The following is a 54,609-nucleotide window of genomic DNA, read 5'->3' as shown; positions in this document are numbered from 1 at the left end:
TGAAGTCGAACGGCACTTCAATGCTGCCGGGCACGGCCTGGCCGTTGCTCTGCGCCGGGGTAAAGCGCCAGCGGCGTACTGCATCGGTGGCGGCACGGTCGAGCTCGCGTGAGCCGCTGCGCTGGATCACCGTGGCGTTGTTCGGGTAGCCGGTGGCATCCACATCCACGCGTACCACCACGCTGCCGGTCTCACCGGCACGCAGGGCGGCGGCAGGATAGGCAGGCGGCGGCGACTGGCCGGCAATCGGCATCGGCTGGCTGTTGCCGGTGGCCGCCGGCGCAGGGCCCGGTGCAGCCGGGGCCGCTTCCGCCACCGGGGCAGGCGGCGGCGGGGCGGTTTCGACCAGCTTCGGGGCTTCTTCCTCCACCGGGGCCGGTTTGGCATCGGGCATGTCGCTGGAGCCCGCGGCCGCGGCCAGCGGCTCCGGCAATGGCTCCACCTGGGCCGTTTCCTGCGGGGTCTGCGCGGCCGGGTCGGCGCGGAAGAATTCCTTGTCGCGGCCGGTCAGCCAGACCAGCACGAACAGCAGGATGCCCACACCGAACGCGATACCGGCGATCTTCAGGGCGTTGCGCGGGATATGCACGGTGAACGACTTGGCGGACGACGAGCGGGGTGCAGACATGGACCGGACCAGTACGGAATAGCCCGATTCTGCCACGGCGGGAATGAACCGGGCGGCAGAAATCCGTATAACAAGCGATAATCCCATCCCTGATACCCACCACGACACCTGCCATGCTTGATCCAGCCCTGCTCCGCCACCAGCCCGCCGACCTCGCCGAACGCCTGCGCACCAGCCGCGGCTTCGAGCTCGACGTGTCTGCCCTGGAGTCCCTGGAGGCCGATCGCAAGCGCATCCAGGTGCGGACCCAGGAGCTGCAGAGCCTGCGCAACAGCCGTTCCAAGGCCATCGGCCAGGCCAAGGCCAAGGGCGAGGACGTCTCGGCCATCATGGCCGAGGTCGCCGCGTTCGCCGACGAGCTGAAGGCTTCGGAAGTGGCGCTGGACGAGCTGCGCGAGAAGATCGATGCGATCTCGATGGGCATCCCGAATATTCCGGCCGATGACGTGCCGGCCGGTGCCGACGAGAACGACAACGTCGAGCAGGCGCGCTGGGGTACCCCGCGCCAGTTCGATTTCAAGGTGCTGGATCACGTCGAACTCGGCGCCCGCAATGGCTGGCTGGACGGCGAGACCGCCGCCAAGCTGTCCGGCTCGCGCTTCACCGTGCTGCGCGGCCCGATCGCGCGCCTGCACCGTGCGCTGGCCCAGTTCATGGTCGACCTGCATACCGGCGAGCACGGCTATGAAGAGACCAACGTACCGCTGCTGGTCAACGCCGATTCGCTGCGTGGCACCAGCCAGCTGCCGAAGTTCGAGGACGACCTGTTCAAGACCGCCGTGGGTGATTCCACGCGTTACCTGATCCCGACCTCGGAAGTGCCGCTGACCAACATCGTGCGCGACGAGATCGTGGATGCCGAGCGCCTGCCGCTGCGCATGACCGCGCATTCGATGTGCTTCCGCGCCGAGGCCGGCAGCGGTGGCCGCGACGTGCGCGGCATGATCCGCCAGCACCAGTTCGAGAAGGTCGAGCTGGTCTCGATCAGCCGCCCGGAAGAAAGCGACGCCGAGCACCAGCGCATGACCCGCTGCGCCGAAGTGGTGCTGGAAAAGCTGGGCCTGCCGTACCGCAAGGTGCTGCTGTGCACCGGCGACATGGGCTTCTCGGCGATCAAGACCTACGACCTGGAAGTCTGGCTGCCGTCGCAGGAGACCTACCGCGAGATTTCCTCGTGCTCGAACTGCGGTGATTTCCAGGCCCGCCGCATGCAGGCCCGCTGGCGCAACCCGGCCACCGGCAAGCCGGAGCTGGCGCACACCCTGAACGGCTCGGGCGTGGCGGTGGGCCGCGCAATGATCGCGGTGATGGAGAACTACCAGAACGCCGACGGCAGCATCACTGTGCCGGAAGCGCTGCGCCCGTACATGGGCGGCCTGGAAACCATCGCCTGACACCCTGATCGGGTGGGTGCCATGCGTGCATGGCACCGCCGTGGCTCTGGTGGGTGCCATGCTTGCATGGCATCGCAGTGTCTCTGGTGGGTGCCATGCTTGCATGGCACCGAATCCACGCCCTGCGTGGATGAACCACCGCGATCACGCCATGACGCGCATCTTCTCCAACGGCACCCATCCGGGTTCGCCCGTTTCCGGTACGCACCACGCCCAGCCATTGAGCGTGCGTTCCCCGCGCAGCACCTGCCCGGGATCCACATCCAGTTCCCGCGCGCAGTAAGCCTCCGTGGCAAAAGCGCCACCCTGCGCATCGCGGCCGATCACCGGCGCCGGTACGAAACCGGGCTGCTGTCCCTCGGCTTCGCACAGGAACCAGTCGTCCCAGCCCTCCGGGCCTTCATAGCGTTCGCCCACCACCAGTGCCTGGCCACGGCGCAGGGTGATCGGGTGCGGAAATTCGCTGCGGTGCGCAGCCGTCACGATGTAGTTCATGCCCCCAGCCTAACGCGTCGCCCAAGAAAACGGCCCCGCAATGCGGGGCCGCCGGGGTGGGCCGGGATGGGGGAGGGGATCCCGGCCCGCGTTCAGCGCCCAGACGAGGAGAGAGGGGCACCGAACGCTGGAGCGCGTTATGCCGCGACGGCTTCGGCCACTTCGTGCGACGGCAGGGTGGCCAGCGCGCCGGCAATGGCGTCCTCACGATGCTGCGGCGAGTAGGCGATGCCTTCGGCACGCACGAACTCGACCTCGTTGATGCCCATGAAGGCGAACACCTGGCGCAGGAACGGCTCCTGGAAGTCGGCCGGCGAGTCGGTGTAGATGCCGCCGCGGCTGCTGGCGATGATCACCCGCTTGCCACCGGCCAGGCCGACCGGGCCGTTCTCGGTGTACTTGAAGGTGCGGCCGGCCACGGCGACGCGGTCGATCCAGGCCTTCAGGGTGGACGGAATGCTGAAGTTGTACATCGGCGCGCCGATCACCACGATGTCGGCGTCCAGGAACTGCTGCATCACCTGTTCAGCATCGGTCGCCTCGGCGGCATCGGTCTTGGCCAACGAACTGCTGCGCAGATGCGGTACCGGATTGGCGTCAAGATCGCGATAATCGACTTGCAGGCCATCGATCTGGCCGGTGAAGCGGGCGACCACGGCGGCCGACAGCTGGCGGGACACGGAGTTGTCGCCAAGCACGCTGGCGTCGAGATGCAGAAGCTTCATGGCAGTCACCTATGTTCTGGGAGGAAGGGGCGGGGTAGCCCCGCCGACGGAGAGAACGATAGGTTGTTGCAAAGGCGGGATAAAGGTGGTTGAATGCCACGTATTGTTCTAGATATGGAACTCGGGCATGCATGACCTGAATGATCTGTACTACTTCGCGATGGTGGTCGACCACGGCGGATTCGCCGCCGCCGAGCGCGCACTGGGCATCCCCAAGTCGCGCCTGAGCCGCCGCATCAGCCAGCTGGAAACCGACCTGGGCGTGCGCCTGCTGCAGCGCTCCACGCGCCGCTTTGCGGTCACCGACGTCGGTACCAGCGTGCACCGCCACGCGCAGACGATGCTGGCCGAGGCGCAGGCTGCGCGCGAAGTGGTGGACCGCCTCAGCGCGGAACCGCGCGGCGTGGTACGTGCCAGCGTGCCGGTGTCGCTGGCGCAGATGCAGCTGCCCAAGCTGCTGCCCAAGTTCCTGGAGCAGTACCCGAAGGTGCGCCTGCAGCTGAACATCAGCAATCGCCGCGTGGACATCATCAATGAAGGCTACGACGTCGCGCTGCGCGTGCGTTCGCGCCTGGACGACGACGGCAGCCTGGTGATGCGCAGCTTCGGCCAGGTGCAGGAACTGCTGGTGGCCAGCCCGAAGTACCTGGATCGCGCCGGCCGCCCGAAGGACCCGGAAGAGCTGACCCAGCACGTCACCCTCAGCATCAGCGAAGACGAAGCGCGCCAGCGCTGGGAGCTGCATGGCCCGGAAGGCGAAGTGCGCCGGGTCGACCTGCAGCCGCGCGTGGCCGGCTTCGACTTCCCGCTGCTGCAGAGCATGGTGAAGGACGGCTTCGGCATCACCATGCTGCCGGAAACCGTGTGCGCCGATGCGGTGCGCAATGGCGAGCTGGAAGTGGTGCTGCCGGACTGGTCGCTGCCGCAGGGCGTGTGCCACGCCGTGTTCGCCTCGCGCCGCGGCCTGCTGCCGGCGGTGCGGGTGTTCATCGACTTCCTGGCCGAGCATCTGCCGCCGCAGCTGGAGGCCTCGCGCCTGGACTGCGGTGGTGCCTGTGAAAAGGCCAAGGAGCGGATCAAGGCCAGTGCACTGGGGGCGTTGGCGGTGGACGCGGGCTGAGGCCTGCTGTGGGAGCGCTGGGTGATGCCCGGCGCCACGCCGGTCTTGGGCAAATCGCCCGGCCGTGCGAGAATACGCGCCCGGCCAGCAGGCCGGGCCGATACGGAGAGATGGCCGAGCGGTTTAAGGCACCGGTCTTGAAAACCGGCGAAGGGTTAAACCTTCCGTGGGTTCGAATCCCACTCTCTCCGCCAATCGAGCTTAAGTCATTGATTTTTAATTGAAATCAATGGTTTTTGCGGATTGGAAAGCAGGAAGCATGCAGAGGAAACACTCGCATGCGCATTCCTCATCATCTGAGCCGGTCGTCTACCGGCCGCTGGTCGTTCGTCCAGCGTGTTCCCGTTGATCTTCAAGCCGTGCTCGATTGCCGGCTCATCAAGCGCACCCTTCGAACAAAAGACCTCTCCCAGGCACATGTGCGTGCGGTCGTCTTGTCATCCGGCTATGCTCGGCTCTTCGCACAGTTGAGGGATCAACGCGTGGCCAAGCTCAGCAAGTCGGATGCTGACCTGCTCATTGCTCGATTGACGAGTGCCGAGAATCTTCATGAGCTGACGCTCAACCGCACCAGCCAACCGGATGGGACGGTGATCGAGCAGTGGCAGATTGACAGCCCGAAGGACCTGAAGCTCTATCGGCAGCTGATGGAGCTAGAAGCACGGGGTGGTGCAACCGCCCAAGCGCCGCGGCTCCCAGTGGCCACCTTCAGCACATTCGGAATGTCGCACCAGACCAGCCCGGTGCCGCAGTCATCTGCGCCTGCGGTCGAGACGATCACCCTCGGTAAGGCCAGGGATGCGTTCCTGGCGACCCTCAAGGGCTCGACGCTGCCCAAGACCTACACGATCAAAAAGACGGCCATCGAGGCGCTGGTGGCATTCCTGGGTCCGAAGGCCAAGGTCCATGCCATCACCCGGTCCGATCTGGCTCGTTGGTATCAAGACATGCGCGAGAAGGGTGCTTCGACTCCGACGCTCACGAACAAGCAGAGCTACATCGGTGGCAAAGGTGGCTTCTTCGAGTGGGCGATGGCCTCGGGGCACTACCCCCGTGGTGACAACCCGGCCAGCGGCCATGTGAGCTATTCCCAGCGCGAGAAACGGGCCCGAAAAAAGCTCGGGTTCAAAGCCTATGACAGGGCGCAGATCCAGGCCTTGTTCGCGCCCGAAGCGTTGGCCAAGCTGTCAGAATCGGCCCGCTGGGCCTCCCTTCTTGGACTTTACACGGGAGCGAGGGCCTCGGAAGTTGGCCAGCTTCTGATCAAAGACGTGTTCGAGGAAGATGGCATTCCGTGCCTCCGTATCTCGGACGAAGGCGAGCATCAGAAAGTCAAAACGGAAGTGAGCCTTCGCACGGTGCCCCTCCATCCTGAGCTGCTCAAGATGGGCTTCCTGAAATGGGTGGACGATAAGCGGAAGGCCGGTGAAAGCAGGCTCTTCCCAGCCGCCAAGGCCACCGCCGTTAACGGGCAGGGCAACTGGATCACCAAGGCTTTCAGTCGGCATCTGGCCGAGGTGGGCAAGGGCTGGGAGCCGGCGAAGCGCGGGTTTCACTCACTCCGAAAAACGTTCATCCAAGAGTTGCAGGGGGCTGGTGTGGTTTCAGAGCTCCGGGCACAGATCGTTGGTCATGAACTCGATGACGAGCATCACTCAACTTACAGTCGAGAGTTTACGGCGAAGGAGAAGCTCAGGGGTATTGGGCCCGGTTCTCGCGGCTTGGACACAGTTGAGTATGGGCTTTTTCACCAATCCGGATTCACAAGTAGCCGCTCGTCATAGCCTGGGCGTTTAGTCAAAATCTTACATGTGGAGGTCATGATGTCGAATACGTCAAAGCCCGATGCGTTTGTGTTTTCCCTTGTGGTAAAGGCTGGTTCCGCTCGCTCTTTGGCGGTGGCTATTCCCACATACGGCGAGGCGGAAGTGCTTGAGGGAGCCGAAGCAACTGCTGTGGCTATTAAGCGGCGCTATAGTCTGATCACAGACCTGGTGCTTGTCCGGGAACAGGTAGCAATAAATAAAGAAACATTCTTTGAGGTCGCAGAATCGAAGTTCTTTAGCCTTAGCGCGGATGTTGAGGTTGTTGAGATCCTTGCCTTTGTTGGTGGATCGCTGGCTCCGATTCCGGTCAACTTCCTTGTTCGTAGGAAGCAAGGAGGGCTTGCCCTCTACACGCGCCCGAATCTCACAGAGGCGGTTGGAGATGCACTCGCAGAGGAAGAGTTAGCTACCTGGGCGAGGACGCCCCGCCACATTCCGAAGCCACGGGGCGTAAAGCCGTAACATTGCCGGTGCGCTTAATATGATGCTCCGCAATGAGCACAGGCACCTTGCCTACTAACTGGTCCTGCCACAGGGTGGCATTGTCAGGTGAATAGTCAGAGGCCTTGCTTTGCCAATGGCTGACGCACATATCAGTTGCCCTATCTGCTTCTTCCTTTGCTTCTTCTGCGGGCAATCGCGCGAGGCAGCTTAAGAAGGCTTGATTCCAGAACGATTCAATGTTCATTGTTGGGCTCGTGGCTTGTGTAGGTCCTTCTTTTATGCGCATTTGTTTTAATGTCAAGTTGCAAGGTCTGCTCCGCTCGCGCGGCCCTGAAATCTCGGATAGCGATGGGGATAGGAGTCGCCATTGGGACCGGATCCGAGCCAAATGATTAAGCCGCCCGAGGGCGGCTTTGACTTAGGGGCGATCGTGTGGGGGTTGTCTAGAAAAGTCGGAGAGCTCTACCTTGCGAGAGCTACTGAATCAGTTGTGCGTAAAGCACGAAAAGGAACATCGGCAGCCCGCTCAGCACGGCAAACGCTCCAGCAGCGCCCATGAGGGTTAGCACCGTCATGGCCCACCACTGCCACCACGCAAAGCCCTTGTCTCGCGCTTGGGCCACGCGGGCCTCTGCCGGGTAGAGTCGGGCCGCCTTCCGGTTTCCGCGTTGGGCCATCAATGGTCCAACGACGAACCCGAAAGGTCCGAGGAAGAGCAGGCTTCCCGAATACCACCAGAAGAACCGGTCCCTAGTGGTCATCAACTTGCGCCGGGCGGGCACCGGCCGGTCAAGCAGGGGAGGGGGTACGCTCATTTGGCGTAGGCCCTCCAACCTTCGGATTCCTCCACATAGCGAAGATTCTTGCTGACCGGAATGGGCACCTGACGGCCGCCGATATCGATGGAGACTTTCCCCTTGGTGTCGCAGCGGTAGCCCTCCATGTCTTGGGCCTCGACGCATCCGGTCAGTTGGAAGTCGCGGATGTCGCCAACCCGTCCAGCCCCGCTTTCGTCCAGAAGGGTGGCGAGTGCCCTTTCGGCATCGTTAGTAGACGGCGGGCCACCGCAAGCAGAGAGGGTCAGTGCAATGGCCAAGCCGGCCAGGGGAAACCTTGCGTTCATGGGTCAATCCTTGAGGGTGATGATGGGCGGCGGTAGGCCGCCCCGGACGGGTAGAGAAAGTGAGGGCTTACCGGTCTTGATTGCCTTCCGGCTTGAACCCGGCGAGCCACATCCGCGAATCTTTGAAGGGCGTCAGCAGACCGCTGGCTCCCGGGTGCAGATCCGATGTTTGGATGAAGCCGCTGACCCAGGCGACGCGAAGCGCCACATCAACCGCCTTGTCCGAAACGCCAGGACGGCTCACATTGAGGACGAACGTCTGGCTGGGCGGGTTGGGCCCTGAGGATCGGCTGGCCCCCGTGTTGGCCTTGCTCGAAGGCACTCGAACGCCCATCAGACTGTCGCGGCCTTTCCAGAGGGCGGCCGTGTTGAGTTCGGCGGTGTCGCCCAGGTCGTCTGTCTCGGTCAAAGCCGCGTTGGCGCAGGTCCGGAACACCTCTGTGGTCGAGGCTGTAGGGCTCGTCCAGATCCGGGCTTCGACGGTCCAGCAAGGCAGGGCAACCCCCCATTCTTGGAACGTCAGGGCAACCCTGGGCCAGTCCAGTCGGCCTTGTTGCGCAAGCTGGTGGTTATCGGATTTGAAGAGTCCTTGGACCTTCCCGGCCCCGCTGACCGGGGTGTAGATCGGTTGGTTGCCAGAGGACTGGCTGGCAGTGGCCCCGGTGGGCTTCACTCCAATCATCTGGCCGCCCGCATCCTTCAGGCTCTTCCCCAACTGCCGGAAGAAGCCGGGCTTCTCTGACTCCGGGTTGGGCTGGGCGGCTTCCTGGGCCGATGCGCTCTGGCCACTCAGCAACAGCGCGGCCGCCAGGGCGGCGGCCATCCTTGTCTGGTTCTTCTTCATGAAAACCCCTGTGGTTGGTCGGGAGGGTGCTACATTTCATGAAGAGTCTGCCATGCAGAGGAGGAGCAAGTCATGCTGTCGGCCCAGCTTTTCAACATTCATTCACGTGCCCAAGGCTTCCCCCCGTTCATTGTTCGCCGCCCGCCTCAAGCAGGCCCGGGAACTGCGCGGCATCGCCAGTCAGCGAGCGCTGGGGGTTCTGATGGGGCTCGATAAGAAGCTGGCGAGCAGCCGGGTCAACCGGTATGAGACCGAAGTCAGCGGGATCGACCTGGACGGGTTGGGGAGGCTGGCCGGTGTGCTGGGCGTTCCCATGGCTTACCTCGTAGCAGAGGATGAGGCCACGGCAGCCGTGGTGCTTGCCCTGTCCAAGTTGACTGCGAGCCAGCGCGCTGCCTTGGCTAAGAAGTTGGCCCAAGAGCTATAGCCCCCAAGGGTTTTGAGCTTCTCCATCCCATCCGCTGCGGACCTCCCGCGGCAGGTCTATGCGATAATCACGCCATGAGCACTGCACGACCCCGCCCCAAGATGGATCCTGCTCTTGAGCAGAAGATCCAACTCATCCGTCAGGACATCCGAGAGGAATACCTGCAGGATCATCAACACCCCTGGATCATTGGTTTTTCTGGCGGCAAAGACAGCACTTTGGTGACGCATCTTGTGTTCGAGGTGCTGATGTCCCTTGCGCCTCACGAGCGCACCCGCGATGTCCACATCGTCTCGAACGACACCCTTGTGGAGAGCCCGCTGGTCATCACTCACATTGCATCCGTGCAGTCCGAAATAGACCATGCCGCCAATGCTTGGCGATTGCCTATTCAGGTGGTGACGACCCGGCCCGACGATGACGCGACTTTCTGGGTGAACCTCATCGGGCGCGGCTACCCGCCGCCTAATAGGTCTTTCCGTTGGTGCACCGACCGAATGAAGATCCAGCCCACCAGCCGATATATCCGCCAGCAGGCCGACGTGGCTGGTCAGGTCATCCTTCTTCTTGGTGTGCGCCGCTCCGAGAGCGCGACCCGAGCGGCGTCGGTGGCCCGTTACGACAATGGTGAGCGGCTCAATCGCCACAACGATCTGGTCAACTGCATGGTGTTCCGCCCGATTGTGGAGCTTTCCACGGACGAGGTGTGGGAATACTTGGCGTTTACTCCGCCGCCGTGGGGTGGCACGCATGGCCCATTGATCCAGCTCTACATGGATGCCGGCGCTGCCGAATGCCCAACTGTTTTGTCCCAAGACGACGCGCCTGGTTGTGGCACTTCGAACTCTCGATTTGGTTGTTGGACGTGCACCGTCGTGGAAAAGGACAAAAGCCTGATGGGCTTTGTCGAGGCCGGCTATGGCGAGTTCACCCCTCTGATTGGCTTCCGGGACTGGTTGGCCGAAATACGAAACGACCCAGAGCGCCGCCTAGCCCGACGCCGCAACGGCAAGCTCACGATCACCAATGATGGAGTTTTCATCCCCGGCCCCTTCACTTTGGAAACCCGTCAAGAAATCCTCGACAGGGTGCTGGCGCTACAAGATGAAATGAAGACCAAGTTGATTGAAGACTCGGAAGTGAGCCGGATTAGAGAGATTTGGGCTGAAGATGCCAGCATGTTTGCCACGCGCTCCGTAGATGAGGCGCGGGCAATGGCTGGTTCCAAGTAAGGACACAGGGGGAACACTAGATGCCACGCGATGTTGTGACGCTTTTCGCCCAGGAGGCGGGAAACAAGCTTATTAGAAGGCACTGCCGTCAGATCGGCCTGCCGGTAAACGACCTGCGCCGACTGGTTGAAGAGGTTGTGGATAAGAGCACCATGCAGCGTCGTCATGGCCTGTGGGAGGCTTTTGACGAAGTGCTGGGCGAAACCTACGAAGAGGAAGCCGACAATGCATCTTGAGTCGATTAGCCTCCGAGATTGGAAGGCATTCGAGTCGGCCACCTTCGAGTTTCCGAAACCCGGCAAGACTAAAAATGTGGTCGTCATTGGCGGGCGAAACGGGTTCGGCAAAACCTCCTTGTTCGAAGCCTTGGCACTGGGCCTGTTTGGCCGCGACGGGTTGCGCTTGGTGCTGCGAGCAGGTGTCGCCAGCGATGACCAAGGTCGCGCACAATCGTTCAAGGACTTCATGGAGCGGGCCCTCTTTGGGAACGCCCTCTCGGAAGGCCGCACCTCTTGCCGCATTGAGCTCAAGTTCGTTGACGATGCAGATGAACCCATCTGGATTGACCGGACTTGGTATTTCAACGACCAAGGAAAGCTCAAGGCTGGCGAATCAGCAGAGCAGCTGAAGATCTTCCAGGGGATCGGTCGACGCGTGGTTGGTCCCGGCCGGACCGAGGCGGACGTCGACGGCTGGTATCGGGATTGGGTCTCCAAGACGTTTATCCCCACTTCTCTGGCCGGATTCTTCCTGTTTGACGGCGAATCAGCGGCCGTGTATGCCGAACGCGACATGGGTTCGCAGGTGCGGGAAGGCATTGAGGGGCTTTTGGGCCTCAACTGGCTCAAGCAGCTTCAAAAAGATCTCCGCACCTACGCAAACACCAAGCGAAGCCAAGTTCCCAAAGGCGTCAGCAATGAAGCCATTGCTGAGCTGGATGCGGCAGTCAGCGGCATGGAGGAGGAACTTTCTCGCTATGAAGCACGACTGCAAACCATCGAGACCGAAATCCGTAACAGCGAGACCCTGCGCGACACACTGACGCGGGAGTTGGGTTACGGGGCGGGCACTAGGGCGCAGCTGGAAGAGCTCACGCGCGACCAAGCTGACCATGAAAAACGCTACAACAATGCTCAAGATCAGTTGGTCAGTGCTGCGCAGGCAGAGTTGCCTTTAGCGCTGGCCGGTGGCTTGCTGCTCTCCAAAGTTGAGGCTCGTCTTGACCAAGAGGCTCGACTCGACCAGTGGGAGGCCGCGCTTTCCCAACGAGACAGCCGGACTGCCAGCGTTCTGGAGTTCCTGAACGAGCAACTGCCGACGGTTGAGCCAGAGCTCCTTGAGCGCCAAGTGGACGGTGTGCGAGCTGCCGTGGAGAAGGCTCTGGAGCGCTTGTGGTTCCCGCCGCCGGGCGATGTGGCCGACTCCTTTAGGCATGCGCACGCGCGGGGTCCTATGCTTCAGCGCGTGCTGGATCGTTTGCGAGATGCAAAGGCGGTTTCATCCGCCAGCATCGTCGAGCTGCTTGAGACGATGGAAAGCAGCTCCGCCAAGCTGCGCGAAGTGTCGGCCGTGATTCGTTCAACGGAGGGGGCGACCCCGCAGGTCGAGGAAAAACGCGACCAGTTGAATGAGGTGAACACTAAGGTGGGCCTGATGCGTGAGGAGCGTGGATCGCTCACCAACATGGTCAAGTCCCGAGGTGCTGACCTCGAGCAGAAGCGTCGTGAGCTGGGCCGCCTAACCGGTCACCTGGACCAATCCGAGCGCCCGGCTCAGTTGGCGGGGCGTGCCGAGCAGGTGGCGGAGATGCTGGGTAACCTCGTTGATGAGGCGTGGCCGTTGCAGTCTGAAGCGGTTGCTGAAGCGATGACGCGAAGTGTGCGTGCTATGGCCCACCGCAGCGACTACCTGCGTGAAGTGACGATCAACGAAGAGGGTGACGTGGAACTGGCGTCCCCGGATGGGCGTGACCTTCGTCAATACGACCTCTCGGCCGGCGAGAAGCAGATTTTCACCCAGGCATTGTTCTCGGCCATCGCTGAAGTGTCGGAGCGGACCTTCCCGCTGGTTGTGGACACCCCCCTGGGCCGGCTGGACGAAAACCATCGTTTGAATGTGCTCAAGCACATCACCAGTCGAAAGGGTCAGGTGATCTTGATCTCCACTGATACCGAGGTGGTTGGCCAGTTCCTGGCGGCGATTCGGAGCAAGGTGGCCAAGTTCTACATCATCCGCAACAAGGTTGATGGCGGTGTGGCTCGCAGTTGGTGTGAGGAAGGCTACTTCGACGGGCAGGGAGTTTGATATGAGCAATGAAGCAAACGACTACCTGACCTTGGAAGTCATCGCCGGGACCTCATTCCGTTCCACTTCTGATACAGATGAGCTGTCTCAGCGGGTCAAAGATCGGTTGGGATTCGGGTCTTACAACATCCCTGCTCGACTCGCGATGGCTCGCTCGTTGGCCTTGCCCGGACAGCCGGCCAAGGCGGAGGGCGAGGTGGGCCGGATCATCAAGGGCGACGTGCTGTTTGGCACGGGGGCCGACCTGGCCAGCTGGGTCTCGCTGTTCATCGAGCATGCCGGCAGCCCGCTCACCATCAAAGATTTGCAGAGCGCAGTCCAGCGCCACTGGGCTCGAGGCATGAAGATCTTGTCGGAGGAGCTCGACGCATCAGGTGGTGACACCTCCGAGTTCTGGCGACGTTTGGCGGAAAGCGCATTGCCTGAAGTCACCGAGAAGCGGCGCAACCAGGTGACCTCGGTAGTGGCTGAAGCATCTCGCGGCCCGGTTCCCGTCCGTCTTGGTGAGATTGGTCGCGACGTGGCTACCAATGAGGAGGTCATTTGGACCCTCAACGCGCCCGGCGGTAGCCCCCATAGTGCCTTCATGGGCGGGGTGGGCAGCGGCAAAACCCGCACGGCGGCCTTCGTGCTTCGGTCCATCGCCGAGCAGACGAACGTTCCGTTGATGGCGTTCGACTTCAAGGGCGACATGGCTGATCGACACAATGCTTTGGACCGTGCATTTGATGCCCAGGTTCTATCGCCGCCATTGGTCCCCATCCCCCTAGATGTGTTTGCCCTGTCTGACAGGAGCAAGCACGGCATCATCTCCACGGCCCAACGGCTCCGTGACAGCTTGAGCAACCTCAAGCAGACCAAGTTTGGTGACCTTCAAAAGCGTCGTCTAAACGACGCCTTAGAAGAGGCATTGCGCACTCGCAGCCCTTGCACCTTGGAGGATGTTCGAGATTGCCTAGAGAACGCCTATGCATCCGCTGGGGCGAAGGAAGATGGCGCGATCGCAACGCTTGTGGATCTCTGCCGACTGCCGCTCTTCGAGCCCAAAATGTCTCCTGAGGAGTTTTTCTCTAAGTCTTGGATAATCTCGCTGCCGGCCAACGTCCCCGAGCTGGTGAGGGTGACCGTGGTGGCTCTGCTGACGGATGCTCTGGAGCGTTTCATCAACTCGCAGCCGGACTCAGAGACTGACAGTGAAGGGAATCGTGCACTCCGAGTCCTGTGTGTCGTGGATGAGGCTCACCGGGCTCTGGAAGCACGCCTTCCCGGCCTGTCCAACCTCATTCGTTTGGGGCGCTCGAAGGGTGCGGCGGTCATGCTTATCTCCCAGAAACCGGACGACTTCGAGGGTGAGGACGACGATTTCCTGGATGAAATGGGGCTGGTCGCTTGTTTTGTAACCAACGCGCGGGAGTCGGCGGTGAAGCGGATCCTGGGCGCTGGCGCTTCCCTGACTTCGCTGAAGAAGGGCGAAGCGTTTGTCAGGGCTCGAGGAGATACCAAGTCTCGGAAGGTGCTTGCCTGGAAGTGAAAGAGAGAAGAGGGGCCATATCGCCCCTCTTCTCTTTGAAGCTTACGGGTGTCGACGATGAATGCTGTCGTTCGAAAGATGGGCGTCATCTAAGAGGGCGGTAATGCGGTCCACATGAGCCTGCATCTCCTTTGATGAGGCCAGCTCGCCACGGTAAGTTGCCTTTCCAGATTGCGTCTCGACCGTTACAGAGCACCCGAACGACAAGCTCTCTGAGCTGCCGATGACTGCTCCTGGTGCGACTTCGTATTTCTCGCCAAGTTGACGATCAATGATGTTAAGCACCTTTCGACCGCCTTCCAGCGCCACTTCAATCTCATCGTAATAAAGCGCCACGAAAACCCCCATCCTTTGTGAGAAGAGTCCGACTTTACGGTTGGGGCTGGGCATCTTCAAGTTTGACCGTTAGTTTTCGGTTTTCACATTATTAGAAGGGATTTCAGCCGTGGGATCTACGGGTAGAACCTGCGAGGGTCAGACAACGCCGCCTTGAACTGCCCCGCTTGGTAGACCGGAAGTGCCACATCGGGGCGATACTTCTCCAGGACTGCGATCTGCTTCGTTCGTGCTTGCGCTGGCTTCTTGTGGAAATAGGCCTCGTGCAGCACAGGGACCCGCTTGCTGATGGAGTGGCCGGTGACCAGGGCAATGTCCTCATCGGCCACCCCCATGTGATGCAGCTCCGTGGCAAGGGTATGCCGGAAAGCGTGGAACCCGACGCCTTTAGGAAACCCGAGATCCTTCATGTATCGGCTGAACTGGTTGAGGACGCCTTGGCTGTAACGGGCGTTGGTGTCGCCATTGTCGCGTCGCACGCCGGCAGACAAGTGGGGGAAGAGGCGAGGATGGCCACAAGCGCGGATGTCCTCCACGAACGCCAGGAACCCGGCATCGAGCAGCGGTTGGGGAATGGGGAGCGTCCGAACGGCTGCTTTGCCTTTTAGGCTTTGGCGGCTCCGGTTCCTGTCTCTGTGGCTCAGGTCCGCGTCTACCGTTTTCTGAATCTTGATGCACCACACGCCTGCCTCCTGGACGATGTCGTTCAACTTGAGCTGCGCTACTTCATTGATACGTGCGCCGGTATATAAGCCAATCATGGGCACCCACCAACGATGGGGGGCTTTCATGGCCCAAGGGATGAATGTGTTGGGGGCGAAAATGCGACGCAAATCTTCTTCGTCAAACAAGCGCTCTGCCTTGTCGGGGTCAATGACCAGGTCCTTCTTCGCCTCTGGGAAAAAGTGCATGGGAGAGCCCACGATGGCTTTCGCCTTGTCCAGCCGGCCAAAGAAGGTGACCAAGAAGCGTCGATGCTTTTCTACGGTGGCCGGTGCAGGCGGCTGGACGCAGAGCGCCTTCCCCTGAGCCACCGCCTGCTCATACGTGAAGTTCCGATATTGCGGGTCTGACTGAAGAAGTGGCGGAGCCCAGCGCATCAGCTCCCAGAGTCGGTAGATATGCACGTGGTCGACCCGGGACACCGGAATATCCCCGCAGGCCATCAGGAGCATCTTCAGTGACCGCGCTGTGGCTTCGATGGTGTTGCGTGTCAGGCCCATGCGCTCGCGGTCAGCCAGGTAGTCCCGGATCTCGATAGACAACAATCGAGCGGGGGCGGCCACGGGGAGAGGCTCAGGGTGGCGCGTGCCATTCTTTCCAAGGAGTGCTCGACGGGTTCGCTCGCAGGCGTCGTTGATGATCTCTTGAGCATGGATGGCGGCTTCTCGGCCAGTCACGATCATTTCGCCGATGCGGACGCGGCCAATGCGCACGTCTGTCAGTTTGAGAGTGCCAGTTGGGTCTGCGAGGTAGGAGTTGAGGTGTTTCGAGGTGGGGGAGGTCACTGCGTTGCTTCCATCTGAAGGATGGAAGTACAGATACTGCGGGCCTAAAAATCGTCAACGAAAAATCGGCTTTTTGTTCACGGCCTTAGGCATCGCCTGAGATGTGACATTTTGCACGTCGGACTAGCCAATCGTACCGCCCTAAGCCGCGCTGGTGTTTACTTTAAAATCAATGGCTTGTGCGGGTCAGGTCGGCCCATCTTCGGAGTCATTACCGTACTGTTTAACCAGGGTAAGCTAACAAAGTCTGTTTTTAAAATGAATGTAGATTAAACGAAGCTCGCCATGTTAAAAAAGGGGGGCGGCCTTGACCCCCCTTTGTGAGATGGCAGAAGTGAGTTGAGTGCCCCGTTTGAAAGGATACGGGGCGCTCAGGATGGTGCTAAGTGTTAAAGAATAGTCTTGGGCCGATCTGGAGCGGGGCGTCTTTTGGTTGCCATGCTGTTTAGCGTGGCCCTCTCGAAGAACGCTCCAAGTCGAATGCAAGCTTCATGACGCTTGTCGCGCTCGTGGTAGATGTCTACCAAAAGTGTATGAAGGGCTTGGTATGACGAATCTCCTTCACTGTCGAGCTCGACTTTGGGAAGTTCCGATATGACCATACGGAGGAGGTCCTCTGTGAAGAGCTTGTCCTGAAGTATGCTCATCCGAACCTCCGAGCTCGAGCTGAGGTCTGACGCGCCAGTGGCCCACCCCTCATGCTGTCTGAGTAGGTTTTCTCGAGCTGTCGTCGCAAAGCCGAGGACGCCAGGGGAAGTTAGTAGATCAATCAAGCGCGAAAAACCCTCGGCAAGAAGAATCGCTTCCAGTGGGCCGAGTTTAACTTTGGATTTGGAAGGACGCCCGCCGCGCTTTCCTTTGTTGGCCTGAAGTTTGGCTCCACGTGATTTCCTTGTCTTCTTTGACATCTAGATTCCTTAAGCCGGTAGGGCGTGAACTTTCTGGTATGTGGTTGTGCCGTGAAGCCAAGGGGTAACGATGCGTGCTAGTCAAACGTCGACGCCCATGCCAGCTATTTCCCGCTGAAGCGTTTTCCTGATATAGGTTCTTCCCGAGCCGGAGGCGTTCTTGAAGGAATCATCCCTAAAATCAATGCTTGCGGCAGGTGCGAGGAACTTCATGAAGCGCTCCACGCTGATATCTCGGGTGTTGACTATTGACGAAATGTTGGTCCTTAGGACATCGAAGAGTGCTTGGACGCCGACAGTTTTGGTGATATACGAATCTGAAGTCGTTTTCGACCAGAAGGTCTTTTCACACGCTATCAAATAGTTTTTTACTATTTGATAGATGATGACGTCGTTTCCTTCTAGATAGAAGGTCCGAAGTGGGGTCTTGTCACTTCTAACGTTGGTCAAGTCGTTGCGGCGGCGACTCTCACCCGTCATTAGGAAGTTTGTGTCTTTCTTCGGGTTGCTAGTGAATAGCTTCATGATGCCTTCAACGACCACTGCCGTTGATACCTTCCAGGCGCGTCCTTTGGTCATTTCATCCAGGGCCTTGTCTTTCCTGGGGGAAATGACAATCCGGCCGCGCAAGGGTGAATCTTCTTCAGTGGCGAGACGCCTGCTGAGGAAGACTGCCAGTTTATCTGGACTCCAGAACTCGCTTTTCTCCTCTGAAACGTTGTAGCCGAAAAGCTCAAAAGTGAGGCTCTTGTCGACAGGCTTCTGTGTGGAGTTGATCGTGGCAAACAACTGAGCCTGGTAGGGCTTGGGTAGATCAAGAAAAATGGAGCAGAGAAGCTGCATATGCATACGTTCTGGGCGCGCCTCAGTGAAGGCAAAGAGCCGATGCTGGCCGTCTATGATGGCCGCGAGCTTCTGCGGTGTGGGGATGGTCAAGAGGAAGCTCTCGGTTTTTCCATCTGCACTGACTTGAGACTCTATTGTCCAGCGCCGATCCGTCGCCGGTTTACCCGAAGGCAGGTCTTCCGGTGCGTCCTCGATAAGGCCGTCTTCACTCCGGTAGTTTGCCGCGAGGATGATTGCGTTGGGGAAGCATGAATCGACTCTATCGATGTAATCAGCGATTGGCTTCAATCGTTTTGGTTGGCGAAGGCGCTGAGTTCCGTCTAGGGTATAGCGCTCTGTCGTCTCATCGTATTCAGCGCTCAAAATATCGCTGAACGCAACATCTAACAGGAGTTCGGCTGGAAGAACAGCCGCATAGAACGCGCCCATTTCTTGCTCAATGAGCAGTGCGGGAACGGTGTATGGGTAGTTGATCATGTCTTGAAGCCTTCCGTGTTCCCCTGCATGGGGGCAGTTACATCCTCACCGCCTACAGCGGAGTCCAGATCTATCCTTTTGTCTAGCAGGTCCGGCTGAGTCGCATTCGCAATCCACCACACCCACATGGAGAGTATCGACATGAGAGTTCCTGCCAAAAGTGCCCAGAAATCGGGCACTCTGGATGGCGATGTGATTAGTGCCGAGACCAAGAATATGAAGAGAAGTAGGATCGAGGCCGATCTGAAGTGTTTTAGCTTTTCAGCCCATATGAGCTGCATTGCCGAGGTTCCTGCGACTGCTGGGAAGAAAGTCAAAATGGCAGCTCGCAACGACGACAGCCCGTTGTCTGTAGTATTCAGCGCGCCTCTAAGGGCGGGAGGCTCGGGTAGTATCAAGGAGTAAATTTCAAGCCATATTCCAAGCGCTCCCAAGCCGACGACTGCAATCGCGAAAAATACGAGAAAGCTGGGACTCCGGAATGGCGTGCAGGTCCGCTGCCAAGCTTCCTTTTTGAGATCTTGGAAGAAGTCCCATTCAGATGATTGAGTGGTGGCTTGGCGTGTCACTTGCATTCCTTTGTCTAGGTTTTTGAGCACCAACTCACCGTTACGTGCGGCGCGCTTGGTCTTGTAGTTCGCTTAATGCTGCCTGACTTGAGTTGCAGTCGCAATGGCTAGGGCTGGCGTCTTCCCGCTCAGGTTGGTCAGGTAGGCACTGGGCTCCAGCAGGAAAGATAGAAGGCAAGAGCGCACTTAGGCATCCTGACGGATGCGTGCGCCAAGGGCTTCGCCCCTGGAACCCCACGCCTCTGCGAGGCTTGCCAAAAGCAGAAGCTGATCCATAAAGACTCCTGTTTTCAGGAGTTTTTATGGCCATCTTCCACACATCAGTCAAAACGTTCAGCCGAGGCAAAGGCCAATCCGCTGTCGCAGCGGCCGCCTATCGAGGTGGCTTGCTGCTGTCCGATGTCATCACCGGGCAGCAGCATGACTACCGCCGCCGGAGCGGGGTCGTCGAGACCTTCTGCCTCGCGCCTTCAGATGCCCCCGACTGGGCACTGGTGCCCGGCGAGTTGTGGGCCGTCGCCGAGGCCGCCGAGCGCCGCAAGGACGCCACGGTCGCGCGGGAGTTCGAGCTGTCGTTGCCGCACGAGCTCTCCGGCGAACAGCGCGCGCACTTAGCGTTTGCCATTGCCGCGGCGTTGGTCGACCGATACCAGTTTGCTGTCCAGGCGAGCATCCATTGCCCAGGAACACCGGATGGGCTCAATCATCACGTCCACCTCCTTGCCAGCACTAGGCGCATTGGGCCGGATGGGTTTGGCGAGAAAACGCGCGAGCTCGATGGGGGCGTGTCGGGGAAAGTGCAGGTCCAGTGGGTCCGGGAGATGGTCGCTGAAACGACCAACGCACATCTTGAAGCCGCTGGCCTGACGGTCACGATTGACCACCGCAGCTTGGCGGAGCAGGCTCGGGCGGCGTCGGACCGGGGGGACGAGCTCCAGGCGGTGGCATTGTCTAGAGAGCCGACCAAGCACTTAGGCAAGGCGGCCACCGCGCTGTCCCGAAAGGGTATGGACAGCCGATTGGCGGCCGAGAACGACGCCATCGAAGCGGGCAACGCCGAGTATCTGGACCATCTCACCCTTCAAGCTGGGCGCGAGGGCAGGGCCGTGCCCATCCATCCGTCAGTCGGTCATGGTCCAGGTGGCCGGTCGCCCTCCCTACAGGGCTTGGCTCCTGGATTGGAGGTTCGAGGCGTGTCCGGGATGCGGCTGTCTCAGGTCGTGGCTCGCCACCATCACGCGACCGAAGGGCAGCGCCCGGTCAGTCTCGCCGAGCGTGTGAGTGATGCCTTGCGCGACCTGCAGGACATCGCGCGCGCCAGGGCAGACCTGTCGACCCAGCGCATCCGTGCTGGTCTCAAATGGGCTCAAGCCGAACTAGCGCGGGCTGGGGAGACCGTCCCCTTGCGGCAGTGGATAACCACGGCGGTTCTCCAGGTCCGGACATTGCGAGCGGCAATCCTGGGGCGTGCCTTGCGATTTGTGTCGCTGGGCAGGGCCGAACGCCTATATCACCTGGCTCAGCACGAATGGGAGCGCTTCAACACCGACTACCCCATGGGAACCAACGGCTACTCGCACCCCGAATGGACGCAGCGCCGGGAGCGCCGCCTGTCTGCGCTGGAGCAGCGGACCAAGGAGCTCGAGAAGGCGCGGTTGCGCGGGTCGGCTGAGGCGCTGGCAGAGGTGGATGCAGACATCCTGCGCAAGGCTGAGGAGTTGGAGGCAATGCCGTCACCGTCGCCGTCACAGATCGTTCTTGAGCGCCAGGCCAGTCTGCCGGTCGCTGCGGACGCCCCTGTGCCTGTCTTGAAGCCACGATCGCCATCCTTCCATTGAACGAAAGAGCCCCGCGATGCGGGGCTTTGTCTTTCAGCGAATCATTGGGAGCGTGGAGGGCTTTCGAGGCGTTGGGGCGGGGGCCAAGCCTCTCGCCTTACGCCACTCCTCTTGTGAGATGAAGGCGGGTGGCACCTGCTCACGGTTCACCGTGGCTGCCTTTGGAGGGGAGCGCGTCCCATCAGTAGGCACGTAGGTGTGATGAACTTGACCAGCAGGGGACGCGGCAAACCGGCGCATCAGCGCGGCCGCCACATCGAGGGCATGTTGGATATCAACTTCGCGCTCTGCGACGTCTCGTGTCTCGCTCTGCGCGATGAGGGCAGGAAGAAGACGGCTGGCGATGCGAAGTTCTACATGGGCGGGCATTGGATCTCTAAAGCTCTCGTTGTGAAGGGTCTTCACATCGAAGCACTGTCCGAACGATTGGCAAGGGGCGAAATCTGCGCTTGTTCACAGATCTGAAAGCTGCGTTTCAACGCCTAGGAATACACGCGCCGGGCTGCCGAGATTGCTATGGGTCTGCGGGCACGTCTAGCTGTCTAGCCCATTGGCCGAGTTCGGCGGGGCTTTGGGGAGTGATGTGCTGGGGACCGCAGGCGCTGGCAATCGGGCCAGGCGGGGGTCTATGATCGGGGAAACATTGAAAGGAAACCTGCCCAGCAGGCTTTCTGCAACGGTTTGAAGGGGTTGGGTCGCAGGTGATCCGATCCCACTCTCTCCGCCAGAATTCTCAAGAAGCCCCTGGAAACAGGGGCTTTTTTGTTGCTGTTGCATCGGCCACGGCAAAGGCCACAGCGCCGCAGACTGCCGAGCCTGTCATATTCCCCGGCGCAGGGGCTGGCTAGAGTCGGCCGGCACGCATGATGCGTGCACTTCGCCAATTCCGAGGACGATAGTCATGTTGAAGGGATTTAAACCTCTCACCGCAGCTGCGGTGTGCCTGCTTGGCCTCTCTGCTTTCGCCCAGACCGCCGCCGCGGCGCAATGGGTCGACAGCGGCCGCACCGCATACCTCAAGTACAGTTTCTTCGGCAGCTTCGCCGAACATACCTGCAACGCTGGCACTGCACCGATCCAGGGCTATCCGGGCAGCTGCGCCAATGATGCACCCAGCGGCTGGACGGCCAACTACACCGCCTCCAGTGGACTGGCCAACGAGCAGGTGAATGCCTGCGGGCACAACCCGTTCCAGCTCGGTTCGGCCTGCTATGGCTTGGCGTATGCGATCAACGGGCAGGTCTACGCCGGTGGGCTGCCGGCCGCATGCAATGTCGGCGCGCGTGCCGTAGTCACCTCCGCCCGCATGGAAACCGTCGAAATCCAGTACGAGGAGCTCGACGTCGACTTCATCGAGTCAGCGCAGGAGTACATCTGCCAGTAAGTCCGTCGAAGGGCGCTGCCGAGCACGGCAGCGTCCTGCCTGTTACGGCGCCGGCAGCTTCATCAGCCGCGACGACGCCCCGCGTTGGGCTTGTTGTGGCACAACGGATAACTGGAGCACGACCGGAACGGCCCGTGCGGTCCATTGCGCTCCACAAACACGCCCACCTTGCACACCGGGCATCGTTCCTCATTGATGACCGCGCCTGAAATCCCGGTCACTTCCACCGCACCGTCTTTCACCAGCTCGTCCAGGAACGGCGAGTGCTTGCCCTGCAGGGTGAACATCGCCACCGAGCGCCGCGCACGCGTCAGTGCCACATAGAACAACCGCCGCTCTTCGCTGAGCGGATAGGAATCGCCCTCCGGCATCGCCAGCGACAGCACCGGGTCATCCGAGCGCAGGCTCGGGAAGCCGCGGTTCACCATGCCCGGCAGGATCACGTAGTCCGCCTCGCGCCCCTTCGAGCGATGCGCGGTCAGGAACTCGACGTCCATCGTGCTGCCAAACGACGTTCTCCACTCCGCAGGCACCGCACTGCGATCGGCCTGATAGCGCCCGAGGATGAACACCGTCACGCGTCCGTTGCGCCCCTGCGGCACCGCACCGGACAACAACTGCTGGTGCAGCTTGGCAAGATACTGGCGAACGCCATCCTGCACTTCCTCACGCCGGGTCATCTGGAACGCCTGCAGCATCGTACCGGTTGCCGGCGCAGCAGAACGGACCGCCTTGCCAATCTGCGCCGGATTGCGGCTGATGAAGCGGCTGGACACATCGCACAGCGCCTGCGGGCAGCGGAAGGTCTGCTCCAGTTTCAGCACCTGGCCATGCCCCATCCATTCGCGGAATCCGGTCATCACCGAAACGTCGGCGCCGGCGAAGCGGTTGATCGACTGCCAGTCATCGCCCACCGCAAACAGGTGGCGGCCCGGCTGGCTGACCAGCGCACGGCAGAGGCGGGCGCGGGCGCGCGAGGCGTCCTGGAATTCGTCGGCCAGCACCAGGTCGTAGGGCGACGCATAGTGTCCCTGCTCCAGCAGCCCGGCGGCCATGTTGAGCATGTCTTCGAAATCGATGCCGCGTTCGTCGGCCAGTGCGTTGTCCCAGGCCTGGAATACGGGGCCGGCGATTTCCAGGAAGCGGCGGTACCGTTCCTTGAATTGGTCTTCGGGCATCTGCCGCAAGCGTGCAGCCATATCGTCCAGCGTCAGGCAGTTGCTCTTTGCATGGGCAATGAAGGTGCGCATCAATCCGATCAGGTCCGCATCCGGCATCGGCTTGGCACCCGCATCGGGCAGCTCGCGGTCCGGGTTCGGATCGAGCTCGATATCAGATGCGCCAAGCGTCTTCGCCAGGTCATGCAGGGCGTGCCCGCTGCGCAGGCCAAACGAGGTGGTCTCGACCAGCGCGGTGCCGCGCGCCACATGCTGTTGCCGTTTCCAGTGCATGCCCTCCGCATAGTGGGCGAAATGCTTCGGCGGCTGGCCATCGGCATCCAGCGCAAAGTGCTCGTGATACAGCGCGGCGTCCGGGTAATAGAAGTCCGGCCGATACTGGCGATGGGTGTCGGTGGCCGTATCAAATTCATAGCGACGCTCGTAGTCGTACGCAACGCCGTTGTAGAACAGCCAATCGGCAATGACGCACTCTTCCAGGCTCTTCACCCGCTCGCCCTGCAGAGTGCGGATATACGGCGTGCCGTCGCGGTCGTAGCCATCGGCCATCATCTCGGCGCCGAACGGTGGAAGGTCGCGGCCGAACACCAGCCGGAACATGTCCCACTGGGTGCGGAAGTGGATCGAGCGATCCTTCAGGTCATCCACCAGCTCGGCCAGCTTGTTGAAGCCCTGCGTGGCATCGATGGCCCATTCGGGAATGTCGGGCTTGCGCCCGGTGGCCTTGCCGATGATGGCCAGGCCCAACGCATGGAAGGTCCGCGCCTCGACCACGGTGTCACCCATGCCGAGCCGATCAAAGGAGCGCTGCGCGCGCGCTTCCAGTTCCTTGGCCGCATCTTTGTTGAAGGCGAGCATGACGATCCGCTCTGGTTCGACAAAGCCGCGATCGATGGCATAAGCCGCCTTGGCGACCATCGTGGAGGTCTTGCCAGAGCCGGCCGCGGCCACGACCTGCACGCGGTTGTCGAAGCAGATGACCGCGCGGGCCTGTTCCTCGGTCAGCGGTCTGCTCTCGACCCGGTCCAGGAAGTCCTTGGCCAGGACCAGCTCACGCATGGCCATGGCGTCGTTCGCTTCGGTCCATACGGCAGGCCAATCCAGATGCCAGTCGTTCAGCGCTTCCAGCGCGGCCAGATGGTGGCTGGAGCGCAGGTCGTCATGCACCCTGGCATCGAGGAACAGGCGCTCCAGCTCATCCGGGGAGAGTGGCAGGGCGGGGCGGTCGGCCAGCAGCGCTTGTTGTTGTTCGTGGGTGATCCAACGCCGGCTGGCGTGACCGCGATCGGTCAGTGCGTCCGCTGCACTCAGCCAGGCCTGGATCTGCGCCAGCACGTCCTCGAACAGGCCTTTGCGCCCGCGTGTGCTGCGCGCGGACAGCACGTTCTGCACAGCCGCCGCGAGTTGGGACGCTTGCCGATTGGGCAGCCCGCCCACGGACACAGCCCCACCTTCAGTCTGCAGCGCAACCCGGGCCCAGAACAGCCCTGGGACAACCTGCACGCGATGATCGCCATCCACGTACTGGCGGTATTGCTCGCCCCCAAGGGTCAGCTCGAGGTGTTCGCCATCAAGCCGCAGCCGCCACAGTGGCGAGCGGGTCACACGCTGGCCCCAGCCCGAGGGGCGCCATTCCATAGACATCCAGATACTGCCTTGCATGCTTCACCGGGCGTATAGCGCCCTTACAACCCAATGATAAGGGGCCTTGGTGCCGCATGTGGCGCTCGTGCATCTGTCGCGCTGGCTGATGGCGTGTCACGCGTTCACATCAACGACAATCCGCCCGCGCACCTTGCCCGGAATGATCTTCTCGTAGACCTCCAGCACCTCGGCAAGCCCGATCTGCTGCACGGTGCTTTCCAGCTTCTGCGGGTCCAGATCGGTGGCCAGGCGATCCCATGCACGCTGGCGCACGTCCTGCGGGGCATTCACCGAGTCGACGCCGGCAAGGGTCACGTTGCGCAGGATGAAGGGAATGACCGATCCGTGCAGCGCATCACTCTGTGCGAGGCCACACGCTGCCACGGCGCCACGGTACTTGGTCTCTGCAATCGCGTTGACCAGCGTCGGTCCACCGGCCACGTCCACCACGCCGGCCCAGCGTTCCTTGCTGACCGGCCTGTCACGCGGCTCGGAGAACTGCGCGCGGTCGATGATCTCCGCTGCACCGAGGCTGTGCAGATACTCGGCGTGTTCCGGGCGCCCGGTGGCGGCCACTACGCGGTAGCCCAGCTTGGAAAGAATGGCCACGGCAATCGAGCCCACGCCGCCATTGGCGCCGGTTACCAGCACGTCGCCCTTCTCCGGGGTCACGTCCGCGTCTTCCAGTGCCAGCACGCACAGCATGGCGGTATAGCCGGCGGTGCCGATGGCCATGGCATCGCGGGTGGTCAGGTTGCCGGGAATCTTGTTCAGCCACTCACCCCGCACGCGGGCGCGCTGGGCCAGGCCACCGTGGTGGCCCATGCTCAGGTCCCAGCCATTGAGCACCACGCGATCACCGGTTTTGAAACCGGCATTGCTGGATTCCAGCACCACGCCCGCCAAGTCGATGCCGGGAATGAGCGGATACGTGCGCATGACCGGGCGCGAATGGGTCAGCGCCAGCGCGTCCTTGTAATTGAGCGTCGAATATTCAACCTGCACCAGGACGTCGCCATCCATCAGGTTGGCTTCATCGAAATCGACAAGTTCGGTGGAAACTCCATCGTCGGTCTTGCGGGTCAGCAGCGCCTTGAAACTCATGGTGGGGCCTCGCGTTCAGGGGATGGCTCCATGCTAGGCTCGCACCGTTATTGCAACAAGAACGATGGTTTTTCGTAGGTACTATGGTTTTCCGGAGTATGCATGCGTAGCAGGCGTTGGGATGGCAAGAGCGGGTGCGCCGTGGAAGTCACGCTGTCGGTGATGGGCGGCGTGTGGAAGCCGATCATTCTTTTCCACTTGATGACTGGCAAGCGGCGTTTCATGGAATTGACGCGGCGGGTACCCAACGCCACGCAATCCATGCTGACCAGCCAGTTGCGCGAACTGGAGGCCGATGGGGTGGTGATCCGCCACGTCTATGCCGAAGTGCCGCCCAAGGTGGAATACGAACTTTCCGAATTCGGGCGCACGCTGGTGCCGGTGCTGCTGGCGATGCGCGAGTGGGGCGAAACCTATCGCGGGTACCAGAGTACGCGCGGGGACAGTTGAAGGCGGGGAGCCGGTGATGCCGGAAGTGCGGTGAGCCTCCTGCCGCAGCGGTTCATGTGATCGCGCTCTGCGCCACGCGAACCATTAGTCCTCCGCTCATGAGGGAGGCAGCGAAGATTGGGGCACATCCCCGCAGGTCACCACGACAGGCTTCAACTCGCGGCCATCGGCGGATTGACGCAGGTGAAAGCAGGCTCTGAATACACGCAACTTTCCCGAAGTTCCATCGTCCAGGCTATCTGGCGTATACCCAGAGAGCACCACCTGGTAGTACGCGCCCACCTGCAGCGGCGGTGCAGGGGTGGGACCGGATCCATAGGGTATGCACTGGTCAGGTGGGAGCGAAGGTTCGGGAATGTGCTCGTCCATGAAGACCCGTTCCCACGTTGGGTAGAGTCCTTGCCCAGCAGCGCTCACTGCGATGGAGTCGATATCAGGCGGCTCGGATCGATTCCCGCGCGTGTCAGGAACACCAAAGCAAAGCCTGCCGTCAGACGTGCTGATCGTGGCCTTCTGGTAGCGCCCTGGCGGCGCTGAGCAGCTGGCCACGAGAGGTATCAGGATTGCCAAAAGGAACCATGCTTGTCTGATCATCGTGTGGTCCTCGGGAGGTTGCGCTTGTCGGAAGTTGACGCGAGGAATAGTGAGAGGACGCGTTTCAACTGGGCATGGATGCCGAATGTGGTTCGATACCTTGTGTTGCTCATCTTGCTTTGTGAATCACGGAAGGCAACGAGAAAGTAGTCAGCGAGGATGTCGCCTTGCGCCTCCATGTTGTAGTCGTGGAGCAGGCGCACGTCATCGAGGACATAGTCGTAGCTCATGTTCGGTCGCGGTCCACGCACCAGCCTCACGTTGTAGCCGAGCTGATGCTGCCAGACATGGGTCATTTCGTGGATGAAAAGCTGCTGGTTGCGAAGATCGCCAGAAGAGTAATCATGAATGTACAGGTCTTTCGGGAAGTAGATCTCGCCATTTGGCGCAACCACCGTGTCCTCAGGTTGCATCCCAAACAACATCCAGTAGCCATGGTTGTGAATCCTCACCAGGCTGTAGTCAATCGCATCGCCGAACACCAGCTGTGCCATCTCGATCTCGCCTTGTGTCAAGCCGCGTTCATGGCTTGGTACCTGCACCGGTACGATCGACGTTCCCATGGTGTCAGAGGTGGTAATCACACCTTCGACATCAAAAACCGCTGCATCATCGATCCCGGCCAACAAGGTGCGTTCGCAACAACCACTCGTGGCGCTGGGTGGGCGCAACTCCGCGCGCACCACCGCCACGCTCTCGCGGGTCGAAACACGTGACGTCTCGCCCAGTGCGTTGGTCATGCCGGAGAAGGTCTGGCCGTTCGCCAGATGGAGCGTGTAGGGAAGTTCCCGCAACGGCATGCCCTGTGAGCCGGTGAAACGGATAGCCTGGTCGAACTGAAGGCGGCGGCCGCTGGCCAGCGGCGTTTCAGCACGCTGCGTACCGGCCATGTTGGGACTGGCAGTCCCGCCTGTGGTGGCAGTATTGGATACGTACACCCTGAGTTGTTGGCTTGACATCACCCTGCAGCCACACGCGAGCGCGCATCCGTCCAGCGCAACGGGCTGGCCATCGATGATGATCGTGCTGTCACCCTGGACAATCGCAAACACCCCTTTGTGCATGTGTGGGCACGTCGCCTTGTCGCCCACGCGTGCAACGCCCATGCCCTCGATGTCGGTTCGGTTCGACGCAGTGATTACACGCCCTCCGCTGGAGGTCGGGTCTCCCATCACAATCCAGTTCCGTGCCATGAATCGCTTCCATTGCTGATCGGCCGGCAGAATCCGATGCAGTTCGGCGTTGCTTCGAGTGGCTTTTGCGACAAGCACGCCGAAGCCCAACTGCAATGGGCGACTGCGGGTTCATGGGAAGTGCGGGTTCGATCTCTGATGTCGGATCAGCAGAGTGTTCAAGGGTCGAACGCGACACCTGATCTGTTCCGATATGAGCGGCTTATGGGGGAAGGTGAATCAGCTGTGTCGCGTTCGGCTTGCCTGCATGCACAGCGCCATGCCATCTGCAGGCGAACATTGCCGCCCCATCTGGTGCGTTTGATGGGCAACTCGCCATTACATGACGCAAGTACCGCGACTGCACGTCGACGCGGCATTTCCCTACTTTTCATCCACGAACGAGTACGCCAATCATCGCCGCGCCAAGGCACTCGCCCTGGCCGGGATTGGCGTCCCGAACTTACGTAGTACACGGCGTCGTGCTTGCATCTAATGTTGCGGTCACGACAATGCACCCTCTGCCAGTTCATGGCGGACGGTGCGTGGGGGTTTTAGGACCCGCCGGCTTTCGTACTACGTATCCGGCACGCCAACCCGCACCGTCCGCCACCTTGCATCTGCAGGTGGCCACACCGTGAGGTTGTCGCCATGCCTGACCGTACTCCCGACATTCCCCGCCTGCGCGAGCTGCTCGGCGCCGCCGCGTGTGATCTTCCCGCCGCCCTGGCCGAAACGCTTGAAGCGGCGCTCTGCGAATCCGCGGAGTCCGTCGCGCCGTCGGCGTTCTTCGCGCACTTGAAAGGCCACGGTGAGAATCTGCGAGCCGATGGCCAGCCTTGGACCGAAACCCGGCTGAGCCCCGGCCGCGCCTTCGATCTGGCCCTGGCCACCCGCAGTGCCTCGGGCATCACTGCGCTGACCGCCATGCTGCACGCCGCGCATGTGGCGCGGGAGAGTGATGATCCCGCCTGCTGCCCGTCCGCAGCGCTGGTCGAAGGCCTGTTCAACGCCTGCCAGGTGCTGTCGCTGCAGGTGGAGCGCTGCCTGGTTCCGTGATGGCGCAGGCTGCGCGGGGCTGTGCTGCAGCCTCACGCGGTCTTTGCAACTCGGCGGGCAGGCATTGCTAAGTTCGCTTGGCATCCATCACAGGAACCTGCAATGACCCGGACGTCCACGCGTGTGCTGCTCGGCCTCTGCCTGATTCCGGCCGCAGCCTTTGCCCAATCCGACCGCCAGGTAGCCGAAGACATGGCTACCCGCGCGGCCAATGTCTGCCCCGGCCACAGCAGCGAGCGCACCACGCCGACAGTGAAGAAGGTGCCGGTCGATGCGCTGCGCGTCATGCTCGATCGTGGGCTGGTGATGTGCCCGGACCGCCGGCTGGATGCCGCCGCGCCGGCCGTGTTCTACGGGAGGGTGGGCGTGTTCGGCTGGAATCCGGAAGTGCCGGCCGCTGCAACGGTGGTCGTGGCCAAGATCGACCAGATGACCCGCAAGGATGAGTACCCGGTGGAGACGCTGGTGTGGGATGCCAAGGGCACCGCGCTCACCCAGCAGACGGTGCCGGCGTTCGAGCCGCGCCCGGGTGCGGCGGTGCTGTACAAGGTGCGCTGACTGCCGCGCGCTACCCGCTGGAGGCCCATTCTGCGGGGCCTCTGGCGCTCGCGCGTGGTGACGGAGCCGTGCCCACCAAGGTGGGCACCTACCAGAACGATGCAACCTGGTATCCGCCAATGCCGCACGATCAGGCGCTGACCCCGTACCAAGGCGCTACTTCGCCGGGGCGTCTGCCGTCTGCGCGGCCACCATGGCCTGCTGCATTTCCTTCAGCGACAGATAACCATCGCCATCAGTATCCAGCCCCGCGAAATACTTCTCGATTTCCGGCACCACGGCGGCTTCCTTCCTGCTGATCTTTCCGTCTTTGTCGGCATCCATTTCCTTGAACGCGGCGTCGATGGATTCGGCCTGCTTGTTGAAGCGTGCCTGCTGGTACTTCGCGTACTCGGCCTTGTCGATGCGGCCATCGCCGTTGCTGTCCATGACGGCGAAGCTGGAGTCGATATAGGCCTGCTTCGGGTCGCCGCTGGCGGCGTGGCCAATGAGCGGTGCGGCAGACAGGGCAATGATGAGTAGCGTCTTGTTCATGCGGTCGGTTCCTTCGGAATGCAGGGCAGGTCAGCGGCAGGGATAGGTGTAGCCATCCGAGCCACGGTAGGTGTCGTTGCGGCGGTCGTAGTTGCCGTAGCGGTTCATGCAGTAGTCGGCACGTTCGCGGGTCTCGCGCTCGCGCTTGGCCGCCGCAGCGATTACGCCGGCAACTACCGCCGCGCCCACAACGCCCACCACCACGCGCTTGGCCTTGTCGTCATCGCGCCGTTCGCGCTCCCGTTCGCGCTCGCGGCGCTCCCATTCGTCGCGCTGGCGGTCGTGATAGCCCCGGTCCCAGCCGGAGCGGTAGCCATCGCGGTCCTGTGCATGGGCGTCGTCCGCGTATGGAATCAGCACCAGTAGTTGCAGTGCGGCCCCCAGCAGCAACGCCGTACGTCCTGTCTTCTGAAACATCGTTCCGCTCCTGTGCGGCTGTGTCGGTGGTGCCAGTACAGCGCGCGGACATTGCGCGAACCTGTAGTCGTTCTTGTGGAATGCGCGTTGTTCAGCGCACCAGCGCCTCCACCGGGTCCAGCTGCGCTGCACGGCGTGCCGGCAAGAAGCCGAAACCAATGCCGATCAGGCTGCTGCAGGCAAACGCGGCCAGGATCGAGGTGCTCGAGAACACCAGCGAGAAGCCGATATCAGCCAGTGCCAGCACGGCCCCCAGCGCCAGCGCCACGCTGATACCCAGCACGCCACCGAGCAGGCAGACCAGTACCGATTCGATCAGGAACTGCTGCAGGATGTCGCTGCGGCGCGCGCCCACCGCCATGCGCACGCCGATCTCGCGGGTGCGTTCGGTCACCGACACCAGCATGATGTTCATCACCCCGATGCCGCCCACTACCAACGCGATGGCGGCAATGGAGCTGATCATCAGCGTGAGGATGCGGGTGGTCTGCTCGATCGACGTGCGGATCTGCGCGTTGTTGCTCATGTAGAAGTCGCGCCGCCCATGCCGGCGTTCCAGCAGCCGGCCGATGGAGGCTTCCGCAGCCTGCATGCCGACGGTGTCGGACACGCGCACGGTAATGCTGGACACATGGCTCTGCCCCAGCATGCGCGCCATGGCGGTGGTGTAGGGCACCCAGACCTGCAGCAGCGAGGCATCGCCGACGGCGCCGGCCTCCTTCTTCACCACGCCCACCACCCGCACCGGAACGTTGCCCAGCAGCAGGGTCTGGCCGATAGGGTCTTCCTGTGCGGCGAAGAACCGTGCCCGTGTATTGGCGTCGATTACCACTACCTGCTGGTAGCCGGTGATGGCGGGCTGGGCAAAGAAGCGGCCTTGCCCGAGCTTCAGGCCGTGCACGCGGAAATACTGCTCACTCACGCCCTGCATCTGCACGTTGGCCGAGCGGTTGCCGCGCTGGGCGGTGCCACTGCTGGCGACGCCGGGCGTGGCGCTGTCCACGAACGGTTGCGCGGCCAGTGCCGTGCTGTCGCCGGGCGTCAGGGTTTCCACCTGTGCCGCGTGCACATCGCCGAAGCCGGAGCCCGGGTAGACCTCGATGGTGGTGGTGCCCAGCGAGGCGATGTTGGACAGGATGGCCTGGCGTGCGCCGGTGCCCAGGGCGACCACCGATACCACCGAGGCGATGCCGATGATGATGCCGAGCATGGTCAGGAAGGTGCGCATGCGGTGCGCGTTCATCGCGCGCAGGGCCATGCGGAAGGCTTCACCGAAGCGGTCGCGCAGCGCCTGCCAGCCGCTGCCTTCGCTGCGCACCTGCAGAGTGGCTGGGTTGCTGGAGGCCGCCGCTGTCGCGGCAGCGGTAGGGCGATCATCGACGATGCGCCCGTCGCGGATCTCGATGATGCGTTGCGCATGCTCGGCCACGGCCATGTCATGGGTGACCAGCACCACGGTGTGGCCTTCGGCATGCAGTTCGCCGAGGATCTTCATCACCTCCTTGCCGGACTGGGTGTCCAGTGCGCCGGTCGGCTCATCGGCGAAGATCACCGCGCCGCCGTTCATCAGTGCACGCGCGATCGACACGCGCTGCTGCTGCCCGCCGGACAGCTCGCCGGGCAGGTGCTGCATGCGTTCGCCCAGGCCCAGCCGCTGCAACAGCGCCTGCGCGCGGGCATGGCGGTCGGCGCTGGGTTGGCCGGCATAGATGGCCGGCACTTCCACATTGCCCAGCGCGGTCAGGTCGGTCAGCAGGTGGTAACGCTGGAAGATGAAGCCGAAGTGCTCGCGACGCAGTTCGGCCAGTTCGTCCGGCGACATCTGCGCGGTCTCGCGACCAGCAATCTGATACGCGCCGGCCGAGGGCCGGTCCAGACAGCCCAGGATGTTCATCAGGGTGGACTTGCCCGAGCCGGACTGGCCGACGATGGCCACCAGTTCACCGGCACGGATATCCAGGTCGATGCCATCGAGCACGACCAGGGTCTGTTCGCCAGCGGCGAATTCACGGCGGATGCCGCGCACGCGCAGCAGCGGTACGTCCTTTTCTGCGTCCGTCATGGCTGTGCGGCGGCTGTGGCGGCGGCATCGCCGGCCTGGGCCAGGACCACCTGCTCGCCTTCCTGCAGGCCACTGCGCACTTCCACGTTGATCTGGTCGTCCAGCCCGGTGGTGATGCGCCGCGGGGCAGGGTGGCCATCCGCGCCGCGTACCTGCACGTTGTAACTGCCATCGGTGGCGCGCGCGCCCAGCGCGGCCGAGGGAATGGTCAGCACGCCCTTGGCGCGCCCCAGCACGATGCGCACCTGCGCCGTCATGTAGCTGCGCAGGCGGCCATCGGCGTTGTCCACGTCGAACTGGCCGTTGTAGTACATGGCGGTGCGGCTGGCACCCGCCGAAGCCCCTGCCGGACTGAAGCCGGAGGTGTCTTCGTTGGTGATCGACTCCGGTGCCGGCGCGATGTCGCGCAGCGTGCTGCTGTAGCGTCGGCCGCTGTCGCCCAGGATGGTGAAGAACGCCTCCTGTCCCAATGCGGTGTGCACCACGTCGGCCTCGGAGATCTCGGCGTAGACGGTCATCACGTCCTGGTTGCCGAGCATCACGATGGTCGGTGCGCTCTGTACCGCATTGACGGTCTGGCCCTGCCGCGCGACCACGGCCAGCACGGTGCCATCGGTGGGCGCGGTGATGCGCGTGTAGCCCAGGTTCGTCTGCGCCACATCCACATCGGTCTGCCGCTGCACCACTTCGCCATCGAGTGCGGCGATCTGCTCCCGCGTGGCATTGACCTTGGCCTTTGCCGCATCGTAGTCGGCGCGTGCGACCAGTTGCCTTGAAACCAGTGCCTGCTGGCGTTGAAGGGTCAGCTGGTACTGGCGCAGGTCGGTGGCCAGGGCATCACGGTTCGCGCGGGCGCTGCGCTGGGCGGCCTGCGCGCTCTGCAGCGCATTGCGCTGGGTGCGCGAGTCGATCTCGGCGATGAGGTCACCGGCCTTTACCTTGTCGCCCAGCTTCACATGCAGGGTTTCGATGCGGCCGGAGACCTGAGCGCCCACGCTCACCAGCCGCGAGGGCTTCAGCGTGCCGGTGGCTTCCACCACCTGTTCGATGTTGCCACGGGTGACCGGCGCCACCTCCAGGCGAGGCGGTGGCGCGGGTCGCAGCCAGGCGAACAGGAGCAGCGCGGTGCAGAGCAGTACGGCGGCAATGATGAGCACGCGGCGACGCTTGCGCGGTACGGCGCTCATCGGCTCAGCATCCAGAAAAGACAGGGCATCGTGGGTCCTCGCGACAGATGGGATGCACGCCTGCGGTGACAGGTGTGGATGGTCGTCGAGTCTCGATGTGCTGGATTGCGTGAACCTTGCGGCGGTGCCGGCCTGTCAGTGCACCGTGCCGAGTGCGAGCAGGGTTACCGCAATGAACTGCAGCACGCTGCCGAGCGCCAGCAGGACGTGGCGCAGGCGTTGCGACACGCGGCGCAGGCTGCAGAGCTGGCATATCGCGCCAGCCAGCAGCCAGGCTGACGTGATGACGGGCCTCGGACCTGTGGCACCGAGGACGATGACCGGCAAGGTAACGGCCAGCATCATGCCGGCGGCACGCGCGTCCAGCACCCGGGGGATCGAGGGAATCGGTCGGGATGCTGCCTCGCGCCACAATGCCAGCATATGCAGCCCCGCATGCAAGGTGACGAACAGCACGATGGCGGCGGCTGTTCCCGGCGCGTGGCGGAATGTTGCAGCCACCAGTGACATGCCAGGCAACAGCAGGAACAGTGCGCCGGCCAGGCGTATCAGGGCGTCCACCCGCTCGGGTTCGGCAGGTATCCGCAGCCAGTGCGGCCAGTGCTTGCCGCCACGGCTGCGCCACGTTCGCGCGCGATGATTCCACGCTGCCGCGGTCAGACTGGACGTACAGCCGGGGGGCGGAGTACGCGTGGTAGACGAAGAGGGATGCGCTCCCTGTGTCACATGCAGGCTTCCTGTCAGACCCGGACGCGGCATCATGAGCAATGCCACGCCTGCAGATGCTGTGCGGCAAACATTGCCGCAACCTTGCGCATCATCCCCGGTCGTCGTGCGTGGACAGCGGGCAGTCAGCCCCGTAGGCAGGGTGTGCTCAGCGCTCCGGTGGCGGCTCGCTGCTGACGCCCGGATGCAGCGGGAACTCGACGCGGATCAATGCGCCGCCGCCGGGTGCATCCAGAATCGTGACGCGGCCGCCATGCCGGTCGATCACCTGTCGCACCAGATTCAACCCCAGCCCGGCACCGGTCTGGCGCGGGCGCAGGCGCTGGAAGGGCTCGAACACGCGCTCGCGCTGGTCGACCGGAATGCCGGGGCCGTCGTCCTCCACTTCCAGGCAGCTGCCCTGCACGCGCACGATGATATGGCGCCCGCCATGCTCGGCTGCATTCAACACCAGATTGGAAAGCACGCGCTCTACCGCGCCGGCCTCGCCCAGCACCGGGAAGTTCGGTTCCACCGCGACGGCGACCGTCTTGTCGGACTGGATCAACAGCGGCGCCAGATCGGCCACGACCCGCTTGGCCACGCGGGCCAGGTTGAGCGAGTCCTTCGGGCCATCTTCCTCCATGCGGTGCAGGTCCAGCAGCTGCTCGGCCAGCGTGGCCAGCCGGGCGACTTCCACGGCCAGGCTGTGCGAGGTGGCGTCGTCGGCCGCATCTATCTTGACCCGCAGGATCGCGATCGGCGTACGCAGCTCATGGGCGGCGGCGGCGATGAAGCGACGCTGCCGCTCGTGTCCCTCGTCCAGGCGGTCCAGGGCTTCGTTCACCGCCGTCACCAGCGGAGCGATCTCCACCGGTACGGCGGTCTCGGTCAGGCGGATGCCGCGACGGCTGGCGGAGATGTTGCGGGCCTCCTGCGCGATGCGTTCCACACCGGCCAGGGCGCGACGGACGATGATCGGGGTCAGGATGAGAGTGGCCAGGCCCAGCAGCAGGAAGATCGGCAGGGTGATGATGTGTGCCGCCAGCGCCATCTGCCAGGTCAGCGAATCGGTTTCGCCATGGGCCATGATGGTCAGCTTGCCGGCCGGGCCGCTGTGCTGGCGTATCGCCACCGCCAGGCCATCGCTGCGGTCGCGTCCGCGCAGGTCGCCATAGGGGATGCCGTCGAGGGTGCCGACCAGCGACGCATAGGCGGGTGGAACGTGGCCGAAGGTCACGTGGTGGCCATGCTCATCCTCGGCGATGAACCACGCGCCGGGAACGATCTTCAGCAGCTCGGCCAGCTCAGGCGTGTGCTCCACATACAGTTCGCCCGTGCTGTCGCGGTGAACGGCCTCTGCGGCCACAGGGGCAAAGGTCTGGATGGTGTAGTAGCCGCCGCTGTCGGCACGCACCAGCACCATCAGCAGCGCAAAGAACGCCACCAGCAACGCAAGCAGCTGGTAGATCAGCGTTTTGACGATCAGCGGGCGCTTCAGGGAGGGGCGTCGCGCCATTACTTCGTTTCCCGCATCAGATAGCCGACACCGCGGATGGCATGGATTTCCACCCCGGCATCGGCGTCGGCCAATTTGCGCCGCAGGCGCGAGACGTGCGAGTCGAGCGTGTTGGAATGGATGCCGTCGTCGAAGCCATACACCGCCATTTCGATGGACTCGCGCAGCACGGTGCGGCCCAGCCGGCGGGCGAGGGCGGCCAGCACCCGGATCTCGCGGCGCGGAAGCTCCAGTCGCTGTCCACCCACCGTGGCCTCGCCCGAGGCGGGGTCGAACAGCAGCCGGCCGATGCTCACCGGCTCTACCTGCATGCCGCCCGGCCGGCGCCCGGCTGCCCGGATCCGCGCGAACAGTTCCTCCAGCGCGAAGGGCTTGGCCAGGTAGTCGTCGGCCCCTTCATCCAGGCCGGCGATGCGGTCCGGCAACTGTCCCAGCGCACTGAGCACGATGATCGGTACCCCGGGGTTGTGCCCGCGCAGGACCTGAATCAGGCCCAGCCCGTCGCCATCGGGCAGGGTGCGGTCCAGCAGCACCAGATCGTGCGACCCGGAAAGCGCCGCTTCGCGGGCCAGTGCCAGCGTGTTGGCCAGGTCCACCACGTAGCGCTCGCGCTGCAGGGCGGACTTCAGGGTGGCAGCCAGTTCGGCTTCGTCTTCGATCAGCAGGATGTGCATCGGCGGGAATCGGGCGGGAAGGGGCGCGGGGGACTTCGGCAGGCGCCGGCACCGTATTACAGGAACATTGCGTGAACATGGCGTGCCAATGCAGGGCGAGCCCCGCAGCGGTGAGGCCCTCTGGCGCAAGGTTGGCGCAATCCGGGCACTCCAGCCTTGGCGCCCGTCTGCTGATCCCCAACCCTGGAGTGCCCATGAAGTTGTACGTACCGCTGTTGTTCGTTGCCGCGCTGGGCGGCTGCACCACCGCCAGGATGACCGTCACCCCCGATGGTCGCCGTGGCGTGTCCATCGACTGCAGCGGCTCCAGTTCCTGGAGTGGCTGCTACGAGAAGGCCGGGCAGATGTGCCCGGGGGGCTATGTGGTCTTCAGCAAGGATGGCGATGAAGGAAATGCCATCGCGGTGGGCAACAGGAACGGCTTCACCTCCACCCAGATGGCCACCCGCTCGATGCTGGTGTCCTGCTCGCACTGACGCTGGCAGGGGAAGTGGGTTGCCACTTCCCCCGCTGCTCCCTGCAGCATGGCCTTAGAAGGTGTAGGCCGCCTGCACATACACCCGCCGCGGTTCACCCGGGAAGTGCCCGTTGCGTTCGATGAAGCCGCTGGCGGCGTACACCTTGTTGAACAGGTTCTTGACGTTGGCCTGGAACTGCCACTGCTTCCACGTGGTCTTCCAGCTCACATCGAACACGGTGTAGGCCTTCACCGTCTGTCCGTCGAGGCTGACGCGTTCTCCGACATGATCCACGCCGAAGCCAATCGCTGAGTTGATCGAGGGCAGGTCATAGCGCGTCCACAGGCCCACTTTGTTGCGTGGTGCGTTGGCGAAGCGGTCGCCCGAGGCATTGGTGATGCCGCCTGGACCGGCATCCTTCACCCGCGCGTCGTTGTAGGCATAGGTCAGATTCAGCACCCAGCGCTCGGTGATGTCGGCCAGCAGGTCCAGTTCCATGCCGGTGCTGCGCACCAGGCCCAGTGCGGCCAGCTGGTTCACCCCGCCGATCACCTCGCCGGTGGCCTGCACGATGTTGCTGCGGTCGATGCGGTAGGCCGCCATGTTCAAGGTCACGCGGTCGGCCAGCAGGGATTTCAGGCCAACCTCCCACTGCCTGCTGCGCTCGGCGTCGAACGGGCCGCCCGCGGCCGGGTTCTGGTTGGCCGCGCTCTGCGGCACGAAGCCACTGGCCACGTTGGCGTACACGTTCAGCCCCTCGCGCACGCTGAAGGTGCTGCCCAGCCGCCAGCTGAGGTCGTTGCCTTCCACGCCGCTGCCACCCAGGCGGTCCTCATCCTTGAAGCCATCCCAGCGCAGCCCGGCCAGCACGTGCCAGCGCGGGCCCAGCGCCAGCTCATCCTGCAGATAGCCGCCGTAGCGCTTGCTGCGCGTGGAGGTGCTGCGCCAGGGCAGCGCGGCCAGGTTGTAGTCATGCCAGGTGCTGGCGCCATAGACCGGGTTGAACAGATCGATGCCGCGCACCGGGCCGGCGCCGCGTGCCAGGTCGGCGCTGTTGGCGGTCTGTGCGGTGAAGTCGGCGTCGAGCTGGTACACATCGGCGCCGAACAACACCTTGTGTTCGATGCGCCCGGTGTTGATCCGCCAGACCGCATTCGCGCTGGCGGTGAACGCCTCGTTGTCGCGGATCTGGTTGCGCAGCTGGCGCGTCATCCACTCGGCCACGCCATCGCGGTCACGGTCGATCAGCCCCATCGGCTCGTGGTACATCTGGTGCTCGTTGTTGCTGAACCAGCGTGCGGCAACGTCCACGTCAAGGGTGTCGCGTGGTGCGAAGCGGTACTGCACCAATGCCACCTTGGCGCGCATGTCGAGGAAGTCGCTGGCCTCGTTGTGGTTCCAGCGGCGGTCGGTCAGGAAGGTCCCGGCATCGTTCACCGGCACACCGCGCAGGCGGTTGCCGCCCAGGTTCTGGGTGATGTCGGTGAACTGCAGCACCAGTTCGCCGGTCTGGCCGACATCGAAGGCCAGCGACGCATCGCCGATCACGCTTTCGCTGTCGGCGTTCCAGCGCACGCCCTCTTCGCTGTCGGCATACAGGCCTGCGCGATAGCGAACGCTGCCGGTGGCATTCAACGGCCCGGTGCCTTCGATCGAGCCCGCACGGAAAGCCTTGTCGCCCACCTGCAGCTCGATGCGGCGCTCGGCACGAGCCTTCGGCTTGCGCGTCACATAGTTGATGACGCCGCCGGCATCGCCGCCGCCGTACAGCGCACCGGCAGGGCCCTTCAATACCTCCACGCGCTCGATGTTGAACAGCTGCGGTACCGAGAAACCTGCATAGGGATCGCCACGCAGGCCGTCGTACAGCACGTTCTCCTGGCGGAAGCCGCGCAGGGTCACGCCGGCATAGCTGAAGAAGCTGATGCCGCTGATGCTGCGGTACAGGTCGGTCACCTGGCGCGCGGCCTGGTCGTCGATCAGCTCGCGCGGGATCACCTGGATCGACTGCGGGACCAGCTCCAGCGGGGTGTCGGTACGAGTACCAACGGCCGCATCGGTGGCGCGGTAGAGGGTCTGCGCACGGCCGCGGACTTCGACCTTGTCCAGGTCCCTGGGGGCGTCTGCCGGGGTCTCGGCGGCCAGTGCGAGGGAGGTCAGGGAAAGGCCCAGCGCAAGGCACAGGGCGCGCGGCAGAGGAGCGGAAAGGGGCATGGGGGCGAGGTGGGGGCGGTTGCAAATGAGAAAGATTAGCATTTGCAACACTTCGTGACCTATCCCCCGAATGCGCTATGGACGCAAGGCCGGGTCTGTATACGGCGTGCCTGCCAAGGCCACCAGCACCCCGGTGGCGCCACGCACGATCAGCTGCTGCATGGCCTCGCGCGGGTCTTCACCCTGCCGCTGGCTGGCCAGGCCCTTCTCGTAGGCCGCCACCATCGACGCCATCAGCATGCCCGCGCCCAGCCTTGCCTCGGCATCGCTGGCGGGCCTGCCGGCAGCATCGGCCATCAGCTGCGCCAGGTCGTCGCTCAGTTGCGCCTGCAGCCTGCGCGCGTGCGCGACAAGCACGGGACTGTCGGCTACGGTCGCCCAGAACGCCGCTGCGCCGGCGTTGATCCGCAGCAGCGGATGGCCGCTGTCCAGCAGTTGCCGTACCAGTGACTGGAAGGCGCCCAGCGGGGCCATGTCGTTGTGGGCCAGCATGCCCTCGCGCAGCAAAGCGCGCGCCTCCTCGTCGCGGTCGAAGACCAGGTCTTCCTTGCTGGCGAAGTAGTTGAAGACCGTCTTGCGCGAGACCCCGGCGGCCTCGGCGATCTCGGACATCGACACCGCCTCGAAGCCGCGCCGGATGATCAGCTCGGTGGCGACGTCTGAAATCGCTTGTCGGGTCTCGGCCTTGCGCTGCTCGCGGCGGCCCGGGGATGGGGTCATCGGAGGTTCACTTGTAGAAACGTACACCGAGTGTAACATTATGATCGCCAGAGCGCCGGCCCGGTGCTCACGAGGAAGTCCCAATGCTGTACGACGTCGTCATCGCCGGTGCGGGCCCGGTCGGCCTGTTCCTGTCCTGCGAACTGGCCCAGGCCGGCTGTTCGGTTCGGGTGCTGGAACAGGCCGAGTCCGCCGAATCCCCGCTGAAACGCTTGCCGCTGGGCCTGCGCGGCTTGAACGCCCCCACCCTGGAGGCGCTGGATCGGCGCGGCCTGCTGGACGCGGTTGCCGCGGCCCAGGTGCTGAAGCCGGACAAGGGCGCCCCCCCGCCCGGCACGGCGCACTGGCTGGCGCAGCCGCGGCCGTTGGGGGGCCACTTCGCCGGCATTCCGTTCGCGCTGGACAACGTGGACAGCGGGCGCTGGAACTGGCGGCTGCCAACGCCGGTCGGCACGCAGATGGCGATCGAGCTGCAGGCGCTGGAAGCGGTATTGACCGAGCGCGCAGTCGGGCTGGGCGTGCACATCGATCGCGGCTGCGCGGTACAGGCGGTGCAGGTGGAGGAGGATCAGGTCGCTGTGCAGACGACCGCACACGGCACCGTCCACGGCCGCTGGCTGGTTGGCTGCGATGGTGCCCGCAGCACCGTGCGCAAGCAATCGGGTTTCAGCTTCGAAGGAACCGATCCGGAGTTCACCGGCCACTCCCTGCTCGTCGAACTGGAAGATCCTTCGATGCTCACGCCGGGTCGCCAGTACACCACGCACGGGATGTGCAATTTCAATCCTCCGGGTGTGCTGGCACTGGCCGATTTCGACGGCGGCGCTGGCCATCGCACGGCGCTGGACCTGCCGTCGGCGCAAGCGCTGCTGCGGCGCGTGTCCGGTCGCAATGCAACGATCACCGCGCTGCACCTGGCCACCACCTGGACCGACGCCGCGCGCCAGGCCAGCGCCTACCGCAACGGTCGCGTGCTGCTGGCCGGTGATGCCGCACACATGCATTCACCGTTGGGTGGGCAGGGGTTGAACCTGGGCATCGGCGATGCAATGAACCTGGGCTGGAAGCTGGCGGCCGTGGTCCGTGGCGATGCCGGAGAGGCCTTGCTGGACAGCTATCAGGCCGAGCGGCATCCGATCGGCGCAAAGGTACTGGACTGGTCGCGTGCGCAGGTTGCGCTGATGCGGCCGGGCGCCGGTTCGCGCGCGCTGGCGGCCGTCATCGCCGATCTGGCCGACACCCGCGATGGCGCGACCTATCTGGCCGAGCGGGTCTGGGGCGTGGCGCAGCAGCTGGCGCCGGGCGATGGGCACCCGCTGGTCGGTCGCAGCGTGCCGGACTTCGTGCTGGCCGACGGCCGTCGCACCGGCGAGCTGCTGAGGGCCGGGCAGGGGGCGCTGCTCGTGTTCGATGTGGAATCGTTGCCGTGCAACATCATGGGCGATGCGCCATCGCACCCTGTCTGCATGGGATCGGTGCCGGATGAGGCGACGGGCCTGGGCGCGGTTCTGGTGCGCCCCGATGGCATCGTCGCCTGGGCCTGCGGTGCGGGCGCCGACCTGACCGGATTGGCTCACGCGCGGCAGCGCTGGTTCGGGACGGCGGCCGTCCGCTGACCTGCACGATGGCGGCGCAGCCGATCCGGGCTGCGCCGGCTGCGCTTACAGATCCTTTTTCTTGCCGCTCAGGTCCAGCGGTTTGTCGCTGCCCTTGCGCTCGCTCGACCACACTTCCATGCCCTTGTTGCAGCGGCTCTCACGGGCGGCCACGTCGCGCGGCAGGTCCTTCAGATGCGGCGATTCCTGGCAGGCCGGGTGCATCGCGCTGTCGTCGTAGGTGGCACAGCCACCCAGCGGGACCAATACAAGGACGGTGAGTGAGGTGCGCAGCAGGGGCGGCAGGTTCATGCGGAAGTCTCGGGGTGGTGCCGGAGTGGCCCTGCCATTCCAGGCTGTGACCCCAGGCACAGGCAATCGGACTGATCGCACTTGTTATTCTGTAACAATCGCGCGATAGTCCGGCGCCCGATGCGGTCAGGCGATGCAGGCCATCAGCACCACGCACAGGGCCAGCATCAGCACGAACACCCGGCGGCTCAGCGCGAGGCAGGCCAGGTAGGCGGCCAGGGCCCAGGCGCCCAGCAGGGCGCAGGCCAGCATCCACACCCCGATCACCATCAGTGATCCACTCGCCAGCGCCGACAGCGCAACAGCCTTGAACGCCGCAACGCCCAGCACACTGCCGAGAATGCCTGCCTGCAGGGCGATGGCATCGTGACGTGCAGGGGCGGGCGCGTGAAGCATGGTGGCTGGATGGGTCCAAGCGTGAGCGGCACGCGTACTGTGCCCGACTGCATATCCACGCCATGTGTTCTTCGTGGGCCCAACGCGGCTCAGTCGAACTCGCCCTCGACCGATTCCAGTCGCTTCCGGTACGCCGCGCGATGCTGGTACAGGCGCTGGCATTCGCTCGACCGGTAGATGCGGCTTGCCGGTTCGTTGGCGACCGAATCGCACATCCGCGCAATGTGGTTGCTGGCCGCCAGTTCGGTGACGAAGAACACCGCCGTGATGCCGGTGCCCAGCAGCACCACATACAACAGGCGGCTGAGCCAGCGCGTGCGCTTGCGCTCGAAGTGCTGCTGGAGGGTCAGGTCGAAGCGGATGATGCTGAGCACGATCCAGATGATGGCGACCAGGAAGCACAGCGTGGGCAGCAGCCCGCGCCAGAGCCCGGCCTCGTACACCGATTCGCTGTAATGGACCGCGGCTCCGGCACCGGCGATGGCAATCGCCAGCGCCCAGTTGCGGCCGAGCGAGAGCAGGTCATCGAGCAGTTTTTCGCGGTTGCTGGTCGGTGCTGCTGCCACGTGGGTTCCTTGTGCCTGCTGTGATCGGGAGCGGATTGCCGCCGATCACGCAGATGGTGGAGCATCGCTGCCGCGATGAGAAGCCTGCCCGTTCAGCGGCTGCCTGCGCGCGCAGCGATCCAGCGCCTGTAGCGACGGGTCCGGCACCTGCCCGCCGCCTGCGCCAGCAGCAGCGCCCACAGCGGTGAGACGCCGGGCGCGGTGGGGCGGCGCCGGCTCAGCCGGCCCAGCTGGTACTTCACCGCCGCCATGTGTGCGCTGGCCGCAAGCGGCTTGCTGCGCCAGTCAATGGTGCGCAGCATCGGCACCGCGTCGTGCCCCTGCTGCCAGTGTTTGGGCAGGTCCGGTTCGATCGCCAACGCGGTGGCGATGCCCACCATCGCAACACCGCTCTCCAGCACCTGCTGGGCCACCGCGTGGCGACGGATACCGCCGGTGACCATCAGCGGCATCGTCGCCACTGTGGCGATCTCGCGTGCGAACTCGAGGAAATAGGCTTCGCGTGCGAGGCTGCGTTCATCGCGCGCGGCGCCGGTCATGGCCGGTGCTTCGTAGCTGCCACCGGACAGTTCGACCAGATCCACACCCAGCGGGGCCAGCATCTCCACCACCGCGCGCGCGTCCTCCGGCGAGAAGCCGCCACGCTGGAAGTCGGCGGAATTGAGCTTCACCGCCACCGCGAACGTGGGCGACACCGCAGTGCGCACCCCTTGCACGATCTCAAGCAACAGGCGTGCTCGGTTCTGCAGGCTGCCACCCCAGCGATCATCGCGGTGGTTGGAGAGCGGCGACAGGAACTGGCTGAGCAGATAGCCGTGCGCGGCATGGATCTCCACCCCGCTGAAGCCAGCACGCTCGGCCAGCTCGGAACTGCGGATGAAGCGGGCGATCACCTCTTCGATGTCGGCCTCGGTCATCGCCCGCGGCGGTGCGAACTGGCTGGACAACGCCCCCATCTGCAGCGGCACCGCTGAAGGCGCCAACGTCGGTTGACCGAGCGCTGCCGGCATCTGCCGCCCGGGATGGTTGATCTGCATCCACATCTGCACGCCGCGCGCGCGGGCCGTGTCCGCCCAGGCGATGAAGCGATCGAGGTGGCGGTCGTCTTCCAGCACCACGCCGCCCGGTCCGGTCATGGCACGGCCATCGACCATCACATTGCCGGTGATGATCAGCCCGGCACCGCCGTCGGCCCAGCGCTGGTAAAGCTGCAGCAGCGCGGGCGAGGGCGCGTGGTCGGCGTCGGCCATGTTTTCCTCCATCGCGGCCTTGGCGATGCGGTTGTGGATGACAGCGCCCGAGGGCAGGGCCAGCGGCGAGAACAGGGACATCGGACAGCTCCGGGACAGGGGAATGGCGCTACGCTAACCTTCAAGTTTGATTGAAGGTCAACCGGTGCCGATGTCGAGGATTCAGGCCCATGAAGATCGGTGAGCTGGCCCGCCGCACGGGCCTGGCCGCGTCGCGCATCCGCTTCTACGAGGATGCCGGGCTGCTGGTGGTGCAGCGCCAGGCCAACGGCTATCGCGACTACCCGGAGCAGGCGGTGCTGCTGCTGGAGCTGATCATCGGCGCGCAGCGCGCAGGCTTCAGCCTGGAAGAGATCCGCGCGCTGCTGCCGCCGGACATGGGCCAGTGGCAGCACGATGCGCTGATCACGATGCTGCGGCGGAAGGTGGCCGATATCGAGGCGCTGCAACTGCGCCTTGCGCAGAGCCGGGCGCACCTGCTGGCCTTGATCGAGGATATCCAGGCGCGGCCGGACGGCATTGATTGCGCGGCCAATTCACGGCGGGTACTGGACCGCGTACAGCGTGGCGAACTGGCACGGCCCACGCTGGCAGCCGGCGATGGTGCGTTGCTGCGACCGGGCCGCCGCCGCCGCAACGGCAGCGACTGACGACCCGGCGCGATGCTCAGTGGCCGCCGGCGACGGCGTGCTTGCGCTTCCTGTCCAGCATCACCGCCACACCCCACAGCAGCAGGCCGCCGAGGGCGGTGGCGGCGCCGACGTAGCCGGTGCTGGCCGGGCTGAAGCCGGCGCTGATCGCCATGCCGCCCAGCCAGGGGCCCAGGGCATTGGCGGTATTGAACGCGGCATGGTTGGAAGCGGCGGCAAGCGTCTGTGCTTCGCCGGCCACGTCCATCAGGCGGGTCTGCAGCACCGCCGCCAGCGCGCCCATGGTGCCGACAGTGATGATCATCGGGCCGATCGTCCACACCGACTGCGCCGCCAGCGGATACAGCAACAGCATCACGATCGACCACAGCAGCACCACGGCGGCGGCCTTGAAGTGGAACTTGTCCACCAGCCAGCCACCGGCGATGTTGCCGATGATCGCGCCGATGCCGAATACGCCCACCGCCAGCGGCATCCACGATTCGGCCACGCCGGTGACCTGCACCAGGGTCGGTGCCAGGTAGGTGAACACACAGAACATACCGGCGAAACCGACCGCACCGATCGCCAGCGCCAGCCACACCTGGGTAGTGTTGAAGGCGCGCAGTTCGCGCATCGGCGAGGTACGCACCTCGTCCGGATCGGGCAGCAGGAAGCGCGCGATCATCACCACGGTGGCGATGGCCAGCAGGCTGACCAGGGCGAAGGCGGTGCGCCAGCTCAGCTGCTGGCCCAGCCAGGTGGTCAGCGGATTGCCGACCAGGATCGCGATCGACAGGCCGAGCAGCACGCGCGACATCGCCTGGCCACGCTGGCCGGCGGGGCTGATCGCCGCAGCCACCAGCATCGCGACGCCGAAGTAGGCGCCATGCGGCAGGCCGGCGACGAAGCGCGCCAGCAGCATGGTGGCGTAGTTCGGCGCCAGCGCGCTGGCCAGGTTGCCGACGGCATAGAAGCCCATCAGCGCCAACAACAGCTTGCGGCGCGGGAAACTGGCGCCGACGAACGCCAGGATCGGCGCACCGACCACCACGCCGATGGCGTAGGCGCTGATCAGGTGACCGACCTGGGTTTCAGAGATCGACAGGCCCCGGCTGATCTCCAGCATCAGGCCCATGCTGGCGAACTCGCTGGTGCCGATGGCGAAGCCGCCCAATGACAGGGCGAGAATGATCAGGGTGCGCTGACGGGGCGTCAGCCGCGCAGCCAGGGAAGAGTTGGGGCTCATGCGGGGGCGCGATGGGGACGGGGAGCCGCCCATTGTACTGCTGCACCGCAGCAGTGATCAGTGCCCATGGCCAAGAATCAGCGTTTGACCGGTGGCACCCGGGCTGCATCGGGCGGTGGTCAGGGCTGCACGTACATGTCGCTCCAGATGACGAAGGTCTCCGGTGTCATCTGTGCCTCCACTTCGGCACGCACGACTTCGCATACGGCGAGCAGCGCCGCCTGGCGTGGGTACGGAGCGTCCTGGCCGCCGGCGGCGGTCACTTCAGGTTCGCTGGCCAGCGCTGCCAACGTGTGTGCTGCATCCATCAGCTGCAGCAGCCGTGTGGTTGCCGTAGCGGGTGTGGCGGTGGCCGCGCGTTGGCCGCCAAGGGCGACCAGCGCGGCGGCGTACTTGCTGCGCAGGCGGTCGGCCAGTGCCGGGGCGAGCTGCAGCAGCCGGCGCGGGTGGGCGTTGTCGGCGATGTCGGCCAACTTCACCTTCAGGGCAAGTGGATGCTGGCGGATGCGCGCGTAGTACTGATCGGCATCAGCGGCGGTGTGCCGGCTGAGCAGGCTCACGGTGTCACGGATCGGCGCCGGGAACGCCTGCACCTGCGCCGCGTACTGGGGGCAGTCCTCGACCACGTCGTGCAGCCAGGCAGCCGCCTTGGCCATGTCATCGTCATGGATCGCCGCCGCCACGCGCGCCACGTGCTCGATATAGGGCTGTCCTGCCTTGTCCTGCTGCCCGGCATGGGCCTGGCTGGCCAATGCGCGTGCCTGCGCGACCCAGTCCATCGTTGGCTGCTGCATCGTCGGCTCCTGCGGATGAAAGATAAATTATCGCCCAATCGCGGTAGTGCCGAGGTTGACCCGCCGCAGGCGGCTGGGTAACGTGCGCGTGCCTGCAGCACGCAGGCGCCTGCCGAGTGTGGTTTTTCATGTTGGAGATTGCCGTCATCGGATAACCCTTCCCGTGTGTCTGCCGGGAGTGGTTATCGAATGCGTGTTCCCCTGGCCGGGTGCCGTTGGCAGCCCGTGTCGTCCGCATTTCCGATTACGCAGGATCTCTTTTCCCATGAATATCTCCCGAGCGGAGCAGAGGACGTTGCACGTTCTCGCCCAGGGCGGCTGCATTGCCTTCAGCCGCGACGGCTCCGGCCGTGTCCGCAGCGTTGAATGCTTCAATCGTGAAGGCCTGTTGCTGAGCGATTGCACGCTGGCCGTCTTCAAGAAGCTGAAGGACAAGCGCCTGATCAGTTCGCATGACGGTCGTCCCTACCGCATCAACCGCGCCGGACTGGTTGCGGTGCGCCCGCAGCTGGACAATCGCTGATGCACGCCATGGCGACCCTTTCCCTTCACCGCGTACCCGCTGCCCGGGTGCGCCGCATCGATCGAGGTGCCCCTTGAACTACACCCTCCGCAATGAAGCCGCGGCCGACGTCGCCGCCATCCATGCGCTGACAGCCGCAGCCTTCGCTACCGCCGAGCACAGCAGCCATACCGAACACTTCATCGTCGATGCACTGCGCGCGCGTGGCGAGCTGGCGGTTTCGCTGGTGGCCGAGGCCGATGGCGAGCGGGTTGGCCATGTCGCGGTTTCGCCGGTGGCGATCAGCGATGGCAGCAGCGGCTGGTTCGGCCTCGGTCCGATTTCGGTACTGCCCGGATGGCAAGGGCAGGGCATCGGTGCGGCGTTGATGCATGCCGCGCTTGAAGCCCTGCGCCAGCAAGGAGCACGGGGCTGCGTGCTGCTGGGCGAACCGGGCTATTACGGACGCTTCGGTTTCCGCGCCGAACCAGGCCTGATACTGCCGGGCGTGCCCGCGGAGTACTTCCAGGCCCTCTGCCTGCGCCCACCGATGGCGCAGGGCGAGGTGCAGTACTCACCGGCATTCGAGGCCACCTCCTGAGCCGGGCCTGGCGCGCTCCTGCTCAGGGCGCGCGCCAGGCGGTCGGTTCGGGTTGCGGCCTCGGAATGCGGTAGCCGCCGATATGCTCGAGCAGTTCGTTGGTGCGGCGCTGTTCGACCAGCACCTCGCGCAGCAGATTGCGCACGGCGAAGATGGCGAACGGCACCAGGATCCAGACCAGGCTGATGCCCAGCGCGAACAGGGTCAACAGGGCTTTTGCACCATCCATGCACGGCATTCCTCGATTCGAAGCGGCCACGCTAGCATGGGGCGGCTGCCGGAGAATGTCAGCCGTTGTGCCGCAGATGGATCAACGGATACGGGCGGCCCTGTGAATCCACAGGTGAGCGTCCGGTTTCGACAAAGCCCATGCGCAGGTAGAAACCCACGGCCTGCGCGTTCTGGGCGTTGACGTCGGTGCTCAGCTGCGGATGCAGGGCCAGTGCGTGCTGCAGCAGTTGGCGGCCGATGCCGGTGCCACGCACGTCCGGGTCGATGAACAGTGCTTCCATGTGGCTGCCGTCGATCAGCATGAAACCCAGTGGGCGATCCTGTGCATCAGCGGCGACGGTCATCGGTGCCTGCGGCAGGAAACCGGCCACTTCGGCATCGATGGCCTGGCGGTCTTCGGCGCTGAGGAAGTCGTGGGTGGCGTCGACGGCGCGACGCCACAGGTCGACGAGGGCGGCGCCGTCATCGGCGCGCGAGGGGCGCAGGGTGGTCATGGGTCACCAAGGTGCTTCGGAAGAATGTGCAGTATGCAGATTCCGGGCGATGGCTGCAGGCGTGGATTCATTCCCCGTTGCGATGGCGGATGAAGGGGCTGAACGCGGTTGCGTCCGCACGAAGCACGACGCCCTCCTCGAAGTCCTCGCTGTTGTTGAACGGCACGCTCGGCCATTGTTGCCAGTGCGCCAGCCGTTCACGGTAGTTGCCGGTGGCGGCCTCCAGCGCGGCATCGTGTGCCTGCACACGTTCGGGCGGAAGCCCGGAACGCACACCATGCACCACGTGCGGCTCCATCACCTCGAAGCCGACGTAGCGCAGGCTGTACATCAACGGCCACAGCTGCAGCCGGGTGTCGCCCTCGCGGCCGTCCACCGCGCATGCCCGCGCCGATGAGCCGGTGGTGACGCTCAGCAACGCTCGCTTGCCGCGCATCATGCCGTGCTCGTGGCGCTGCCGGCTGTTGTAGATCGGTCCGTAGACCAGCACGCGATCCAGCCAGCCCTTCAGCAAGGCCGGCGCCGCGAACCACCACAGCGGAAACTGCAGGATCAGCAGGTCGGTGGCCTGCAGCAGGCGCAGGTGGCGCTGCACCTCGGCCGGCAGCTGTCCCTGCTCGGCGCTGTGCCGCTGCTCGCGCTGCGCATCGAAGCGGCCGGGCCGCAGGCGCTGCGGATGGTGACGGGCCGCTTCCAGCGGGTCGAATGCATCCGCGTACAGGTCGATCATGTCCACCTGCAGGCCTTCATGTTGCAGCTGCTCGGTTGCCTGGGCAGCCAGATGGGCATTGAACGAGCGCGGTTCGGGATGGGCCAGCAGGATCAGGGCATGCATGCGGAAAGGGCGTGATGGAGTGTGCGACCATCCTCGCGAGGCCGGCGCACCCCGGCAATTACGCACCTTGAGGTAACCATGCCCTTTCCCGGCGATGTCTATGCGGCGGACTGCTCGGCGCGCGATGCGTTGGCGCTGATCTCCGGCAAGTGGGTGATGCTGCTGTTGCCTGCCTTGGCACAGGGCCCGATGCGCAATGGCGCGCTGCTGCGGAAGATCGAAGGCCTCTCGCAGAAAGTACTGACCCAGACCCTGCGGCAACTGGAGCGCAACGGCCTGGTTGAGCGCTGCGACCGGGGCAGCAAGCCGCTGCACGTGGAGTACCGGCTGACCGAGGTCGCGCGCAGCCTGGTCGACACGCTGGCTGCGCTGGACCGTTGGGCCGAGCACAACTTCCCCGCACTGGATGCGGCCCGCGATCGCTTCGACGCGCGTTAGCGACGCCTGCACGAGCCGGGGCGTACACTATCGCCCCGGCGGCCATCCTGGCCCAGCAACGACGCGAGAACCGCCATGACCGACACCCTGGGTGTACCGGTGCACGACGCCGATGAGCACTGGATGCGCCATGCACTGGCGCTGGCCGAACGCGCGCAGCGCGAGTTCGACGAGATTCCGGTCGGGGCGGTGCTGGTCGGCGCCGATGGCCAGCTGCTGGGCGAGGGCTGGAATCTCAACATCGCCTCGCACGATCCCAGCGCGCACGCCGAGATCGTGGCCATGCGGGCAGGGGGCAGGCTGCTGGCCAATCACCGGCTGCTTGGCAGCACCCTGTACGTGACCCTGGAGCCGTGTGCGATGTGCGCGATGGCGATCGTGCATGCGCGCGTCTCGCGCCTGGTCTACGGGGCCAGCGACCCCAAGACCGGAGCGTGTGGCAGCGTGTTCGATCTGCTCGGCGACGCCCGCCACAATCACCGCGTCGAGATCCACGGCGGCGTCCTGGCCAAGGAAGCCAGCACGCGCCTGACCAATTATTTCCGTGCCAAGCGGGGCAAGCCGCCGCTGCTGCTGGAAGGCCACGCCGACGAGGGCTGAACGGCGAACGGGTATGATGGGCGCCTCTTTCCCTATCCGGTAGGCCGCGCGCCTGCCCAGCAACGAGGCGACATAATGGCGGACAACGGCGCGGCCAACGAACGACTGATCTGGATCGACCTGGAAATGACCGGGCTGGATACCGACAACGATTCGATCATCGAGATTGCCACCGTGGTCACCGATGCCCAGCTCAACGTGCTGGCCGAAGGGCCGGAGTTCGCCATTCATCACCCGGTGGAAACACTGGAGGCGATGGATGAGTGGAACCGCAACCAGCACCGCCGTTCGGGCCTGTGGCAGCGTGTGGTGGACAGTACCACCACGCTTGGCCAGGCCGAGGCGCAGACGGTGAACTTCCTGGCGCAGTGGATTCCGGCCGGCCTGTCGCCGATGTGCGGCAACTCCATCTGCCAGGACCGCCGCTTCCTGCATCGCCAGATGCCGCGCCTGGAGAAGTACTTCCATTACCGCAACCTGGACGTGTCCACGGTGAAGGAACTGGCCAAGCGCTGGGCGCCGACCGTGGCCGCCGGGGTCGGCAAGAACAGCAACCATACCGCGCTGAGCGATGTGCACGACTCGATCGCCGAGCTGCGCCACTACCGCCAGTTCATGGGCGCGCTGTCGGGCCTGCCGACTGCTTGAACGACGCCACCGGGCATGGCCCGGCGCTACCGGGTGACTCGCGAACTGGTAGTGCCGGCCGCTGGCCGGCAATTCAGCGGCCTTCGTGACGTGTATCAGGTTGCCGGCCAGCGGCCGGCACTACCCTCCGTTCAACTCCCTGGCGCTAAGATCGGCGCCATGAACGAGCCCATCCTGCTCCCCCGCGACATCGCCCACGATGCCCGCGACTGGTCCGACCTGCAGCGGGCGGTCACCCTGCTGGAAGCCCCGACCCTGACCGCGCGCATGGCCAACCTGGTCGGCACGCCACTGGAATTCGCGGTGAAGGCGCTGCCCAAGGCGGTCTCCGGCCGTATCCATGGCGCGGTGCAGGCGGCGCTGTCGAAGTCGGCGCAGGCGGCGCTGTGGAGCATGGACAACAGCCCCGGCAAGGGCGCCTCCACGCGCTGGCACAAGCTGGCAGCGGCAACCTCGGGTGCGGTTGGCGGGGCCTTTGGCTTCGCCGCACTGTTCATCGAGCTGCCGGTGTCGACCACCATCATGATGCGCGCGGTGGCCGACGTGGCCCGCAGCGAGGGCTTCGACCTGTCCGAGTTCAGTACCCGCCAGGCCTGCCTGGAGGTGTTCGCGCTGGGCGGCAACTCGCCGCGCGATGACGCCAGCGAAACCGGCTACTACCTGGCCCGCGGCTTCACCACCGACGTGATGCGGCACCTGTCGGCCGAACTGGCCGGGCGCGTGGTGACGGGGCGCGACCTGACCCTGGGCGTGGCGCCGAAGGAAGCCGGCAAGCTGCTGGCGAAGATGGTGGAGAAGGTGGCCGCGCGTTTCGGCGTGGTGGTCACCGAAAAGTTCGCCGCACAGGCGGTGCCGATCGTGGGTGCGGCGGCCGGTGCAACGCTCAACACCATGTTCACCGATTACTACCAGGACATGGCGCGCGGCCACTTCATCGTGCGCCGGCTGGAACGCAAGTACGGCGAAGACGTGGTGCGCGCCTGCTACGACCGGGTGGCGCACGGTGGCGTGTTGATCGAGCCGACGCTGTAACCGGCTCGGGGGGCAGAGCCCTTTGCGTCGCAAAGGGATCCGACCCCAGGCCAGGCCATCCTTGCCTGCCGGGCACAACTGTTTTGCCACGATGCGCCTGTTGTGCTGCGGGCTCCATCCCCATCCTTGCGGGTACTCCCCCCGCAAGAGATTGCCGCCATGCTGTTCACCCCCCACCGCCTGGGCGCCCTGACCCTGCCCAACCGCATCGTGATGCCGCCGATGACACGCTCGCGTGCAACGGGCGGCAATGTCGCTACCGCCGAAATGGCCGCCTACTACGCGCAGCGTGCCAGCGCCGGCCTGATCGTCAGTGAAGGTACCCAGATCAGCCCGCAGGGCCAGGGCTATGCCTGGACGCCCGGCATCCACAGCGATGAGCAGGTGCAGGGCTGGCGCCAGGTGACTGATGCCGTGCATGCGGCCGGTGGTCGCATCTACGCGCAGCTGTGGCACGTCGGCCGGGTTTCGCACGTGGCCCTGCAGCCCGGGGGCGTGGCGCCGGTGTCTTCCTCGGCGTTGCTGGCCGAAGGCGTGAAGGTCTTCGTCGACCCGACCGGCGCAGGCCCCGATGCCGGTGTGGGCGAAATGATCCAGCATTCGATGCCGCGTGCACTGGCCGAGGATGAGATTCCGGGCATCATCGCCGACTACGCGCAGGCCGCCCGCAATGCGCTCGCTGCTGGCTTCGATGGCGTCGAACTGCACGGCGCCAATGGCTACCTGATCAACCAGTTCATCGACTCGCAGGCCAACCAGCGTACCGACGGCTACGGTGGCGCATTGCAGAACCGGCTGCGCTTCCTGCGCGAGGTGGTGCAGGCGGTGGTGGCGGTGGCCGGTGGTGAGCGCGTCGGCGTGCGCCTGGCGCCGCTGACCACGCTGCAGGGCGCGGTGGACGATACGCCGCAGGCGACTTACCTGGCGGCCGCGCACCTGCTGGGCGAACTTGGCGTGGGCTACCTGCATATCGCCGAGGCCGACTGGGATGATGCGCCGCTGATGCCAGTCGCGTTCAAGCAGGCGCTGCGCATGGTCTACCCGGGCACGCTGATCTATGCCGGCAAGTACACCACCGAGCGCGCCGAGCAGGCGCTGTCTGAGGGCTGGGCCGACCTGATCGGCTTCGGCCGGCCGTTCATCGCCAATCCGGATCTGCCCGAGCGCCTGCGCGCGGGTGCCGAATTGAACCCACCGGATCGGGCGACGTTCTTCGGCGGTGGTGCGGTCGGGTTTACCGATTACCCGGCGCTGGAAGCGGCCGTCGAGGCCTGACGCCGATGGCCGGTCTGCGCGGTTCCTGATAGTGCCGGCCGCTGGCCGGCATTCCCGGTGCTGCCTGTGGTGATGCCGGCCAGCGGCCGGCACTACCGTTGTGCGTCAGGGCTTGTCGCGCACCAGTGCATCGGCCTCGACCACGCCGCCATCCTTGCCATGCAGGTACAGGTGCATGTCCTGCTGCGGGTACGGAATGTTGATGCCGGCCTTGTCGAAGCCCAGCTTGAGCTGTTCCAGCAGCGTGACCTTGGTGCCGAACCAGTCGGCCGACTTCACGTAACAGCGGATGCCGAGGTTGATGGCGTGCGCGCCCAGCTCGTACACCACCACGTCCGGTACCGGCGTCTGCAGCACGCGCGGATCGGCCTTCATCAGTGCCAGCGCGGTGTCGCGCGCCAGCTGGATGTTGTCCTCGTAACCGATGCCGACCACCAGTTCGACGCGGCGCGTCGGCTCGGCGGTGAGGTTGATGATCGGCGCGGCGGTGATCAGCGTGTTGGGAATGGTGGTGTGCTGGTTGTCCGCGCCGGTGATGACGGTCTGGAAGATGCGCACTTCGCGCACGGTGCCGGTCTGCCCGGCCACGGTCACCACATCGCCAACGCGGAACGGGCGCAGGGTCACCAGCATCACCCCGGAGGCGATGTTGGACAGCGAATCCTTCAATGCCAGGCCGACGGCCAGGCCGGCGGTGCCGAGCACGGCCAGCAGCGGGGAAATCGGTACGCCCAGCGTATTGATGGCCAGCACGACCACGATGACCAGCGAGGCCGAATACACCACGTTTCGCATGAAATTGCCGAGCATCGGGTCCATGCCGACCCTTGCCGTTGCACGCGGCAGGGTATTGGACACCCGTCTTGCAAGCCACATGCCGACCAGCAGCACCACGATGGCGGCAAGCAGCGGCACGCCGTAGGTTTCGAACAGGCGTTCCCAATCCAGCGAATG

At 64.1% G+C, this 54,609-nt stretch carries 58 protein-coding genes and 1 tRNA gene (2 of these 59 running past the window's edge); 26 read left to right on the top strand and 33 right to left on the bottom strand.

Going from position 1 to position 54,609, the window contains the following annotated elements; translation table 11 throughout:
• Positions 1-628, bottom strand: the 5' portion of a protein-coding gene (locus K5L94_RS14270; protein ID WP_040009559.1) for an energy transducer TonB. 11 nt of this gene lie to the left of the window's left edge; 628 of the gene's 639 nt are visible here — the first part of the coding sequence; it begins with the start codon at positions 626-628; the stop codon falls past the left edge of the window.
• Positions 629-741: 113 nt separating this feature from the next.
• On the opposite strand from K5L94_RS14270, the gene serS reads away from it, so the two are divergent.
• Complete coding sequence (gene serS, locus K5L94_RS14265; RefSeq protein WP_274510711.1) at positions 742-2,022, top strand: serine--tRNA ligase; 1,281 nt, start codon at positions 742-744, stop codon at positions 2,020-2,022.
• Positions 2,023-2,166: 144 nt separating this feature from the next.
• On the opposite strand, the gene K5L94_RS14260 is transcribed toward serS, so the two are convergent.
• Together K5L94_RS14260 and K5L94_RS14255 are read right to left on the bottom strand one after the other, a co-directional pair.
• Complete coding sequence (locus K5L94_RS14260; protein ID WP_274510710.1) at positions 2,167-2,517, bottom strand: SH3 domain-containing protein; 351 nt, start codon at positions 2,515-2,517, stop codon at positions 2,167-2,169.
• A gap of 137 nt (positions 2,518-2,654) precedes the next feature.
• The gene (locus tag K5L94_RS14255) at positions 2,655-3,242 is read right to left on the bottom strand and encodes an FMN-dependent NADH-azoreductase (protein ID WP_053450174.1); all 588 of its coding nucleotides are present in this window, start codon (positions 3,240-3,242) and stop codon (positions 2,655-2,657) included.
• Positions 3,243-3,369: 127 nt separating this feature from the next.
• On the opposite strand from K5L94_RS14255, the gene K5L94_RS14250 reads away from it, so the two are divergent.
• From K5L94_RS14250 to K5L94_RS14235, 4 genes are all read left to right on the top strand, one after another.
• Positions 3,370-4,362, top strand: a complete 993-nt coding sequence (locus K5L94_RS14250; protein WP_005410175.1) for a LysR family transcriptional regulator — start codon at positions 3,370-3,372, stop codon at positions 4,360-4,362.
• A 104-nt stretch (positions 4,363-4,466) separates the two neighbouring features.
• Positions 4,467-4,556 (top strand) — tRNA-Ser (locus tag K5L94_RS14245).
• Between the two features lie 84 nt (positions 4,557-4,640).
• The gene (locus K5L94_RS14240; RefSeq protein WP_274510707.1) at positions 4,641-6,146 is read left to right on the top strand and encodes a site-specific integrase; all 1,506 of its coding nucleotides are present in this window, start codon (positions 4,641-4,643) and stop codon (positions 6,144-6,146) included.
• 39 nt (positions 6,147-6,185) lie between these two features.
• Complete coding sequence (locus K5L94_RS14235; protein ID WP_274510706.1) at positions 6,186-6,650, top strand: hypothetical protein; 465 nt, start codon at positions 6,186-6,188, stop codon at positions 6,648-6,650.
• A gap of 458 nt (positions 6,651-7,108) precedes the next feature.
• Here the strand turns inward: K5L94_RS14235 and K5L94_RS14230 are convergent, their stop codons facing one another.
• From K5L94_RS14230 to K5L94_RS14220, 3 genes are all read right to left on the bottom strand, one after another.
• Entirely contained in the window at positions 7,109-7,447 is a 339-nt protein-coding gene (locus tag K5L94_RS14230) for a hypothetical protein (RefSeq protein ID WP_274510705.1), read from the bottom strand.
• Positions 7,444-7,755: a hypothetical protein gene (locus K5L94_RS14225; RefSeq protein ID WP_274510704.1), complete on the bottom strand. Its 312-nt coding sequence runs from the start codon at positions 7,753-7,755 to the stop codon at positions 7,444-7,446. The genes K5L94_RS14230 and K5L94_RS14225 overlap by 4 nt, the downstream gene beginning before the upstream one ends.
• A 67-nt stretch (positions 7,756-7,822) precedes the next feature.
• Complete coding sequence (locus K5L94_RS14220; protein ID WP_274510703.1) at positions 7,823-8,599, bottom strand: hypothetical protein; 777 nt, start codon at positions 8,597-8,599, stop codon at positions 7,823-7,825.
• 130 nt (positions 8,600-8,729) lie between these two features.
• Between K5L94_RS14220 and K5L94_RS14215 the strand changes: the two genes are divergently transcribed.
• The 5 genes from K5L94_RS14215 to K5L94_RS14195 all read left to right on the top strand — a co-directional run bounded on the left by K5L94_RS14215 (position 8,730) and on the right by K5L94_RS14195 (position 14,093).
• Positions 8,730-9,026: a helix-turn-helix domain-containing protein gene (locus K5L94_RS14215; protein WP_065178654.1), complete on the top strand. Its 297-nt coding sequence runs from the start codon at positions 8,730-8,732 to the stop codon at positions 9,024-9,026.
• A gap of 74 nt (positions 9,027-9,100) precedes the next feature.
• Complete coding sequence (gene dndC, locus K5L94_RS14210) at positions 9,101-10,258, top strand: DNA phosphorothioation system sulfurtransferase DndC (RefSeq protein WP_274510702.1); 1,158 nt, start codon at positions 9,101-9,103, stop codon at positions 10,256-10,258.
• A gap of 20 nt (positions 10,259-10,278) precedes the next feature.
• Positions 10,279-10,494 (top strand): DNA modification system-associated small protein, encoded by a 216-nt coding sequence (locus K5L94_RS14205; RefSeq protein WP_159252777.1) that lies wholly within the window; start codon positions 10,279-10,281, stop codon positions 10,492-10,494.
• A complete protein-coding gene (gene dndD / locus K5L94_RS14200; RefSeq protein ID WP_274510701.1) occupies positions 10,484-12,562 on the top strand; it encodes a DNA sulfur modification protein DndD in 2,079 nt (692 codons plus the stop codon). The genes K5L94_RS14205 and dndD overlap by 11 nt, the downstream gene beginning before the upstream one ends.
• Position 12,563: 1 nt before the next feature.
• Entirely contained in the window at positions 12,564-14,093 is a 1,530-nt protein-coding gene (locus K5L94_RS14195) for a DndE family protein (RefSeq protein ID WP_274510700.1), read from the top strand.
• A 42-nt stretch (positions 14,094-14,135) separates the two neighbouring features.
• Here the strand turns inward: K5L94_RS14195 and K5L94_RS14190 are convergent, their stop codons facing one another.
• The 5 genes from K5L94_RS14190 to K5L94_RS14170 all read right to left on the bottom strand — a co-directional run bounded on the left by K5L94_RS14190 (position 14,136) and on the right by K5L94_RS14170 (position 18,737).
• Entirely contained in the window at positions 14,136-14,429 is a 294-nt protein-coding gene (locus K5L94_RS14190; RefSeq protein ID WP_274510699.1) for a hypothetical protein, read from the bottom strand.
• A gap of 116 nt (positions 14,430-14,545) precedes the next feature.
• Positions 14,546-15,937, bottom strand: a complete 1,392-nt coding sequence (locus tag K5L94_RS14185; protein ID WP_274510698.1) for a site-specific integrase — start codon at positions 15,935-15,937, stop codon at positions 14,546-14,548.
• Between the two features lie 389 nt (positions 15,938-16,326).
• Positions 16,327-16,845, bottom strand: coding sequence for a hypothetical protein (locus K5L94_RS14180; protein WP_274510697.1), 519 nt, complete (start codon positions 16,843-16,845; stop codon positions 16,327-16,329).
• Between the two features lie 81 nt (positions 16,846-16,926).
• A complete protein-coding gene (locus tag K5L94_RS14175) occupies positions 16,927-18,168 on the bottom strand; it encodes a DNA phosphorothioation-associated DGQHR protein 1 (RefSeq protein ID WP_274510696.1) in 1,242 nt (413 codons plus the stop codon).
• Entirely contained in the window at positions 18,165-18,737 is a 573-nt protein-coding gene (locus tag K5L94_RS14170; RefSeq protein ID WP_274510695.1) for a hypothetical protein, read from the bottom strand. The genes K5L94_RS14175 and K5L94_RS14170 overlap by 4 nt, the downstream gene beginning before the upstream one ends.
• Before the next feature lie 302 nt (positions 18,738-19,039).
• Between K5L94_RS14170 and K5L94_RS14165 the strand changes: the two genes are divergently transcribed.
• The 3 genes from K5L94_RS14165 (at position 19,040) to K5L94_RS14155 (ending at position 21,959) form a co-directional block, all read left to right on the top strand.
• The gene (locus K5L94_RS14165; protein WP_274510694.1) at positions 19,040-20,575 is read left to right on the top strand and encodes a MobA/MobL family protein; all 1,536 of its coding nucleotides are present in this window, start codon (positions 19,040-19,042) and stop codon (positions 20,573-20,575) included.
• A 201-nt stretch (positions 20,576-20,776) separates the two neighbouring features.
• Positions 20,777-21,040 carry a hypothetical protein gene (locus tag K5L94_RS14160; protein ID WP_274510693.1) on the top strand — a complete coding sequence of 88 codons (264 nt, stop codon included), beginning with the start codon at positions 20,777-20,779 and terminating at the stop codon, positions 21,038-21,040.
• Positions 21,041-21,476: 436 nt separating this feature from the next.
• Complete coding sequence (locus tag K5L94_RS14155) at positions 21,477-21,959, top strand: hypothetical protein (RefSeq protein ID WP_274510692.1); 483 nt, start codon at positions 21,477-21,479, stop codon at positions 21,957-21,959.
• 62 nt (positions 21,960-22,021) lie between these two features.
• On the opposite strand, the gene K5L94_RS14150 is transcribed toward K5L94_RS14155, so the two are convergent.
• Together K5L94_RS14150 and acuI are read right to left on the bottom strand one after the other, a co-directional pair.
• On the bottom strand, positions 22,022-24,775 hold the full coding sequence (locus K5L94_RS14150; protein WP_274512635.1) for a UvrD-helicase domain-containing protein: 2,754 nt from the start codon (positions 24,773-24,775) through the stop codon (positions 22,022-22,024).
• A gap of 120 nt (positions 24,776-24,895) precedes the next feature.
• Positions 24,896-25,885, bottom strand: a complete 990-nt coding sequence (gene acuI / locus K5L94_RS14145) for an acrylyl-CoA reductase (NADPH) (protein ID WP_274510691.1) — start codon at positions 25,883-25,885, stop codon at positions 24,896-24,898.
• Positions 25,886-25,987: 102 nt separating this feature from the next.
• Here acuI and K5L94_RS14140 point away from each other — a divergent pair, with 102 nt between their 5' ends.
• Positions 25,988-26,335 (top strand): winged helix-turn-helix transcriptional regulator, encoded by a 348-nt coding sequence (locus K5L94_RS14140; protein WP_006452252.1) that lies wholly within the window; start codon positions 25,988-25,990, stop codon positions 26,333-26,335.
• A 590-nt stretch (positions 26,336-26,925) separates the two neighbouring features.
• On the opposite strand, the gene K5L94_RS14135 is transcribed toward K5L94_RS14140, so the two are convergent.
• Entirely contained in the window at positions 26,926-28,218 is a 1,293-nt protein-coding gene (locus K5L94_RS14135; protein ID WP_274510690.1) for a PAAR domain-containing protein, read from the bottom strand.
• A 534-nt stretch (positions 28,219-28,752) separates the two neighbouring features.
• Here K5L94_RS14135 and K5L94_RS14130 point away from each other — a divergent pair.
• Positions 28,753-29,160 carry a hypothetical protein gene (locus K5L94_RS14130; protein ID WP_180880139.1) on the top strand — a complete coding sequence of 136 codons (408 nt, stop codon included), beginning with the start codon at positions 28,753-28,755 and terminating at the stop codon, positions 29,158-29,160.
• A gap of 102 nt (positions 29,161-29,262) precedes the next feature.
• Positions 29,263-29,718 carry a hypothetical protein gene (locus K5L94_RS14125; RefSeq protein ID WP_274510689.1) on the top strand — a complete coding sequence of 152 codons (456 nt, stop codon included), beginning with the start codon at positions 29,263-29,265 and terminating at the stop codon, positions 29,716-29,718.
• Positions 29,719-29,874: 156 nt separating this feature from the next.
• Here the strand turns inward: K5L94_RS14125 and K5L94_RS14120 are convergent, their stop codons facing one another.
• The 7 genes from K5L94_RS14120 to K5L94_RS14090 all read right to left on the bottom strand — a co-directional run bounded on the left by K5L94_RS14120 (position 29,875) and on the right by K5L94_RS14090 (position 36,816).
• On the bottom strand, positions 29,875-30,252 hold the full coding sequence (locus K5L94_RS14120; RefSeq protein WP_274510688.1) for an EF-hand domain-containing protein: 378 nt from the start codon (positions 30,250-30,252) through the stop codon (positions 29,875-29,877).
• 30 nt (positions 30,253-30,282) lie between these two features.
• A complete protein-coding gene (locus K5L94_RS14115; RefSeq protein WP_274510687.1) occupies positions 30,283-30,669 on the bottom strand; it encodes a hypothetical protein in 387 nt (128 codons plus the stop codon).
• A gap of 91 nt (positions 30,670-30,760) precedes the next feature.
• Positions 30,761-32,731, bottom strand: a complete 1,971-nt coding sequence (locus K5L94_RS14110; RefSeq protein WP_274510686.1) for a MacB family efflux pump subunit — start codon at positions 32,729-32,731, stop codon at positions 30,761-30,763.
• Positions 32,728-33,918, bottom strand: coding sequence for an efflux RND transporter periplasmic adaptor subunit (locus K5L94_RS14105; RefSeq protein ID WP_274510685.1), 1,191 nt, complete (start codon positions 33,916-33,918; stop codon positions 32,728-32,730). Before K5L94_RS14105 ends, K5L94_RS14110 begins: the two co-directional genes overlap by 4 nt.
• A gap of 135 nt (positions 33,919-34,053) precedes the next feature.
• On the bottom strand, positions 34,054-34,692 hold the full coding sequence (locus K5L94_RS14100) for a hypothetical protein (protein WP_274510684.1): 639 nt from the start codon (positions 34,690-34,692) through the stop codon (positions 34,054-34,056).
• Positions 34,693-34,792: 100 nt separating this feature from the next.
• Entirely contained in the window at positions 34,793-36,142 is a 1,350-nt protein-coding gene (locus K5L94_RS14095) for a sensor histidine kinase (protein WP_274510683.1), read from the bottom strand.
• Complete coding sequence (locus tag K5L94_RS14090) at positions 36,142-36,816, bottom strand: response regulator transcription factor (RefSeq protein WP_053510310.1); 675 nt, start codon at positions 36,814-36,816, stop codon at positions 36,142-36,144. The genes K5L94_RS14095 and K5L94_RS14090 overlap by 1 nt, the downstream gene beginning before the upstream one ends.
• Positions 36,817-37,010: 194 nt before the next feature.
• Between K5L94_RS14090 and K5L94_RS14085 the strand changes: the two genes are divergently transcribed.
• Positions 37,011-37,292 carry a hypothetical protein gene (locus K5L94_RS14085; protein WP_053450161.1) on the top strand — a complete coding sequence of 94 codons (282 nt, stop codon included), beginning with the start codon at positions 37,011-37,013 and terminating at the stop codon, positions 37,290-37,292.
• A gap of 54 nt (positions 37,293-37,346) precedes the next feature.
• Here K5L94_RS14085 and K5L94_RS14080 read toward each other — a convergent pair whose 3' ends face one another.
• Together K5L94_RS14080 and K5L94_RS14075 are read right to left on the bottom strand one after the other, a co-directional pair.
• Positions 37,347-39,488 carry a TonB-dependent siderophore receptor gene (locus K5L94_RS14080; protein WP_274510682.1) on the bottom strand — a complete coding sequence of 714 codons (2,142 nt, stop codon included), beginning with the start codon at positions 39,486-39,488 and terminating at the stop codon, positions 37,347-37,349.
• A 75-nt stretch (positions 39,489-39,563) separates the two neighbouring features.
• Positions 39,564-40,208 (bottom strand): TetR/AcrR family transcriptional regulator, encoded by a 645-nt coding sequence (locus K5L94_RS14075; RefSeq protein WP_180880150.1) that lies wholly within the window; start codon positions 40,206-40,208, stop codon positions 39,564-39,566.
• Positions 40,209-40,291: 83 nt separating this feature from the next.
• On the opposite strand from K5L94_RS14075, the gene K5L94_RS14070 reads away from it, so the two are divergent.
• A complete protein-coding gene (locus K5L94_RS14070; RefSeq protein WP_274510681.1) occupies positions 40,292-41,824 on the top strand; it encodes an FAD-dependent monooxygenase in 1,533 nt (510 codons plus the stop codon).
• A 45-nt stretch (positions 41,825-41,869) separates the two neighbouring features.
• On the opposite strand, the gene K5L94_RS14065 is transcribed toward K5L94_RS14070, so the two are convergent.
• The 4 genes from K5L94_RS14065 to K5L94_RS14050 all read right to left on the bottom strand — a co-directional run bounded on the left by K5L94_RS14065 (position 41,870) and on the right by K5L94_RS14050 (position 44,408).
• On the bottom strand, positions 41,870-42,115 hold the full coding sequence (locus K5L94_RS14065; RefSeq protein ID WP_274510680.1) for a hypothetical protein: 246 nt from the start codon (positions 42,113-42,115) through the stop codon (positions 41,870-41,872).
• A 126-nt stretch (positions 42,116-42,241) separates the two neighbouring features.
• Positions 42,242-42,511, bottom strand: a complete 270-nt coding sequence (locus tag K5L94_RS14060; protein WP_053450156.1) for a hypothetical protein — start codon at positions 42,509-42,511, stop codon at positions 42,242-42,244.
• 89 nt (positions 42,512-42,600) lie between these two features.
• On the bottom strand, positions 42,601-43,077 hold the full coding sequence (locus tag K5L94_RS14055) for a hypothetical protein (RefSeq protein WP_053450155.1): 477 nt from the start codon (positions 43,075-43,077) through the stop codon (positions 42,601-42,603).
• A gap of 92 nt (positions 43,078-43,169) precedes the next feature.
• A complete protein-coding gene (locus K5L94_RS14050; protein WP_274510679.1) occupies positions 43,170-44,408 on the bottom strand; it encodes an NADH:flavin oxidoreductase/NADH oxidase family protein in 1,239 nt (412 codons plus the stop codon).
• 89 nt (positions 44,409-44,497) lie between these two features.
• Here K5L94_RS14050 and K5L94_RS14045 point away from each other — a divergent pair, with 89 nt between their 5' ends.
• Positions 44,498-44,977 (top strand): MerR family transcriptional regulator, encoded by a 480-nt coding sequence (locus tag K5L94_RS14045; RefSeq protein WP_164241865.1) that lies wholly within the window; start codon positions 44,498-44,500, stop codon positions 44,975-44,977.
• A 16-nt stretch (positions 44,978-44,993) separates the two neighbouring features.
• Here K5L94_RS14045 and K5L94_RS14040 read toward each other — a convergent pair whose 3' ends face one another.
• Together K5L94_RS14040 and K5L94_RS14035 are read right to left on the bottom strand one after the other, a co-directional pair.
• A complete protein-coding gene (locus K5L94_RS14040) occupies positions 44,994-46,205 on the bottom strand; it encodes an MFS transporter (RefSeq protein ID WP_180880154.1) in 1,212 nt (403 codons plus the stop codon).
• Between the two features lie 119 nt (positions 46,206-46,324).
• The gene (locus K5L94_RS14035) at positions 46,325-46,999 is read right to left on the bottom strand and encodes an HD domain-containing protein (protein ID WP_274510678.1); all 675 of its coding nucleotides are present in this window, start codon (positions 46,997-46,999) and stop codon (positions 46,325-46,327) included.
• 265 nt (positions 47,000-47,264) lie between these two features.
• On the opposite strand from K5L94_RS14035, the gene K5L94_RS14030 reads away from it, so the two are divergent.
• Both K5L94_RS14030 and K5L94_RS14025 read left to right on the top strand, forming a co-directional pair.
• Positions 47,265-47,522 (top strand): YjhX family toxin, encoded by a 258-nt coding sequence (locus K5L94_RS14030; protein ID WP_274510677.1) that lies wholly within the window; start codon positions 47,265-47,267, stop codon positions 47,520-47,522.
• 73 nt (positions 47,523-47,595) lie between these two features.
• A complete protein-coding gene (locus K5L94_RS14025; RefSeq protein ID WP_274510676.1) occupies positions 47,596-48,102 on the top strand; it encodes a GNAT family N-acetyltransferase in 507 nt (168 codons plus the stop codon).
• Between the two features lie 22 nt (positions 48,103-48,124).
• Here K5L94_RS14025 and K5L94_RS14020 read toward each other — a convergent pair whose 3' ends face one another.
• From K5L94_RS14020 to K5L94_RS14010, 3 genes are all read right to left on the bottom strand, one after another.
• Complete coding sequence (locus K5L94_RS14020) at positions 48,125-48,331, bottom strand: hypothetical protein (protein WP_006452125.1); 207 nt, start codon at positions 48,329-48,331, stop codon at positions 48,125-48,127.
• Positions 48,332-48,389: 58 nt separating this feature from the next.
• Entirely contained in the window at positions 48,390-48,827 is a 438-nt protein-coding gene (locus tag K5L94_RS14015) for an acetyltransferase (protein ID WP_053450149.1), read from the bottom strand.
• A gap of 67 nt (positions 48,828-48,894) precedes the next feature.
• Complete coding sequence (locus K5L94_RS14010; RefSeq protein ID WP_274510675.1) at positions 48,895-49,662, bottom strand: NAD(P)H-dependent oxidoreductase; 768 nt, start codon at positions 49,660-49,662, stop codon at positions 48,895-48,897.
• Positions 49,663-49,740: 78 nt separating this feature from the next.
• Here K5L94_RS14010 and K5L94_RS14005 point away from each other — a divergent pair, with 78 nt between their 5' ends.
• The 5 genes from K5L94_RS14005 to K5L94_RS13985 all read left to right on the top strand — a co-directional run bounded on the left by K5L94_RS14005 (position 49,741) and on the right by K5L94_RS13985 (position 53,655).
• The gene (locus K5L94_RS14005) at positions 49,741-50,100 is read left to right on the top strand and encodes a winged helix-turn-helix transcriptional regulator (protein WP_053510287.1); all 360 of its coding nucleotides are present in this window, start codon (positions 49,741-49,743) and stop codon (positions 50,098-50,100) included.
• Between the two features lie 75 nt (positions 50,101-50,175).
• A complete protein-coding gene (gene tadA, locus K5L94_RS14000) occupies positions 50,176-50,700 on the top strand; it encodes a tRNA adenosine(34) deaminase TadA (protein WP_053450147.1) in 525 nt (174 codons plus the stop codon).
• Between the two features lie 75 nt (positions 50,701-50,775).
• The gene (gene orn / locus K5L94_RS13995) at positions 50,776-51,348 is read left to right on the top strand and encodes an oligoribonuclease (protein WP_008268480.1); all 573 of its coding nucleotides are present in this window, start codon (positions 50,776-50,778) and stop codon (positions 51,346-51,348) included.
• A 159-nt stretch (positions 51,349-51,507) separates the two neighbouring features.
• Positions 51,508-52,380 carry an EcsC family protein gene (locus K5L94_RS13990; protein WP_053450146.1) on the top strand — a complete coding sequence of 291 codons (873 nt, stop codon included), beginning with the start codon at positions 51,508-51,510 and terminating at the stop codon, positions 52,378-52,380.
• Positions 52,381-52,539: 159 nt separating this feature from the next.
• Positions 52,540-53,655, top strand: a complete 1,116-nt coding sequence (locus tag K5L94_RS13985) for an alkene reductase (RefSeq protein WP_164087393.1) — start codon at positions 52,540-52,542, stop codon at positions 53,653-53,655.
• Positions 53,656-53,760: 105 nt separating this feature from the next.
• Here the strand turns inward: K5L94_RS13985 and K5L94_RS13980 are convergent, their stop codons facing one another.
• On the bottom strand, positions 53,761-54,609 hold the 3' portion of the coding sequence (locus K5L94_RS13980; protein WP_053450144.1) for a mechanosensitive ion channel family protein. The gene runs 36 nt beyond the window's last position; 849 of the gene's 885 nt are visible here — the last part of the coding sequence; the start codon falls outside the window, past its right edge; it ends in the stop codon at positions 53,761-53,763.

Origin of the sequence: Stenotrophomonas forensis, from assembly GCF_028752115.1 — a bacterium.
GTDB lineage: Bacteria > Pseudomonadota > Gammaproteobacteria > Xanthomonadales > Xanthomonadaceae > Stenotrophomonas > Stenotrophomonas forensis.
The sequence above is the reverse complement of the archived record's forward strand: the minus strand, read 5'-3'. Positions and strand labels throughout refer to the sequence as shown.

Bases quoted from the DNA above. Each gene is read 5' to 3' on its own strand.
- K5L94_RS14160 (WP_274510693.1), top strand. From the start codon at position 20,777: ATGAACTTGACCAGCAGGGGACGCGGCAAACCGGCGCATCAGCGCGGC.
- K5L94_RS14010 (WP_274510675.1), bottom strand. From the start codon at position 49,662: ATGCATGCCCTGATCCTGCTGGCCCATCCCGAACCGCGCTCGTTCAAT.
- K5L94_RS14255 (WP_053450174.1), bottom strand. From the start codon at position 3,242: ATGAAGCTTCTGCATCTCGACGCCAGCGTGCTTGGCGACAACTCCGTG.
- K5L94_RS14075 (WP_180880150.1), bottom strand. From the start codon at position 40,208: ATGACCCCATCCCCGGGCCGCCGCGAGCAGCGCAAGGCCGAGACCCGA.
- K5L94_RS14035 (WP_274510678.1), bottom strand. From the start codon at position 46,999: ATGCAGCAGCCAACGATGGACTGGGTCGCGCAGGCACGCGCATTGGCC.
- K5L94_RS14120 (WP_274510688.1), bottom strand. From the start codon at position 30,252: ATGAACAAGACGCTACTCATCATTGCCCTGTCTGCCGCACCGCTCATT.
- K5L94_RS14085 (WP_053450161.1), top strand. From the start codon at position 37,011: ATGAAGTTGTACGTACCGCTGTTGTTCGTTGCCGCGCTGGGCGGCTGC.
- K5L94_RS14225 (WP_274510704.1), bottom strand. From the start codon at position 7,755: ATGAACGCAAGGTTTCCCCTGGCCGGCTTGGCCATTGCACTGACCCTC.
- K5L94_RS14230 (WP_274510705.1), bottom strand. From the start codon at position 7,447: ATGAGCGTACCCCCTCCCCTGCTTGACCGGCCGGTGCCCGCCCGGCGC.
- K5L94_RS14165 (WP_274510694.1), top strand. From the start codon at position 19,040: ATGGCCATCTTCCACACATCAGTCAAAACGTTCAGCCGAGGCAAAGGC.
- K5L94_RS14125 (WP_274510689.1), top strand. From the start codon at position 29,263: ATGACCCGGACGTCCACGCGTGTGCTGCTCGGCCTCTGCCTGATTCCG.
- K5L94_RS14205 (WP_159252777.1), top strand. From the start codon at position 10,279: ATGCCACGCGATGTTGTGACGCTTTTCGCCCAGGAGGCGGGAAACAAG.
- K5L94_RS14045 (WP_164241865.1), top strand. From the start codon at position 44,498: ATGAAGATCGGTGAGCTGGCCCGCCGCACGGGCCTGGCCGCGTCGCGC.
- K5L94_RS14175 (WP_274510696.1), bottom strand. From the start codon at position 18,168: ATGATCAACTACCCATACACCGTTCCCGCACTGCTCATTGAGCAAGAA.
- K5L94_RS14070 (WP_274510681.1), top strand. From the start codon at position 40,292: ATGCTGTACGACGTCGTCATCGCCGGTGCGGGCCCGGTCGGCCTGTTC.
- K5L94_RS14110 (WP_274510686.1), bottom strand. From the start codon at position 32,731: ATGACGGACGCAGAAAAGGACGTACCGCTGCTGCGCGTGCGCGGCATC.
- K5L94_RS14240 (WP_274510707.1), top strand. From the start codon at position 4,641: ATGCGCATTCCTCATCATCTGAGCCGGTCGTCTACCGGCCGCTGGTCG.
- K5L94_RS14090 (WP_053510310.1), bottom strand. From the start codon at position 36,816: ATGCACATCCTGCTGATCGAAGACGAAGCCGAACTGGCTGCCACCCTG.
- K5L94_RS14060 (WP_053450156.1), bottom strand. From the start codon at position 42,511: ATGCTTCACGCGCCCGCCCCTGCACGTCACGATGCCATCGCCCTGCAG.
- K5L94_RS14030 (WP_274510677.1), top strand. From the start codon at position 47,265: ATGAATATCTCCCGAGCGGAGCAGAGGACGTTGCACGTTCTCGCCCAG.
- K5L94_RS14105 (WP_274510685.1), bottom strand. From the start codon at position 33,918: ATGAGCGCCGTACCGCGCAAGCGTCGCCGCGTGCTCATCATTGCCGCC.
- orn (WP_008268480.1), top strand. From the start codon at position 50,776: ATGGCGGACAACGGCGCGGCCAACGAACGACTGATCTGGATCGACCTG.
- acuI (WP_274510691.1), bottom strand. From the start codon at position 25,885: ATGAGTTTCAAGGCGCTGCTGACCCGCAAGACCGACGATGGAGTTTCC.
- dndC (WP_274510702.1), top strand. From the start codon at position 9,101: ATGAGCACTGCACGACCCCGCCCCAAGATGGATCCTGCTCTTGAGCAG.
- K5L94_RS14115 (WP_274510687.1), bottom strand. From the start codon at position 30,669: ATGTTTCAGAAGACAGGACGTACGGCGTTGCTGCTGGGGGCCGCACTG.
- K5L94_RS14250 (WP_005410175.1), top strand. From the start codon at position 3,370: ATGCATGACCTGAATGATCTGTACTACTTCGCGATGGTGGTCGACCAC.
- K5L94_RS13990 (WP_053450146.1), top strand. From the start codon at position 51,508: ATGAACGAGCCCATCCTGCTCCCCCGCGACATCGCCCACGATGCCCGC.
- K5L94_RS14180 (WP_274510697.1), bottom strand. From the start codon at position 16,845: ATGTCAAAGAAGACAAGGAAATCACGTGGAGCCAAACTTCAGGCCAAC.
- tadA (WP_053450147.1), top strand. From the start codon at position 50,176: ATGACCGACACCCTGGGTGTACCGGTGCACGACGCCGATGAGCACTGG.
- K5L94_RS14155 (WP_274510692.1), top strand. From the start codon at position 21,477: ATGTTGAAGGGATTTAAACCTCTCACCGCAGCTGCGGTGTGCCTGCTT.
- K5L94_RS14220 (WP_274510703.1), bottom strand. From the start codon at position 8,599: ATGAAGAAGAACCAGACAAGGATGGCCGCCGCCCTGGCGGCCGCGCTG.
- K5L94_RS14005 (WP_053510287.1), top strand. From the start codon at position 49,741: ATGCCCTTTCCCGGCGATGTCTATGCGGCGGACTGCTCGGCGCGCGAT.
- K5L94_RS14260 (WP_274510710.1), bottom strand. From the start codon at position 2,517: ATGAACTACATCGTGACGGCTGCGCACCGCAGCGAATTTCCGCACCCG.
- K5L94_RS14130 (WP_180880139.1), top strand. From the start codon at position 28,753: ATGCCTGACCGTACTCCCGACATTCCCCGCCTGCGCGAGCTGCTCGGC.
- K5L94_RS14015 (WP_053450149.1), bottom strand. From the start codon at position 48,827: ATGACCACCCTGCGCCCCTCGCGCGCCGATGACGGCGCCGCCCTCGTC.
- K5L94_RS14140 (WP_006452252.1), top strand. From the start codon at position 25,988: ATGCGTAGCAGGCGTTGGGATGGCAAGAGCGGGTGCGCCGTGGAAGTC.
- K5L94_RS14195 (WP_274510700.1), top strand. From the start codon at position 12,564: ATGAGCAATGAAGCAAACGACTACCTGACCTTGGAAGTCATCGCCGGG.
- K5L94_RS14050 (WP_274510679.1), bottom strand. From the start codon at position 44,408: ATGTCCCTGTTCTCGCCGCTGGCCCTGCCCTCGGGCGCTGTCATCCAC.
- dndD (WP_274510701.1), top strand. From the start codon at position 10,484: ATGCATCTTGAGTCGATTAGCCTCCGAGATTGGAAGGCATTCGAGTCG.
- K5L94_RS14150 (WP_274512635.1), bottom strand. From the start codon at position 24,775: ATGGAATGGCGCCCCTCGGGCTGGGGCCAGCGTGTGACCCGCTCGCCA.
- K5L94_RS14065 (WP_274510680.1), bottom strand. From the start codon at position 42,115: ATGAACCTGCCGCCCCTGCTGCGCACCTCACTCACCGTCCTTGTATTG.
- K5L94_RS14020 (WP_006452125.1), bottom strand. From the start codon at position 48,331: ATGGATGGTGCAAAAGCCCTGTTGACCCTGTTCGCGCTGGGCATCAGC.
- K5L94_RS14095 (WP_274510683.1), bottom strand. From the start codon at position 36,142: ATGGCGCGACGCCCCTCCCTGAAGCGCCCGCTGATCGTCAAAACGCTG.
- K5L94_RS14080 (WP_274510682.1), bottom strand. From the start codon at position 39,488: ATGCCCCTTTCCGCTCCTCTGCCGCGCGCCCTGTGCCTTGCGCTGGGC.
- K5L94_RS14235 (WP_274510706.1), top strand. From the start codon at position 6,186: ATGTCGAATACGTCAAAGCCCGATGCGTTTGTGTTTTCCCTTGTGGTA.
- K5L94_RS14040 (WP_180880154.1), bottom strand. From the start codon at position 46,205: ATGAGCCCCAACTCTTCCCTGGCTGCGCGGCTGACGCCCCGTCAGCGC.
- K5L94_RS13985 (WP_164087393.1), top strand. From the start codon at position 52,540: ATGCTGTTCACCCCCCACCGCCTGGGCGCCCTGACCCTGCCCAACCGC.
- serS (WP_274510711.1), top strand. From the start codon at position 742: ATGCTTGATCCAGCCCTGCTCCGCCACCAGCCCGCCGACCTCGCCGAA.